The sequence below is a fragment of the Acetobacter sp. UBA5411 genome (genome assembly GCF_002409645.1).
Taxonomy (GTDB): domain Bacteria; phylum Pseudomonadota; class Alphaproteobacteria; order Acetobacterales; family Acetobacteraceae; genus Acetobacter.
This window is the reverse complement of sequence record NZ_DHNR01000040.1, coordinates 76,335-133,021: the sequence shown is the minus strand read 5'-3', so window position 1 is coordinate 133,021 and position 56,687 is coordinate 76,335. Positions and strand designations below refer to the sequence as shown.

Genomic DNA, 56,687 nt, shown 5'->3' with positions numbered 1-56,687 from the left:
CCCGGAGATCGAATACGACAAGGTTGACCAGGTTCGTGGCATGGACATCATCTTCGTGACAACGGCGAAGACGGATGCCGAGGCAAAGGCGCTCTTGAAAGCTTTTGATCTTCCCTTTATGGGGTGAGCCAACACGGCTTGATCGTTCCCTGTGGCCTTTGCGGGCCTCAGGGTGTTTTAGCCTGACGGCAACTCTGTTGACGTCAGGTAGTATGTAAGGTTTTGGAAAACCGCTGGAATGGTCCGGCAGGTTCCGGAGGGTAAATCAGGCATGGCCAAGATTTCCGCCGTCAACCGTAACGCCAAGCGCGCCTATATGGCTCAGCGCGATAAGGCGAAGCGGCTGGCGCTTAAAAATATCGTGATGGATCGCACCCTTCCTATGGAAGATCGCTTTGAGGCTTCCCTTAAGCTTTCCGAGCTTCCCCGGAATGGTTCCCGCGTTCGTGTGCGTCTGCGCTGCAAGCTGACAGGCCGTTCGCGCGGTAACTACCGTAAGTTTGAGCTGTGCCGTATTGCGCTGCGTGACTTGGCTTCGAATGGCCAGATCCCGGGCGTGGTCAAGGCGAGCTGGTAAGGGGCGGCAATGTCACTTTCTGATCCCTTGGGTGATATGCTCACCCGTATCCGTAACGCACAGCGCGCTCGTCATGCCGCGTGTGTTGCGCCGGCATCACGGCTGCGCGCCAGCGTGCTTGAGGCTCTGAAGCGTGAAGGCTACATTCGTGGCTTCGCGGTTGAGGAAATCCGTAAGGGTATTTCCCAGATCCGTATCGAGCTGAAATATTCGGAAGGCGAGCCGGTGATCAAAGAGATCCACCGTGTGTCGCGTCCAGGACGTCGCGTCTATTCCAAGATCAAGGAATTGCCGCGTGTCTATGCTGGCCTCGGTGTGTCGATCCTTTCGACGCCGCGTGGTGTTCTCTCCGATGCAGAGGCTCCCCCCCCCCCCCCCCCGGGGGGGGGGCTTTCCCCCCCCCGGGGGGGAAGGGGGAAAACGGGGGGGGGGGACCCCCCCGGCCCGGGGGGGGGGGGGGAAAGGGGGGGGGGGGGCCCCCCCCGCGTTNNGCGTCTATTCCAAGATCAAGGAATTGCCGCGTGTCTATGCTGGCCTCGGTGTGTCGATCCTTTCGACGCCGCGTGGTGTTCTCTCCGATGCAGAGGCTCGCGCCGCCAATGTTGGCGGCGAAGTTCTCTGCCGCGTATTCTGAGGAGGGATAGATGTCACGCGTAGGCAAATATCCCGTTGAGGTTCCTGCCGGAGTGACTGTCAGTATCAACGCTGGCATTCTGACGGCTAAAGGTAAACTCGGCGAGCTTAAGCTTCCATTGTCTCCTCTGGTTGAGACGACGGTCGACGAGGGTAAGGTTGCGGTCAAGCCTCTCGGTTCTCTGGCCCAGGCCCGGATGATGTGGGGCACGACCCGTGCTCTCGTCGCTTCCATGGTCAAGGGTGTTTCCGAAGGCTATTCGAAGACACTTGAAATTACAGGAACGGGTTTCCGTGCTGCTGTGCAGGGATCCAATCTTGTGATGAACCTCGGCTACTCTCATGACGTCGTGTATCCGATTCCTCAGGGAATCAAGATCACGACGCCGCGTCCGACAGCCGTGGTCGTCGAAGGCATTGACAAGCAGCGTGTTGGTCAGGTTGCGCTCGATATTCGCAACTTCCGTAAGCCGGAGCCCTACAAGGGCAAGGGCGTGCGTTATGAGACCGAGACCATTCGTCGCAAGGAAGGCAAGAAGAAGTAATGAGCACTCAGCAGGAATTGCGGGAACGGCGGCGCAAGCGCCTTCGCTTCCAGCTCCGCCGCAAGGCCGGCGGGCGTCCGCGCCTGTCGGTGTTCCGTTCAGGCAAGAACATCTATGCCCAGGTGATCGACGATGCCGCCGGCCTTACAGTGGCCGCCGCATCCTCTCTGGACAAAGAGTTCCGTACGGGCGGTGCGACTGGAGCAAACCGGGATGCCGCAGCGGCAATCGGCAAGCTTGTTGCCCAGCGTGCGGTTGCCGCCGGTGTGACGCAGGTTGTGTTCGATCGCGGCTCCTATATCTATCATGGGCGCATCAAGGCGCTCGCGGAGGCTGCCCGCGAGGGCGGTCTCTCGTTCTGAGGAGGGGCGCGTAATGGCACGTGAACCGAGAGAAGGTGGTCGTGGTCGCGACCGCGATCAGCGTCAGGACCGTGAAGGTGATGATCTGATCGACAAGCTCGTGACGATCAATCGTGTTGCGAAAGTGGTTAAGGGCGGTCGTCGCTTTGCTTTTGCTGCACTGGTTGTCGTGGGTGATCAGAAAGGTCGCGTTGGATACGGAGCGGGTAAGGCTCGTGAAGTTCCCGAGGCGATCCGTAAGGCTACTGAAAAGGCGAAACGCGGCATGATCCGCGTTCCCATGAAGGAAGGTCGTACGCTGCATCATGACGTTGCCGGTCACTTCGGTGCCGGTAAGGTGGTTCTTCGTTCGGCGGAAGCCGGAACGGGGATCATCGCTGGTGGCCCGATGCGCGCCGTGTTCGAAAGCCTTGGCATCAACGACGTTGTCGCCAAGTCGCTTGGAACGCGTAACCCGCATAACATGGTGAAGGCGACGTTCGCGGCGCTGGAGCGTTGTGCAAGCCCGCGTGCGGTTGCAAACCGTCGTGGCAAGAAGGTCTCTGATATTCTTGGCAAGCGCGAGCAGGTAGCGGAGGGCGCAGATGTCTGAGGCTAAAACTGTTCGTGTTACACAGATTGCGTCCGGAAACGGACGCAAGCCAGGTCAGCAGGCAACGCTCGTCGGTCTGGGTCTGAACAAGATTGGTCGCACGCGCGAGCTGCAGGATACACCGTCAATTCGGGGTATGCTGAACAAGGTAGCCCACCTGGTGAAGGTGGAGGATTGAAATGAAACTTCATGAACTCCGCGATAACGAGGGTTCTCGTTATCGCAAGAAGCGCCTTGGACGTGGTATCGGCTCTGGTAAGGGCAAGACCTCGGGTAAGGGTGTAAAAGGTCAGAAGGCTCGTGAGGGTGTTTCCCTGAATGGCTTCGAAGGTGGTCAGCTTCCGCTGTATCGTCGTATGCCGAAGCGGGGATTCAAGAATATCTTCCGTAAGGTCTATGCTCCGGTGAACCTTGGTACACTTGAGAAGGCTATTGCTGACGGTAAGCTTGAAGCCGGATCAGTGATCAATGAGGAAGCTCTTCGTAAGGCTGGTCTGGTCGGTACGGGCAAATATGCCGGTATCCGTCTGCTTGCTGACGGTGAGATTTCCCGGGCGGTGACTGTTGAAGTTGCTGGTGCGTCCGCATCGGCTATTGCTGCAGTCGAGAAAGCTGGCGGGTCTGTGAAGACACTCGCCGCAGCTCGGAAAGAAGCCAACGCGGCTTCCTGACATGACTCTGAAGGCAGAACCAATTCTGCCTTCTAGGTTATGTAAGTTTGATTTGCAGGCGTTGGTGTCTGCCACGACAGCGCCCCACTTTGCGGTGGCGCTGTTTTTTGTGAAAGGACAGGCGTATGGCCTCGGCGGCTGAGCAACTCGCGGCCAATTTTAATCTGGGTTCCTTCGCCAAGGCGACGGAACTCAAGAAGCGGATCTGGTTCACGCTGGGAGCCCTGATCGTCTATCGTCTGGGCACCTATATCCCTGTCCCGGGCATTGACGCGAAGGTGATGGGGCAGCTTCTGGCCCAGCATCAGGGTGGCATTCTTGGCATGTTCGACATGTTCACGGGCGGCGCGCTTGGACGCATGACCGTGTTCGCCCTGAACATCATGCCCTACATCTCGGCTTCGATCATCATTCAGTTGATGTCGACAGCCATTCCCTCGATGGAAGCTCTCAAGAAAGAGGGCGAGCATGGACGGAAAAAACTTAACCAGTATACGCGTTACCTGACGGTCGCGATTGCGTTCTTTCAGGCGTACGGCATTGCGGTCGGGCTTGAGCGAATGAGTTCGTCAGCTGGCTCCGCAGTCGTTAATCCGGGACTGTTCTTTCTCGTCTCCTGCGTTTTCACGCTGGTTGGCGGGACCATGTTCCTGATGTGGCTTGGTGAACAGATCACGTCCCGTGGGGTTGGTAACGGTATCTCGCTGATTATCTTCGCCGGCATCGTTGCAAATCTGCCGCATGCCTTGGCGACATTGTTTCAGCTTGGATATACCGGCGCGCTCTCGCCGTTCTTCGTGCTGGTGTTTCTGGTGCTGGCGGCACTTACGATCGTCTTTATCGTATTCATGGAGCAGGCGCAGCGTCGTGTCGTGATCCAGTATCCCAAGCGCCAGATGGGTAATCGCGTTTTCGGCGGCGAATCGACTCATATGCCGCTAAAGGTCAATACGGCTGGAGTGATCCCTCCGATCTTTGCTTCTTCCGTGCTGCTGATTCCCGTCACCATTGCGGGCTTCATGAACGGAAAGGGGATGCCGGGCTGGTTGTCATTCCTCGGACAATCACTGGGTCAGGGACAGCCGCTCTACATGCTGTTCTATGCGCTGATGATCGTTTTCTTTTCCTATTTTTATGCGGCGGTCACGTTCAATCCGGAAGAAACAGCCGACAACCTGCGTAAGCAGAGTGGCTTCATTCCTGGCATTCGCCCGGGTGCATCAACAGCGGCGTATTTCGATGGAATTCTGACCCGTCTGACGACGATCGGCGCCCTGTATCTTGTTGCTGTCTGTCTGCTGCCTCAGATCCTGATCAGTCGCTATAATGTGCCTTTCTATTTTGGTGGTACAAGCCTGATCATCATCGTATCGGTGACAATCGATACGGTTACCCAGATCCAGTCTCATCTGGTGGCGCACCAGTATCAGGGGCTGATCCAACGTAATCGAAAGAGCGGTTCCAATCGGAGGATCGTCCGCAAATGAATATTATTTTTCTTGGTCCGCCGGGCGCGGGTAAAGGAACCCAGTCCAAGCGGCTTGAGGCGCGTTACGGCATCGCCCAGATTTCAACGGGTGATATGCTGCGCGCTGAAGTGAAGGCTGGCTCCGATGTTGGCCGTGAAGCAAAGTCGCTGATGGATGAGGGAAAGCTTGTTCCTGACACCATCATCGTCAGCATGCTGGAATCCCGTATTCAGCAGCCTGACTGCGCCAAGGGCTTCATTCTTGATGGTTTCCCGCGGACGGTGGCGCAGGCTGAGGCGCTGGACGTTGTTCTCGCACGCCTCTCCCGCAAGATTGACGTTGTTCTGATGCTGGAAGTGGATGAGGACGCTCTGGCCGATCGTATCGCCGGTCGTTTCTCCTGTGCGAAATGTGGCGCGAGCTATAACGACGTGTCCAAGCCGACACAGGTGGCGGATACATGTGATCTCTGCGGTTCGCATGAGTTCACGCGACGGGCGGATGACAACCGTGAGACAGTGGCATCCCGACTGACAGCCTACAGAAACGAGACGCTTCCTCTCCTGCCTTATTATGAGGACAAGGTGATGGTTGCGTTCATTGATGGCATGGCGCCCATCGATGAAGTGAGCGGGCAGATCGATTCAACGATGGCTGAAGTCGAGAAGCTCACGCAAAAGTGATCTATCTGGATTGACTCTTCATGCCTGCCCGGTCTATTGCGCGCGCTCTGGACCGCATGGTCGCCTGGCGATCAAAAGGGCGGCAAATTAATTCGAATCAACGCCGGACGCGCAGTCGGGCGGACTAGGAGTGTGTAGCGTGGCGCGTATTGCCGGCGTTAATATCCCAACGAACAAACGTGTTGTGATCGGACTGCAGTATATTTACGGCATCGGTCAGACAAAAGCTCAGCAGATCTGCAAGAACCTCGGTTTGCCTGACGCGAAGCGCGTCAACGAACTGAGCGACGACGAGATCATGAAGATCCGTGAGACCATTGATAATGACTATCGTGTCGAGGGTGACCTTCGTCGTGAAGTTGCGATGAACATCAAGCGTCTCATGGATCTGGGTTGCTACCGTGGCCTTCGCCACCGTCGTGGCCTGCCTGTGCATGGACAGCGGACGCATACCAATGCGCGTACCCGTAAGGGTAAGGCTGTTGCCATCGCTGGTAAGAAGAAAGTAGCGCGTTAATCAATACGCCTTCGGGCGTATCAGACAAATTCAGGTATCTGCCGGTTTTGTGCCGGCAGTTGCCGGGCGGGCTCAATCCGCCCTTACAGTGAAAAGGCAAGGCGACAGACATGGCGAAGGCCGCTGCACCGCGTATCCGCAAGAAAGAACGCAAGAACATTATCTCGGGCGTGGCGCATGTGCTCTCCACGTTCAACAACACGATGATCACGATTTCCGACGCCCAGGGGAATGCCATCGCATGGTCCTCCGCTGGTGCGCAGGGTTTCAAGGGTTCGCGTAAGTCCACACCGTATGCTGCACAGGTTGCTGCTGAAGATGCAGGCCGCAAGGCTCGCGAACACGGCATGGAAACGCTGGACATCGAAGTGTCGGGTCCGGGTTCGGGACGTGAGAGCGCTCTGCGTGCTCTTCAGGCTGTTGGCTTCCAGATCGCCTCGATTCGCGATCTGACGCCTGTGCCGCACAACGGCTGCCGTCCGCGCAAGCGTCGTCGCGTCTGATTGAGGTTCCTGTTCCGGAAAGTGGTTCGCCATTTTCCGGGGCGGGGTCTTTATTGAAGTTGCCCCGGCTTTCGGTCGGGGTTTCCGCCGTCTTGTTGCGGCCCCCTTATTGAAAGGCCGAGACCTTGGTGCTCCAGAAAAACTGGCAATCACTGATCAAGCCGGAGAAGCTGGAAGTCGAACCCGGCTCCGTCCCGTCTCGCGTGGCGACGATCGTTGCCGAGCCGCTGGAACGCGGCTTTGGTATGACGCTCGGGAATGCTCTGCGTCGCGTTCTTCTTTCTTCTCTTCAGGGCGCGGCGATCACCGCGATCCAGATTGACGGCGTTCTGCATGAATTCTCGGCTGTGCCGGGTGTGCGTGAAGACGTTACGGATATCGTCCTGAACATCAAGCAGCTCGCTCTCAGCATGCATGGCGAGGGCCCGAAGCGCATGGTGCTCACGGCGACCGGACCGGGCGAAGTCAAGGCCGGTCAGATCCAGACGGGCCACGGCATCGAGATCATGAATCCGGATCTGGTCATCTGCACCCTCGATGAGGGTGAGAAGCTGGGTATGGAATTCACCGTGAACATCGGCAAAGGCTATGTTCCGGCTGCGGCGAACCGTCCGGAAGACGCACCGATCGGGCTTATCCCCATCGATGCGATCTACTCCCCGGTGAAGCGCGTGTCTTACAAGGTTGAGCCGACCCGTGTGGGTCAGGTGACCGACTTTGACCGTCTGCTGCTGACTGTTGAGACGAATGGCGCCGTGACGCCTGAAGATGCTGTCGCTCTGGCGGCGCGTATTCTTCAGGATCAGCTGCAGCTGTTCATCAACTTCGATGAGCCGCGTCCTGTCGTCACGACGGAGCCGCAGGATGACCTGCCGTTCAACCGCAACCTGCTGCGCAAGGTTGACGAGCTTGAGCTGTCAGTGCGTTCGGCGAACTGCCTGAAGAACGACAACATCATCTATATTGGCGATCTGGTTCAGAAGACCGAGCAGGAAATGCTCCGTACGCCGAACTTCGGTCGTAAATCACTGAACGAGATCAAGGAAGTCCTCACCACCATGGGACTTTCACTTGGTATGAATGTTCCGGCGTGGCCGCCGGAGAATATTGAGGATCTGGCGAAGCGGCTCGACGAGCCCTTCTGATCCGCGACAACAGGAGACTTAACAATGCGTCATGGTGTTGCCGGTCGGAAGCTCGGCGTTACCTCCACCCATCGTGCAGCGATGTTCCGCAACATGGCGGTCGCTCTTATCAAGCACGAACAGATCACGACGACTCTGCCGAAGGCGAAAGAACTTCGCCCGGTTGTTGAGAAGCTGATCACGCTCGGTAAGCGCGGTGATCTGCATGCTCGTCGTCAGGCTTATGCCCAGCTGCGTGATGATGCGATCGTCAGCAAGCTGTTCTCGGCTGTCGCCGATCGCTACAAGGCTCGTACGGGCGGTTACACGCGCGTTCTGAAGGCTGGCGTTCGTTATGGCGATGCGGCTGACATGGCTGTGATCGAGCTGATCGATCGTGACGTGAATGCGAAGGGTCAGGACAGCGGTCCGCGCCCGGTTGCTCACGAAGAGGCTGATCTGGCTGCCTAAGCCATTTCATCTGAAAAAAAAGCCGGTCCTTGGGGGCCGGTTTTTTTTTGCCTGAATGTCAGGTAGCCAATTTTTCAGAGCCCTATTCTTCATCTAAAATGGCAAGGCTTCTCTGATTCTGGTGGCTAAAATGGATGAGTGGCAGGCAAGGTTTTCCCTTGGTCATCTCTCCCAATTTGAAATTGCAAAATCACTTCAATAAATACAAAATAAAATAGTAATATATAAAAATAACGATTATATTTTGTTTGTATTGTTGTTGTGCGCTGTTGTCAGTGATAGATCTGTTTCATCTTCAGGTGATGCACTCACGAACAGGGGTCGTTTATGGCGTTCCGAAATAAACTCAGAAAGCTGGTGACAGGCGCAATCGCTGCTGCTGGCATGACATTGGCAGTTGCACAGGCAGCAACCGCAGCCCCTGTTCGCGTTGGTTATATCCCCGTTCTTGGATCTTCAGCACTGTTTGTTGTGGACGGAGAAGGATGGGCGAAGACGGCCGGACTGGATCTGGAGCTGGTCAGATTTACGTCTGGTCCTCATGCCATTCAGGCGCTCGTTGCCGGTCGTATTGATGCCTATGTCGCAGGTGTCCTGCCGTTGCTGCAGGTGAGATCACGCGGTGTAGACGTCAAGGTTGTCGCCAGCGGAGCGATTGAAGAACTGTCGGTGATTTCGCGTGGCAAGCTCGCCGAAGGACTGGATGCTGCCAAGCCCGGTGGACTGACCAAAGAGCAGCTTACGGCCCGTATTGCGGATTTCACAAAAACAGCTGGACGTAAGCCCAAGATCGCGGCTCAGCCAACGGGTTCGGTGCCGGATACGGTGCTGCGTTACTGGCTTAAGGCGCAGGAAGGACAGGATCTCTCCAGCGTTGATATTGTCGGAATTGATATTGATGCGGCCCAGCAGGCCTTTCTGGCACAGGCCGTGGATGCCGCCATTCTGCGAGAGCCTGCTCTAACCATTATCCAGATGCGTGTGCCGGAAGCCCGTATTCTGGCGACAGGACACGATCTGTTGCCGGGACAGCCCGGATCGGTTCTGGCGGTGGTCAGTCCGAACTCACCCGAGCATGCGCCCTGGTCCGGCAAGTTGACTTCGCTGTTTGTCAAGGGAACGGATCTGATTGCAGCGCACCCGGAAGAGGCCGCTCCATTTGTGGCGAAAGCTCTGGGTGGCGGCCTGATGAAACCCGCCGTGATCGAGCAGGCTCTGAAGAATTCAGCGGCGCAGTTTGTCTCTGACCCTGAGAAAATCATTCCCGGAGTAAAAGCGCTTCAGGATTTTGAGGTGCAGCAGGGTGTTCTGCGTTCGGCAGTACCGGTAGAGGATCTGTTCGATCTGAAGATGTGGCGTCAGCCTGCGCCGTAAGTGCAGGATTAGAGGGTTTGGGATGAATGGTTTGCATATAGGCGCCGGAGGCCGGATCGGTCTCGGCGCCGTGGGTTTGCTGCTGCTGCTGGCAATCTGGCAGGCGTCAGTGCAGTTTCATCTCGTCCCGCCCGGTCTGCTCCCTGCGCCAACCGAACTCTGGACGGCCTTTGTTTCGGAAGTATCGGGTGGCTTCTGGGTTCAGGCCATCAAGGACAGCCTTGTTCATTATATCGCCGGGTTACTCATTGGCTCCGTTCTGGGAGCCGGTGCAGGACTTGTCTGTGCTTCCATTCCCATCGTCGATGCTCTGACAGGCGGCGTTGTTCGCCTGCTGCGACCAATCCCCGGACTGGCTTGGGTGCCGTTCGCCATTCTCTGGTTTGGCCTGAACAATGTGGGCGCGACTTTCGTCATCGCCATTTCGGTTTTCTGGATCAATTTCTACGCCGCCTATGGGGCCGTAAAATCGGTCGATCAGGAACTGTATGAAGTGGCGGCTGCTTTCGGACATCGCGGGTTTTTGGCGCGTCTGCATTATGTGACGTTGCCCGCCGCGATGCCGGGTCTGCTGGCTGGTCTTCGCACGGGGCTTGGGCAGGGCTGGATGTCGGTGGTGGCGGCGGAACTGTTCGGTGTGCCGGGCGTGGGAGCCCGCATGATGCAGGCTTCCAGCCTTCTCGCGACCGATATTGTGGTTGTCTACATGATTACGATGGCGGGCCTCTACGCATTGACGGATTTTCTGTTCGGTCTCGTGCGGGATCGGGTGCTGAGGTGGCAGGGATGAGTGATATGACCTCTCTGGTGCGTGTGCAGGATGCCGGTCTTTCTCATGATGGCGGGAAGAACTTCATCTTTCGTCATGTCGATCTGGAGATTGAGGAGGGGCAGTTTGTTGCCGTCCTCGGTCCGTCCGGTGTGGGAAAATCCACCCTCCTGCGTGTGATCATGGGACTGATCGCGCCGACAGAAGGCACAACGACATTATCGACTGCCCGTGAGCAGCAGACCGGAAGCCGACGTTCCGCGCTGGTGTTTCAGGACGCACGCCTGATGCCTTGGCGGACGGTGCGGGGAAATGTGGAGCTTGGTCTGGAAGGGCTTGGGCTCAGTCGCAGTGAACGGCACCAGCGTGCGGAGGGCTCTCTGGAGTTGGTGAAACTTTCTGCCGAAGCGTCCCGCTGGCCGCGACAGCTTTCTGGTGGACAGCGGCAGCGTGTCGGCGTCGCGCGGGCGTTGACGGTGAATCCGGACCTGCTGCTCATGGATGAACCTTTCGGTGCGCTGGATGCGATCACGCGCAAAAATCTTCAGACCGAACTGCTGGCGATCTGGCAGAAGACACGCAAAACCGTGTTGTTTGTGACCCATGACATTGACGAGGCGCTGCTGCTGGCGGACCGTGTCATTGTGCTGGCAGGCAAGCCGGCATCCGTGAGAGGCGATCTCAAGGTGGGGAAGCGTCCGCGTGACCCATCCTCCCCTGCGCTACGAGCCTTGGCTGGTCGTCTGAGGAGTCTGATCGCCGGTGAGGAAGATCCGGGTGATACACCGTATTGGCAGGCGGCTGAGATCTGAAACGGCGCTTGCCCGGGTTGTGAATGGGAAGCAGAGCACGGCTCCTGAAGCCTGAAAGAGGAGAGGGTAATGGCTAACGGTCGCGTGGATGAGGACGATTACACGCTGGAAAGTGGTATTGAGTCTCTGCAGAGCAGTATTTCTGGTGGAACGCAGGCTACAGGCTCACGGTTGAGCGATGTCTTTGAAGATGGGTGTGACGTGTTGCGGGATGTGACCGTGGATACACCCCGTCTGAGTGTCGGTGTTGCGCTGTTTCTGGGAAGTGTCTTTGGAGCGTGGTTGGCGCGCCGGTAAGCCGGGGCGGGCTAATCGTCCGTTTTTGCAAGAATTTTCCTGTCAGGACCTGTTTTTCATGCAACCGGACCGCCCACTAACTGTTTATGGGTAGTAATACATTCTCATCATAGGAGAAGAGACGTGCTCAGGCTGGCTCTGTTTTTTCTGATTGTTTCGATCATCGCGGGCCTGTTCGGGTTTGGAGGCATCTCCAGCGCTGCTGCAGGTATGGCGAAAATTCTGTTCTTTATTGCTGTGATTATCTGCGTTGTACTTTTTGCGCTGGTGCTCATAGGGGTGGGGGCAGCCTCCAGATAAGGCTGGGGAAGCAGTCGTACAGGAAGCGGAAACATCAAAAGGTGTTTCCGCTTTTTTTTGCTCGTCAGGCTTTGCTTGAAACCGCACAAAGGAGGCCGTCTCCGTTTCACTCCCCTTTTCAGACGGTCGCTGTTCAGGCAGCATCCGCCTCATGAAAGACCTGACTGATATCCTGATTTCCCCCATGCTTCCGCTCGTCAGGAAGCTCGATCCTGAGCAGGCCCACAAGCTTGCTATTGACGCTCTGTCGCTTGGTGTTGGCGTCCCGGCGAAGCGCAAGAAAGATGACCCGGCTCTGGCCGTCCGGACGCTGGGCATGCGTTTTCCAAACCCTATTGGCATGGCGGCCGGTTTCGACAAGAACGGTCGTGTCATCCGCCCTCTGGCGCGGATCGGCTTCGGTTTTGTTGAAGCCGGAACGGTGACGCCGCGTCCGCAGGCCGGCAATCCGAAACCCCGTCTGTTCCGGTTGGATGAAGATCGTGCGGTCATCAATCGCATGGGCTTCAACAATGACGGGATCGACCGGTTCGCCGTGCGTCTGGCCAAGTTGCAGCGTGGCAAGGGGTATCATCCCGGTGTGCCGGCCGGCGCTAATCTGGGTATCAACAAGGTCGGCGCTGACCCTGAAAAGGATTACCCGGACCTGATCCGACGCGTGAAGCATTACGTCGACTATGTTGTGCTGAACCTGTCCTCACCCAACACACCGGGGTTGCGCTCGCTTCAGGGAGCGGAACGTCTGACGGGTCTGCTGGCCGCAATTTCCGCTGTGCATGAGGAACGGCCGCCTTTGCTGATCAAGCTGGCCCCCGACCTTGCCGAAGAAGAAATTGCACCGATTGTGGAGGCGGCTGTTGCGGGTGGCGCGGATGGTCTGATCATCAGCAACACGACATTGGCGCGTCCAGCGACGCTACGAAGCCGTTTCGCGGCTGAGGCTGGTGGCCTGTCAGGTCGTCCGTTGCGGGAACGTGCGCTGACCATGCTGCGGGAAGTCGCCCGGCTTGTGAATGGGCGTCTGGCGCTGATTGGATGTGGCGGGATTGAAACTGGCGCGGACGTGGTGGACCGTATTCGTGCCGGTGCGGATCTGGTGCAGGTATATTCCGCCTTTGCGTATGAAGGGCCCGCTCTGGTTGGGCGTCTCAAACACGAAGTGCTGGGCATCATGCGTGAGCAGGGCGTTGAATACATCGGCGATCTGAAGGGAGCGGATTTGTGAGTGAGCGAAAGATTGAGGTGCTTCAGGGGATTGCTCCGCTTCTGGACCGTTATGATGGCTTTATCGTCGATCTCTGGGGAACCGTGCATAATGGGGTCCGGCCGTTTCCGGGTGTGCTCGACTGCCTTCGGACCCTGAAAGAACGGGGCAAGCGTATTGTCCTGCTGTCCAATGCCCCGCGTCCGGCTGCGATCATTCGTGATCAGCTGGCGACAATGGGTGTGGATGGTTCACTTTATGATGGCATCATCACCAGCGGCGAAGTCACCTGGCGCGTTCTAGCCGGATGCACGGATCCATCAGTAGCTCAGGCATGGCCGTGGGTAAAAACGCTCGGCAAGCGGGTGTTCCATATTGGTGGCCAGCATGACCTGTCGATGTTCGAAGGGCTGGGTGTGGAGCTTGTCAGCAATCCTGCCGATGCGACGTTCGTGCTGAACACGGGACCGGATGAGCGTCGTGGCCAGACGGAACTGGAGCCGTATCTGGAGATTCTGTCGGCCTGCGCTGTGAGGGATCTGCCGATGATCTGCGCCAATCCGGACATGGAAGTGATGCGCGATGGCGTCCGTCTGATCTGCGCCGGACTTCTGGCCCGGGCCTATGAGCAGAAAGGCGGCGTTGTGCAGTGGATCGGCAAGCCTTTTCCGCCGGTTTATGAACCTGTGTTCGAACTGCTGGGCGATATTCCCAAGAACCGTATTCTGGCGGCAGGTGATGCGCTGGCCACCGATATTCGGGGTGCTGCGAATGTCGGCGTCGATGCGTTGTGGGTGCTTGCGGGTATTCACGGTGAAGGGTTGGCGGATGATCCTGCGCAGGCTCAGGAGGAAGCGGATGGGGCCGCCCTTGCTCCGGTTGCGAGTGTGCCTGCGTTTGTTCTCTAAGACGTAGAAATCCTTCGGGATAGTTCCTTCTAGAGGCACGGTTCGTTTTGAACCGTGCTTTTTTTATGAATGGATTGCGCCGTCTTGCAGGGAAGCAGGATATCGAAGGTGTCTGAATAAAATTGCGAATGAATATCACTTTCATATATAGCGCGAGGGAATGTCCTTTTTGTGCTGTGAAAGTTGTTCTGATGCTCGTGCATATCCCCCGGATACTGACGCCGGATGAAGTGGCCCATTGCCGTAAATCTCTTGAAGAGTCGGAATGGGTCGATGGCAAGGTGACTGCGGGCGAACAGTCGGCAAAAGCAAAATATAACCTGCAGATTCCACAGGATTCAGAAGTCTCTCTTGCGCTGGGTGACCTTATTCTCAGGGCGCTGGGACGGAGTGCGCTGTTCACGACGGCTGCCCTGCCGCTGCGTGTTTTTCCACCACTGTTCAATCGCTACGACGAAGGCATGCAGTTCCGGGCGCATATCGATAATGCAATCCGTCCTTTGCCTGGAACAGGTTTTCGGATCCGGACAGACGTTTCTTCCACGCTGTTTCTCAGTGACCCGGAAGACTATGACGGCGGAGAGCTTGTGATCGAAGATACATATGGCAGTCACAAGGTGAAATTCCCAGCGGGGGATCTGGTGCTGTATCCGGCGACCAGTCTGCATTCCGTGGCTCCTGTCACGCGAGGCAGTCGCTGGGCCTCATTTTTCTGGACGCAGTCGATGGTGAAAGATGATGGAAAACGAACGCTGCTTTATAATTTTGATCAATCCATCATTGAGGTGCGGAAGGATCTGTCTGACGAACATCCAGCCGTCCTTGGACTGACTGCGACCTACCATAATCTTGTCCGGGAATGGGCGGAGTTATGAGCTTGAAGTCATAACTCTTTTATCTGTGCCATAAGATTTTCATGACATGACCTAAAAATATCTCTGTTTTAGAGCCGCTCAGGATGTGAGGCATTTTTGTCACAGATGGAAAATAGGTCATGACATGTTTGATGGCAGTGATTTTTGGGTATGTTTCTAAAGTCCATTAAAAACAGTGCATTAGAATATGTAGAAGAATTACGAAGTCTTGTGGAAATCTTTTGCAATGGAAGGATTGCGTTCCGAAATGAAAAAGACTGTTTTAGATATTGCGAATCATTCGCGATTGCAGGTAACTGGGATCGCAATATCAGGTAACATTTACTGAAGGCGCCGAGCCGGTTGTGGCCTGCGCCAGGAGCATGGAAATGAATCAGTCTGCGCGGGTGGCTGGGCGAACGCCCAAGGTCGGTCTGGCTGTGGCGGTGGGTATGTCGGCCGGGTTTGGCGTGGGGGAAGCAAAGGCGCAGACGGCCCAGACAACAGACACGACAGAGTCCGAACCTTCCATTGCCCTGCCGACGCTCAAGGTCAAAGGGCAGGAAGATGAAGGTGCAACAGCGGGCAATACGAACAGCACGGTTCTGGGAATTTCCCGCATGCCGACGTCCGTGCGGGATACGCCGCAAAGCATTACCGTCATCCCTCAGGAAATCATCAAGGAACAGCGCGCCTATACGCTGGATCAGGCGCTGGCGAACGTGCCGGGCATCACGCTCTCCACAGGTGAGGGCAATGGCGGTCTGAACGGTGACCAGTTCCGTATCCGCGGCCTGCAGGCGCGTGGCGATATGTATACGGATGGTCTGAAGGATTTCGGCACTTACACGCGTGATATGTTCAATATCGACAGCGTTCAGGTCATCAAGGGACCATCCGGCGAATATTTCGGCGCGGGAAATGTCGGTGGCATCATCAATCAGTCCCTGAAGCACGCCCACGCTGGAGATTCATATAGCTACGATCAGGCTTTCGGAAGCGCGTCTCTCTATCGCGGCAATGCCGACGTCAATTATCAGATCAATGATGACATCGCTCTTCGCGTCAACGGCCTGTATAACCGCGCGGGTGTAGCCGGTCGTGAACTGGTTGAGTCCAACCGTTATGGCACCGCAGTTGATCTCGGCGTTGGTCTGCGCAGCAAGACGTCATGGCACCTGAACTGGCAGTGGATGCACAGTGACAACGTGCCTGACTATGGCGTGCCGATGCTGAAAATGGCGGACGGTATTTCCCGTCCGATCACCAGTCATGGCCTGAGCCGGGATACTAGTTACGTTCGTTCTTTCGACCGTGACAACTCGGATATTCACAATCTGACATCGCAGGTGAAGTCTGAAATCACACGCTGGTTCACGCTGACAAACGATACGCGTCTGACCAAATATGAGCGTGAATACACCGCGACGACGCCGAATGCATGCTCCACGGCAGCCTGTGTTTCCCAGTTCATGGCGGGAGGCAATCCGGCGCTCAGCTATGGTGCGGGCGGCGGTGCAGCGTATAACCAGAAGGGCTGGGGTGCGCAGAACGTCCTGATGGGCAACTTCCACTTTCATACAGGCAGCGTAAAACACGAGATCAAGGCTGGTGTTGACGTCAATTACGAAGATGACGACCGTTATTACGGCACATGGTATAACCGTGTTGCCAACCAGACCATTCGTAATCCGACGCATTCCAGTGGTGGTGGTTATGTGACTTTCCCAAAGTCCGGTTACAGAAATGCCGATGCGACGGATGTTGGACTGTTCTTCTCGGATCGTATCCAGCTGACCAAGCAGCTCACCCTGTTCGGAACGGCGCGCTGGGATCATTTCAACAGCACGTATGTCGGTGGCGATGGCCAGCAGCGTCAGTCGCAGTCTGCCGACCGCTGGAGTCCGTCAGGAAGTATCGTTTACTCACCAGTGAAAATGGCGTCGTTCTATTTCACCTTCTCGCGCTCTTACAAGCCGACGGGAACGGACGTGTCCTCAATGGTCACGCTTTCTGGAAATACGGGTGAAACGCCATCCAATTCCAAGGATTTCAAACCGCAGCGCAGTGACTTGTTCGAATTCGGTAGCAAGGCGGACTTCTTCCACAAACGACTGGGTGCAACCCTTGCATTCTTCCAGATCAGCGAAAACAATTCGTTCTATTATGATGCGAATGGCGACATGGTCACCGGATTTGCCGATCAGGGAAGCGGACGACGCGTGCGTGGTGTCGAAGTCAGTCTGACCGGAAAGATCACGAAAAACTGGAATATCTACGGCACTTATTCCTACATGGATGGCAAGGTCACGCACAGCGCCACGGCCAAGGGAAATGAAGCGCCTCAGGTTTCCCATAACAATTTCTCGGTCTGGAGTTCTTTCGATCTGCAGGATTACGTGCTGAATCCGGGCTGGGGGCAGCTGAAAGTTGCCGGAGGCGCACAGTATGCTTCGGGATACTGGGCAGGTCCGGATGTCACCAATACGGCCCGTATTCCCTACACCTTCTCACTGAACGGAATGGTTTCCTGGGAGGTCAAGCACTATCGGGTTTCCTTCAATGCGAACAACCTGACCGATCATCTGAACTATGCTTCGGCTTTCTCGTCCAGCCGTGTCGTTCCGGCACCCGGACGGAGTTTTATCGGCAATGTCGGCCTTACATTCTGAAGAAAAGTCCAGAATGGACAATGAGCGATCCACCTCAGCGCTTCTGGCGCTGGGGCAGATCTGTCTGAATCATGGCGATGGAGAAAGGGCATTCAGTCTGTTTGAAGCCGCTGCCCGCAGTGGTTCGGCGGACGCACTGAACATGCTGGGGCGGGCGTATGAACGTGGCTGGGGCGTTCGCCGCAATCCTGCTGTGGCAGCAACGTATTTTCAGGCTGCTGCTGAAAAGGGAAACGGTTGGGCGCTATTCAATCTTGCCGATCTCTGTTTCTCCGGAGAAGTTGGCGAGAAAAACCCAGTCATGGCCTATTGGCTTTATGTTGAAGCCGCCCGGAAAGGCGTTGCCAAAGCACTGAACATGCTGGGTCTTCTGCATGAGGATGGACTGTCGGGACAATTGGCCCCGGAAGAAGCGGCAACTTTCTTTCATGCCGCTGCGATGGCGGGCGACTGCTGGGGGTTCGTCAATACAGGTCGCCTGCACCTTGCAAGGAACGAGATAAAGGAAGCTGTTTTCGCTTTCAGGAAAGCACTTTCTCTTGGTTTCTGTGATGTTTTTCTGGCGGTGAAGGAGCTTCTGGAAAGCTTCCCTCTTCACCCGGACCTTCGTCCTGTCCTGCTGGAAGCTGAAAGACTTCTTCGCGCCTCTTCCTGTCAGGCACAGCCTGTTTCCGGGAAGAGGAGGTCAGAGGCAGATCACACTGTCTCTTCTGATATCAGACTTTGAAAATGTGCTGTCATTTACTCATCGGAGGTCTTTCATGAATGCTCTCTCCTTTTCCCCGTGGGACATGTTCCTCAATGCCGGCCCCGTGGTCCAGAGCGTCATGATGCTTCTGGCGCTGGGCTGTGTGCTGACCTGGACAGTCGCCTTGGCCAAGACAATCGAATTCACGCATGTCCAGCGACGTCTTGCTGTCGCAAAACGTGCCCTGCGACAGGCAAATACGCTGGACCAGTGTGATGAGGCTGCTTGTCCGGGCGTTGCGCTTGCCATGATCGGTGCAGCACGGGAAGAGGAGCAGGCATCCTCGGATATTGAAGACGATGCTGACGGTATCAAGGAACGTGTCGTTCTCGCGCTTGAGCGTCTCGAAGCCGAAGAGGCCCGGCGGTTGATGAAAGGGACCGGTCTTCTCGCCACCATCGGCGCAATCTCACCTTTCGTCGGTCTGTTCGGCACCGTGTGGGGGATCATGACGTCATTTACCGGTATTGCTGCGACAAAGGCGACCAGTCTGGCCGTGGTTGCGCCGGGCATTGCCGAAGCCCTGCTGGCGACGGCTATTGGTCTGGTCACGGCTATTCCCGCCGTGGTGATTTACAATGCTCTTTCCCGTCGGACAGTGACGTGTCGCGCTCAGGTAGCGGACGTGGCTGCTCTCGTCCTGCGTCTGGTGTCGCGCGATCTTTCGCGGATGCGGTCACTGCTTGGCACGGGTCAGGTGGTACGCCTGAGCGCCCGCAATGCTGTCGCGGAGTAAAGGGCCATGATCCGCATCCGCCATGCCGATGAAACGCCGCATGAGGCCAGCGAGATCAACGTCACGCCGTTTATCGACGTGATGCTGGTGCTGCTGGTGATCTTCATGGTGACGGCTCCGCTGACAACAGTGAATGTGCCGGTCGATCTGCCGTCCTCAACGGAAAAGCCTGCGCCACGACCGGAAAATCCGGTGTTTCTTACTGTGAAGGCCGATCACGGTCTGGCGCTGGGAGAGGATGATATCTCTCCTGAGGGACTGGCTGCGGCACTGGAAACCGCGACCAAGGGAGACAAGGAGCAGCGGATTTTCCTGAGAGCGGACAAGACTGTTGATTATGGCACCCTGATGGGTGTGATGGATAAGCTGCGGTCTTCCGGATATCTCAAGGTGGCTCTTGTAAATCTTCAGGGACAGGAAGAAGGAGTGCAGCCGGCTGCGACGTCGTCCGCAGCAAGCGCGCCAGTCACGCCATGAGCGCCTTTATTGTCACACGTCATGCTGGTCCGGGTGGGCTTTCCTTTATAGAGCAGGAAGAATACCGACTGCGTCTTGAGAAGCGGCGCGAAAACATCCGCTGGGGCGCATCACTGCTGGCGGTGACGGGACTGTCATTGGGCGTGCTCTGGGCCGTCACCCATATGCCGCGTGTGGAAAAGCCTGTGGATGCACCTCCTCCCGCTGCCATCGCGATTGATCTTGCGCCACTGCCTGCGGCTACTTCGACGCCACAGACGGATACGCCGCCCGGCCCGCAACAGACACAGGCGCAACCTGTTCCTGAACCCGAGCCGCTGCCGGAACTGACTGCACCGCCGTCTCCTGCGCCCAATCCGCCGGTGCCCTTGCCGAAAATGGAAAAGCCACATCCTGTAAGGAAGAAGGTCAAGACGCCGGTTGTTCCCCAGAAGCTGCAACCGGTCAAACTGCCACCTGCGCTGGAAAATACGGCTCCACCGTCTTCGGCAGCTCCGCCGTCAGAGGCCGCGGCTGCACCGACTTCCGCCGCCTCTTCCTCGCGTGCATCCCATGAAAAGGTGACCTGGCAGGGGCAGGTACTGGCCCAGCTGGAGCGCTTCAAGCGCTATCCAGCCGAAGCGCAATCCAAACGACAGGAAGGAACGCCACTTCTGTTCTTTTCCATGGATCGAAAAGGTCATGTCCTGTCAGCCCGTCTCAGGAAAAGCTCTGGATATGAGCTGCTTGATCAGGAAACACTGGCGCTGGTCAGACGGGCGGAACCTCTGCCGCCGCCACCGGACAGCGTGCCGGGCGAACCGCTCATGCTGACGGTTCCGGTGGATTTTTATGTTCATGAGTGAGTTGAAGAGAGTGGAGTTTTCCACTTTCTGAAAAGAACCACTGGTTAAACGGTTTTTCGCCGATTCATTAGCGTTGTGCCAAGAGAGGCCGTCACAATGGCGGCGATGCCAAGCCAGTCGGGGAGCGGAAGATGCTCCCCGAGCAGCAGCACGCCCATGATGGCGCCGACAGCCGGTTCGCCACTGGTCAGCACGCTGAAGGTTTTTGTTGGCAGGCGACGCAGCGCATACATTTCCAGCGAGTAGGGAAAGGCGCTTGAGAGAGCCGCCAGCGCCAGAGCATCCCAGATGATATGAGGATGCAGCAACTGGCTCCCGAATTGGGTGATGCCGAAAGGCAGAATTGTCAGAGTGGCTGTAATCATCCCCAGCGTGGGGGCATAGGTCCCAAAAGCAGCGCCGGCCTTCTTGCCTGCCAGAATATAGATCGCCCAGCAGACGCCTGCGCCGAGGGCAAAAAGCATGCCTGTTGGATCGACGGGATGCGGATCGTGCCTTAACGGCAGCAAGAGAAACAGGCCGACCACAGCCAGACCTGTCCACAGAAAATCGCTTTTGTTACGGGAAAAGGAAACGGCAAGAACCAGTGGCCCCATGAACTCCACGGCAAGGGCGATGCCGAGTGGAATTCGTGAAATAGCCATATAAAACAGCAGATTCATGATTCCGAGGGACATCCCGTAAGGGAGAATGGCCGGTAATGTGCGGAGGGGTATCCTGATGCGCCAGATCCGCATGATGATGGCGAGAATGATTGAGGCGAGACCAAGTCGCAGGACCGTTGTTGCGGACGCCCCAATCAGTGGAAACAGGGTTCGGGCAAAGGAGACGCCGGTTGTGATGGACACCATGGCGAGCACGACCGCACCGGGAGGGAGAAGTTCGGTCTGTGTCTGACGGGAGAGCGGGGAGCGCATGATCAATAGCTTGCTGTGGTGATGAAGTGTGAAGCTATTGCAGTAATGTCGGAGGGTGGAAAAGCCGTGAGAGCGATAAATTTATCGCAGGCTTTTGTCGCACAGAAGAGGTGCTGAACTTATCCGGGGAAATGGAAGGGTGAATGCGGCTGCGATGAAGCCAGACGTGATAGCGTCGCGTTGGTCTTGATTGTAGAAGCTGCGATGCGATGTATCGTCACATCTTCAGAGAGATTTTTGGGAAAGCCTTGTGAAGAAGCTTTCCCAAAATAATTTTATGATCTGAAAAAGATTGAACGAACACCCTTTAAAACTATCTGCTTTTGCGGGGCGAAATCAGCCACGCATCGGCGTAACCCGTTGTGCCACGGAGATGCGGACGGCCGACGGCGAGATAAACCAATGCCGAGACAACGACGACGATAAGTCCGATAAGCATTGAATAGTTGATGTACCACGGGGCATCCGGCGTGCGGGGCCAGAGAATGTTGATGATCGCCAGAACGCCGTAAATGAGAGCCGCGATATTGATGGCGGTTCCCCAGCGTCCAAGGGTGAAGTCGCCACTTGGCTGCCAGCCGCGAAACCGTGCGTAGAGCGCTCCGGCGACGACCATCTGGAAAGCCACGTAGATGCCGACGACCGCGAAGCTGACGATGGTGGTCAGAGCGTCGGCGGCAAAGAAACCCAGCACGGCGATGGCGCTCGGCACCAGTCCTGCCACGAACAGCGCTGTTGTTGGAACATGGCTGTGAGGGGAGATGCGGGAAAGCGCCTTTGCGCCGGGGATCATGCGATCACGGGAGAAGGAGTAGATCAGACGGCTTACGGCGGCCTGAAGGCTGAGCACGCAGGACATGAACGAGACCATGACAATGGCCGCCACGCCCTTTGTGCCAGTGGAACCAAAGGCGTTCAGCAGGACATCGCTCAGGGCGTTGGGAGTTTCGCCGGAAATAACGGCGGGAATATTGGGCACAGCCAGCAGCAGAGCGGCGCAGGCAAAGATGGAAGCGCCGACGCCGATATAGATCGTCATACGCATGGCCTTGGGAATCTGGCGTCCGGGATTGGGAATTTCCTCAGCGACATCCCCGCAGGCCTCGAAGCCGTAACAAGAAAATAGCCCAAGCAGGGAAGCGGCGAGAAAAGCCGGAAGATAGCTGCCGTTCACAGGGGCCGCATTCATAGGGTCCAGCAGTGACCCCAGTGAATTGACCCGATGGAACATCAGCAGATACCCGCCGACGAACAGGGCTCCCACCAGCTCGCAGACAAACCCGAACATGGCCACTCTGGCGAGCAGTTTTGTGCCCGCGAGATTGCATGCCGTTGAAAAGATGATGAGCGCGAGAGCGATAGCTGTTGTGATAAAAGGCGTGCTGGGCGCGCCGGTCAGCAGGGCGAGGAAGGGTGCAGCTCCAGTGGCGACAGCCGCGATGGTGGTGAAAAGCGCCCAGACATATACCCACGCTGTCACCCATGACCATTTGCGTCCGACGAGACGCCGGGCCCATGGGTAGATTCCGCCAGATATCGGAAACTGCGAGACTACCTCGCCAAAAATGAGGGCCACCAGAAACTGCCCCAGTCCGGCGATGACATAGGACCAGATCATCGGGCTTCCACCTGTCTGCAGGCTGCTGTCGAACAGCGTGTAGACGCCGACGACAGGCGAAAGATAGGTAAAGCCGAGAGCGAAATTCTCAAGCATGGACATGGAACGGTCGAAATCGGATTTTACGCCGAGCGCCTCAAGCCGGGCATCGTCTTCCGGTGAACTGATGTGGGGATGGTCCATGAAAAATTCCTTGCTGCGTGGAGGCGTGCTGTTAAGCCGGGACAGGTGACTGGACTAAGCGACTGGATATCCGACGCGGTTCGGGAGGCGTCATCGAAAGAGGCGTGGGAAGTCACAGCTGTCGGCAGGAAACGGATCAGTCTCTATGTAGATAATCTGCTTCGGAGGGATTTCGCGAAGCATGCGATGGAGGTGGCGTCCCCATTTCGGTACCCAGCACAGATCACGGAAGCTGGTGAAGCAGGTCCGGATGTTGAGCAGAATGATATGGGAGCGGGGCAGGGAATAAAGGCGCTGCAACGCCACGCTTAGCAACCGGGGTCTGTCGAAACGAGAATTGGCTGCCAGTATTGATGAACACCACACATCCGTGCTGAATCCGAACGGCAAGTAAACAGGGCGACTTTTTACTGAGGACGATGGGATCATCTGCAAGCATCTCCCAGTGTTCGTGTGTGGTGAAGTCGCTGCTGTAGGTGGATACACGAGTGCCGGATTCTAAGATCATGGTATTGTTTCTGGAGCTTAGACAATTGTTTTGATTATGCACCAGTCTCTAATGCCAATACCGCATTATCGATATAATCGATGGATCAGAAAGATGTCCTGAAGAAAAGACACACCGGTATGTACCGAAAGCGACTCATTTTCATGAACTGGCTTTTGAAGAGTTGATTCATCGGAAAAACATAAAATTACCGCGATGAAAAACAGAAATAACAAAAATAAATTTTATATATCAATGCGTTGATAACGTATCGGTATATCCGATACTTCTTATTGGCATTATATATTGGTTTGGTATCGTAACGTATGCCACGGTTCAGATATCAGACGGATTGCCAGTGATCTGCTGTCTTGAAGGGTGTGCATGGTGCTGACCAGAATGTTGATTGGCTCAGCTTTTGTCGAAGGCGAGGGAGAGAACGAGACACTCTTTTCGCCGATGACAGGCGACGTCATCATGGAGATGGCAAACGCCTCAGCGGAACAGGTTGATGCAGCAGTGCTGGCGGCGGCTGAGGCTTTTCCGGTCTGGTCCATGACGACACCGGCCGAACGTTCCATGTGTCTGTTGAAGGTGGCCGATGCCATTGAGCGGGACGCAGAAACATTTGCCGAACTGGAAGCCAGAAATACAGGCAAGCCCCGTCATCTGATATTGAGTGACGAAATTCCGGCCATAGTTGACTGTTTTCGTTTTTTCGCTTCCGCAGCCAGAAATCTGAGCGGTCCTGTCGCCGGAGAGTATCTGGCAGGACACACGTCCATGTTGCGACGGGCACCAGTGGGCGTGGTGGCGTGTATTGCGCCTTGGAATTACCCTCTGTTGTTGGCGACATGGAAACTGGCTCCGGCTCTGGCTGCGGGCAACAGTTGTGTCATCAAGCCTTCCGAGAACACGCCTTTCACAATTCTGCACCTTGGAAGAATTTTTGCGGAGATATTTCCGCCTGGCGTGGTCAATATCGTTCTGGGCAGAGGGAACTCTGTCGGGCAACTGCTTCTGGAGCATCCGAACGTCGACATGGTATCGCTTACAGGAGACATCGCGACAGGAAGGAAGGTCATCGCTGCCGCTGCCCGCTCCGTAAAACGGACACATCTGGAGCTGGGCGGGAAAGCGCCGGTCATTGTCTATGATGATGCTGATCTGGAGGCTGTTGTGCAGGGCGTGCGGACCTTCGGATATTACAACGCAGGACAGGACTGCACGGCGGCGTGTCGGGTCTATGCGGACGAGAAGATTTATGACCGTCTGGTTGCCGATCTGACGGCTTCAGTCAAAAAAATCTCTTTTGGCAAAAAGGATGATAAAAAGAACGAGATACCGCCTCTGATTTCCGCCCGTCAGCGGTCCCGCGTGGCGGCCTTTGTCGAGCGTGCGGCGGACCTCCCTCACGTCGAAATCACAACCGGTGGCGATATGGTGGCGGGTGGTGGGTATTTCTACAAACCCACTGTGATCGCGGGTGCGCTTCCCGGAGATGAAATTGTGGAGCGGGAAGTTTTCGGTCCCGTTGTATCCGTCACGCGCTGTCGGGATATGGATGCAGTCATCCAGAATGTGAACAGTTCCCCCTATGGACTGGCTTCTTCCGTCTGGACCGGAAATATCGGTCGCGGCATGGAGACGGCATCACGTCTTCGGTACGGATGCACGTGGGTCAATACACATTTCATGCTGGTCAATGAAATGCCGCATGGTGGATTCCGCAATTCCGGCTACGGCAAGGATATGAGCCTCGGGTCTCTCGAGGATTACACGGTGTCCCGGCATGTCATGGTAAAATGGAACTGACAATAATGACGGATGAGTCTTCCCTGCATGCGCCAGCGGTCAGCCTGACGGCTCTGACCAAATCCTATGGTCACGGCAAGCCTGTTCTGAAAGGCATTGATCTGACCATCCGACGTGGCGAGTTCTTTACCATGCTGGGTCCGTCAGGTTCCGGAAAGACCACCACGCTGCGGCTGATCGGCGGATTTGAGTTGCCGGATTCCGGAGAGGTTTTTCTCGGTGGCGACAAGGTTACAAGCCTTCCTCCGTACAGACGTGATGTCAACACGATGTTTCAGGACTATGCGTTGTTTCCGCATATGAGCCTTCAGGATAATGTCGCTTATGGCATGAAGATCAGGGGCGTGGGGAAAGCCGAGCGGAGCGAACGCGCCACGAAGGCTCTCGCCATGGTGCATCTGGAGGCTGTCGGAGACCGTCGTCCTTCCCAGCTTTCGGGTGGACAGAGACAGCGTGTGGCGCTGGCGCGTGCGCTGGTGAATGAACCCTCCCTGATTCTGCTGGACGAACCGCTGGGTGCTCTGGATCTGAAGCTGCGTCGCGAGATGCAGGTGGAGCTGAAGAATATTCAGAAACAGACTGGCATAACCTTTGTTTATGTCACGCATGATCAGGAAGAGGCGCTGAGCATGAGTGACCGTATCGCCGTTTTTTCGGAAGGTGTCATTGAACAGATCGGGACGCCGGAAGAGCTGTACGAACGGCCGGCGAGCGGTTTTGTCGCTCGTTTTATCGGATCATCCAATATCTTGCATGAAAATGGGCGGGAGATTCTGCTGCGACCGGAAGATATCCGGCTGGAACAGCAGGATTATGCGCTGGCATCCCATGAAGATGGTTTGCCGGGCCTCGTTCAGGAGATTTCCTATCTCGGTCCGGTCACACGTTGTCGTGTAACAGGGGCCGACGGTGACACGGGTGTCACCGCCATGGTGCCATCACGTCAGGCACGTGGGTTGAGCGAGAATATGGCCGTCCGGGCTGTATGGTCGAAAGAGTCTGCCTATCCTCTTTCATCGTAAGGGTGTTTTCGGAATGTCTTGTGTTTTCAGGAAGAAAGGATGACGACCATGAAGGGTTTCAGTGCACTGCTTCTGGCTACCTGTTGCACCGCGATAATGGCGCAGGCACGCGCGGCGGATCTTCCGACTTCCATAGGGAAAGGCGAAGGCGATCTGAATGTCGTTGCGTGGGAAGGTTACGCAGACGACGCCTGGGTCAAACCGTTTGAACAGCAGTCAGGATGCAAGGTCCATCGTAAATATGTCGGTTCGTCCGACGAGATGGTGGCGCTGACCCGCATGGGTGGCGGCAAGGGGTTTGATGTTGTTTCGGCGTCCGGTGATGCAGCGCTTCGGTTGATTTTTGGCAAGAATGTGCAGCCTGTAAACATGAGTCTGATCCCGGCTTATGCTGATCTTATGCCGGAACTCAAGGAGCCCTCCTTCAACACGGTGAAGGGCGTTCATTACGGTGTATCCTATGAGTGGGGACCGAATGTCCTCATGTGGAATACGAAAACGATCACAACCGCTCCGACAAGCTGGTCTGTCATTTATGACAAGGCGCATACGGGCGTCATTACGGTGCCGGACAACCCGATCCAGATTGCAGATGCGGCGCTGTATCTGTCGCACACCAAGCCGGAACTGGGTATCACGGATCCATATGAGCTGACGCAGCCGCAGATGGATGCGGTGGTGGCGCTGCTGAAAGAACAGCGGCCTCTGGTCAAGAAATACTGGGCGCTGGCTTCAGACGAAGTTGATCTGTTCAAGAGTGGAGATGCGCAGGTTGGTGCAGCGTGGCCGTATCAGGCGAACACGCTGCGGGCTGCTAATGTGCCTGTGCAGGATACCATCCCGACTGAAGGGGCCACCGGTTGGGCTGACACATGGATGATCAGCACTCACGCGGAGCATCCGAACTGCGCCTATCTGTGGATCAATCATGTGATGACGCCGAAGGTGCAGGCCCAGCAGGCGCTGTCTTTTGGAGAAACACCGGCGAACACCAAGGCCTGTGCGGAGATGGATACGATGCAGCCCGGTTCATGCAAGCAGTACCATGCTGATGCCTCGGCAGCCTATTTCTCGACCATCAAGTTCTGGAAAACACCTGTTAAACAGTGTGGGAATGGCCAGAATAACTGTCTCGATTATGCTGCCTGGCAGCGTGCATGGCAGCAGGTCAAACAGTAATGACGGGCGGTCGGAAGCTTCTGGGGCATGTGGCCCTGCTGTTGCCCCCGTTCGGGTGGCTAACAGTTTTTTATCTGGGCAGTCTGTTTGCCCTGTTGCTTTCGGCCTTCTGGCAGGTCGATTCAATGTCCGGCGAGATACTTCACGAGTGGACGCTGGACAATTTCCGTATCCTCGCCACGGATAGCACCTATCGTGTCATTGCGGAGCGGACGATCGGCATTGCGGTGCTGGTCACGATTACGGATATCATCCTTGCGTGGCCGCTGGCTTACGTCATTGCCCGCAAGGTTGGTCCGCGTATGAAACTGGTGCTGCTTGTGCTGGTGGCGCTCCCGCTCTGGTCGAGCATGCTGGCGCGGATTTATTCCTGGAGGCTGATCCTTGGTCATGATGGCGTGCTGAACTGGTTTCTGAGAACGGCAGGATTGCCGGAGCAGTCATTCGCTTTCACCAACGTCGCTTTATGGATCGTGTTTACCTATCTGTGGCTGCCTTTCATGCTGATGCCACTTGTGTCCGCTCTGGAACGCATTCCGGCCTCTCTTCCTGATGCGGCTGGGGATATGGGCGCCACGCCGTTCCAGACATTCCGGACGGTGATCTTTCCTCTCGCTATCCCCGGCATGGCGGCAGGGTCGGTGTTCACATTTGCTGTCACGCTGGGCGAATATGTCACGCCGATGCTGGTTGGAGGGGCTGGATCCGAATTTATCGGCAACGTGGTCTATTCCAATGTCGGTGTATCGGGAAACATTCCGTTTGCAGCAGCCTATTCCATGATCCTTCTTGTCGTGGTTGGTGCTTACATGCTGCTGGCCCGCCGGTTCGGAGCGTTTGATGGAGCATGAGTGGTTCGATGCGTAATCTTGCTCTCTGGGGTGCAGCATCAGCGGTGCTGGCGTTTCTGCTTCTGCCGTTGCTGATTGTGCTGGTGTTTGCGTTCGATGCCTCGTCGGTGCAGGTCTGGCCAATCCATTCCTTTTCACTGAAATGGTTTTACGCCACGTGGGCGGATGAGGAAGTGAGGAGTGCGCTGCTTGTCTCGCTGGAAGTAGCGGGTCTGGCGACACTGCTTGCGTCCGTGCTGGGAACGCTGGCGGCAGTAGGCATGAATGGTCTTTCTTCCCGCGCTGTTCAGGTGGGATCATTTTTTCTCACACTTCCTATTGCGTTGCCGGGAGTACTGACCGGCATTGCGATGAACAGTTTTTTCACCGCACTGGAGATTCCCTTCACGATGGTGACGCTGGTGATTGCGCATACCACGTTCTGCACAGTGGTGATTTACAGCAATGTCATGGCGCGGCTTCGGAGGCTTTCCCGTTCGCTGCTTGAGGCGGCGCAGGATATGGGTGCGACACCTTTTCGGGGTTTCACCAGTGTCACTCTGCCTCTTTTGAGCGGATCAATTGTATCGGGGATGCTTCTGGCGTTCGCTCTGTCCTTCGATGAAGTGATTGTATCCACCTTCACGTCAGGATCTGAAACAACCCTGCCGCTTTGGATCTTCGGCGCCATCCGTCTGGGGCAGCACATGCCGGAAGTGAATGTTGTGGTGTTCGCTGTTGTGGCGGTGACATTGCTGCCGATCATCCTTGGTCAGAAGCTGGCGGCTTCGGCATCCAGAGAGTAGTCCGTATGAGGGAGTGTATGCCGGTATTGAAGATGATGGACTCACAGCGCAATGGAGGGCTGATGAGTCCTTGTGCTGCATCCTCACAGGTCTTGTTCTTCTTGCGTGAGGAAAACTGTCCGTTATGGCGCTGACATTACGCCAGCTTCGATATTTTGCGTCCGTTGCGGAGGTCGGTTCGATTTCCGGTGCGGCCATGGTTTTGTTGGTGTCTCAGTCAACAGTGACGGAAGCGCTGCGTGATCTTGAAGCCGAAATGGGATTCCGGCTCCTTGACCGTCATGCGCGCGGTGTCGTTCTGACCCGTCGTGGGCAGCAGTTTTTCCAACGTGTGCAGCGTATTCTTGATAGCGTTGCCGATGCGCAGAGCATGAAGGACGAGGATGAAGAGGCGCTCGTCGGCACGCTCACGCTTGGCGTGACGCAGGTGGTGGCGGGATATGTCCTGCCTGATCTTCTGACACGATTCCGGAGAGCTTTTCCAAAAGTCAATGTGAGACTTATAGAGGAGCAGCCTGATTATCTCGATCACATGCTGGTCGGCGGAGAGCTTGATCTTGCGGTGACACTGCGTCTGGGTAACTCGATTCCCAGTGCGTGTGGTGCGCATGTGATGGGGGTTTCGCCTCATCATGTCTGGTTGTCGCACGGACATCCTCTTGCGCAGGAAAAGCAGGTAAGCCTGAAGCAACTGAATCAGGAGCCTTTCATCACACTTGCCGCCGATATTCTTGAAAGCAGAATGACGGCGGTGTGTGAGAAGTTTTCTTTTCAGCCGATATCCTATTTTCGGTCGACCTCCATTGAAGCCGTGCGAAGTCTGGTAGCTGCCGGACATGGTATCGCCATGCTGCCGCAACTGATCTATCGGCCGTGGTCGCTTGAAGGGGAAAAGATTGAGTCCCGACCGGTGCAGGAGGAGCTTCCGACTGCGGATCTTCTGGTGATGTGGCGGCGCGGTTTGCCTCTGGCTGCTCCAGCGCAGTATTTCATGGATATGGCGTTGCAGCGGACGGATCGTGTCGCCGGCTGATAAATGGGAGGTATGCAGTCAAATACTTTTCTTCTTTGATGGGTAGAAGAGTATCGGAAGTGGGATTATGTGGAGTGCGGTGTGTACAGTGCACTTTGGTTGTGTCGCTGTGCTTGTCCGGATGCTTTGGATTTTGATGTCAGGCCGAACCAGCCGGACAGTTTTTGGATAGGAAAAGAAACGTGAGTACAGGCAAGAGCAATAAGGATCTGTCGGCTCGTCGTGCAGCCGCCGTTCCTGTTGGTGTGGGATCGGCGACCGCTATTTATGCGGATCGCGCTCAGGGGGCTGAACTGTGGGATGTCGAAGGACGTCGCTACGTTGACTTTGCTGCAGGCATCGCTGTGGTCAACGTTGGTCATCGTCATCCAGCTGTCATTCAGGCTGTGCAGGAACAGCTTGAGCATTTCAGCCATACGGGCTTTCAGGTCGCTCCGTATGAAAACTATATTGCCCTTGCAGAACGTCTGAATGCTGCAGCGCCATTCGATGGTCCGGCGAAAAGCATTTTCTTCACGACCGGCGCGGAAGCGACCGAGAACGCTGTGAAGATCGCTCGCGCTGCCACAGGCCGTTCAGGCGTTATCGCTTTTACTGGTGGCTTCCATGGCCGCACGCTGCTTGCATCTGCCATGACCGGCAAGGTGAACCCCTACAAGACACAGTTTGGCACCATGCCGGGTGACGTTTTCCATGCGCCGTTCCCGGCTCGTGGCGTGTCTGTTGCCGACAGCCTCAATGCGCTTGATCTGATGTTTGCTGCGGATATTGATCCGTCCCGCGTGGCTGCGATCATCATCGAGCCGATTCAGGGTGAGGGCGGCTTCCGGGTAAGCCCGAAGGAACTACTGGAAGGTCTGCGCGAGCGTTGCACGAAGCATGGTATTCTGCTGATTGCGGATGAAGTCCAGACCGGTTTTGCCCGTACAGGCAAGCTGTTTGGCATTCAGCATTCGGGTGTCAAGCCTGACCTGATCTCGGTCGCCAAGGCTCTTGGTGGCGGATTCCCGCTGTCCGGTGTCGTTGGTCGTGCAGAGATCATGGACGCTGTCCGTCCGGGCGGTCTGGGTGGCACCTATGGTGGCTCTCCGCTCGCCTGTGCGGCGGGTCTCGCGGTTCTGGATGTCATTGAAAAGGAAAAACTCTGTGCCCGTGCAGAGCATATCGGTGCGACGATCAGCAAGCGCATTGCTGGTTGGACTGAGCGGACCGATCTGACGCCGGTTGGCAAGGCTCATGGTCTCGGCGCGATGGTTGGTTTCGATGTGCTCAGTGTACACGGATCTGACGAGGTAAAAGCCGGCGGTGCGGGGCAGATCTGTGCGCGTGCGGCGGAAATGGGTCTGATTGTGCTGTCCTGTGGCGTTCTCGGCGAGACGGTTCGTCTGCTGCCGCCTCTGACCATCAGTGACGAAGTATTGAATGAAGGTCTGGATCTTCTTGAGAAGGTCCTTGCTGGCTGAAGCCAGCATTCAGTTCTCTGAAGTTCAAAAGGGTGTTCCATGTGAGTGGAACACCCTTTTTTATGATGGTCGATGATCTGATTTCTGAAAATAGATGAAAATACCCTACTCAGTAATAAGTGTATGTTCTGTCATTGTGAGTCGTCATACTGCCGAGGATAGTGCTTGAGACAACGGAGGCAAAAATTGCCTGTCCGGTTTCCAGCAGTTGGCTGCCATCGGTTGTCGTGTACCAGTCCCGGTTGGACCCCAGAAGAACGGCAAGATCGGTTCCGGGGTCCACAACGACGACCTTGTCGTCGTCAGGATTGGATAGCCTGTAGTTGGTGACTGCATTTGTAAAAAGTTGGGGCCAGGTGACGCTGTACGTCGTGGCATAGCGAAAACCAAAAGGCATGATGGCGAACAGCCATGCATCAGGCGCTGCTGCCCTGTGAGCGGTGAGACACTGTGTCATTGCGGCTTGTGCGTCAGACTGATTGGCATAAGCCAGCGCGTCACGGGACAGAAGATTGAAGGCAATCCAGCTTGGAGGCGTTCCGATATCCCCGTAGGAACTGAGGAGGCCATTGCTATCAAGTGCCGAAATGCCAGAATCAACGAGATTCCAACGACTTTTTGTGTCGCTATACGCTCCGCCAAGACCGTTGCTTGATCCTGTGACCGAGTAAAATGCTGGAACATCTTTCGTGCTGTCACCTGCAGTGATGTAGCCTGAACCGGTGCAGGCCGATATGCAGGTCCGGTAGCCTGCTGTCTCCATGCCGCGCAACAGGAAATAGGCATAGGATGAAAGCACATTATCGCTGCCAGCATCAGCGGATGTGCCCTCTGTCGTATCATCGCCCACCAGCTTTCCCCACGGGCGTTCGGCAACGATATAGGCAGCCGAGGAAGCTGGATCGAGCGTCAGGCCGCTGATGGTGAGGCAGTTGTTTCCCTTGTTCCAGCGGTCTGAAGCAGGTGTCCGTGTCAGAAAGACTTCCAGTCTGTTGACCTGTCCCGGCAGAATACTGGAAAGCGTCAGGTCGGTTTTCGCTGCAATGTCTCTGGTTGCAACTCCGTTGAGAAAATAGGTGATATAGGCACCGGTATTTTCAGGACCGAGATGGAGTGTGGCTGTAGGGGTTGCTGAAGCCAGCCATGAAATCTGAAACCATGCTCCCGGATTCCAGGTGCTGCGCCACAGGGAGCCGTCACGTCCTTCATCACCGGTCCAGTTTCCGGGAGAAAAGAGGAATGCTGAAGAGTCGACTGTAAGCGTATAGGCGGAACTGAACGTCATGGCGGTGACGGTGAAAGCGGCCGGGTTACTCAGCGCGGCTGAGTTGGTAACGGTAAAATTTCCTGTTCCCGCAACGGAAGGAGTGAATGTGAACGTTAAGGGTGCTGTCGATCCTGCGGGAATAGTGCTGGTTTGTGGAGAAAATGTTCCAGCCAGTGTGCAACTGGGAACGATTGTAATTGCTTTTGTATTGGCTGTGCCGCTTCCTGGAGTGATTGTGTAGGTGGCGGCTGAACCTACAGTCAGCGCCTGTGGTCCCGTCAGGGAGAATTGTGTAAAAGGCGTCTGTGTGGAAGCAACTGTTATAAACAGGTCTCCCGGATCAGTCAGCGATCCATTGCTGTTCGTGCTGAGTGTTCCCACGCCGCTGGCCGTCGGGGTGAAGGTGAAGGTGACAGCGCTGGTGGAACCTGCGGGCAAAGAAACGACTTCTGGTGAGAAAGTGCCTGTCAGTGTGCAGAGAGGCGTGATTGTAATCGCCTGTGACGAGGCTGATCCGGAACCGGGTGTGATGGTGTAGGTGGATGCAACGCCAGCGACCAGGCTGGTGGCGCCCGTCAGTGTGTAGGTTGTGAAGCTATTGGAAAGAGCGATCGAGAATACTGAAAGAGCAATGGGATCAGTCAGGCCCGCAGAGTTTGTCGTGCTTAGCGTGCCTGAACCTGCTTCCGTTGGTGTGAATGTAAACGTTACAGTGCTGGAGGAACCGACGGGCAGGGTAATGGTTGCCGGGATAAAAGTACCAGACAACGTGCATGTGGGGGTGATGACCAAGGGAGCCGACAGTGTTGTGCCTGCTGTGGGTGTCACGCTGAAGATGGCTTTGGAACCCACGGACAGGGATGCGGGTCCTGTTAGCGTATAGGCCGGGGAGATCAGGGGAATGTCCGTGGATGTATCGCTCATATATCAGTGCTCTTTATTGTCGTCAGTATTGTAATTCATGTATTTGCAGAAAATTATTTTTTGAAAATGCGTCTTTTGGAAATTAATTTCTGCCAAATAGCAAGATTGCTTTCTATTTTTTGATGCGTTCTGGGTAAAATTGCAGAATAGGCAATAAGTAATCCTATATTTGTATAAAATCTTGTATGAAATATAGTTCTATTGAGTAGGGAATAATTTTCTGATCAGACTGTTCTCAATCCATGAAGCGGTGTTCCCTGGTCACGCATGCCCTTTATGGCTGCTTAACCGTCCCTGATAACGGGCGCACCCTAATGATAAGAAAAATTACAGAAAAATGGAAAAATACAGGTCTTGATCCTGATGTCGTCATTTGAAAGAATTTGGGAAAATGCACCATCCTAATTGTGGTGGAGTTGGTGATTTTCAAAACGGCAATCTAGAACGCGGTGTTTTGCTGTCAGTGGTTTATACGATCCGGATTTTTGAACAGAAAAAAGTGCAGGACAGTACTCTGTCTGTCCTGTTCCGAAAAACAAACAGTGTTCCAATAAGAAATTGATTTCAGAATCCGTAAGCGACCCCGGAATGAAGGGTTACACCATTGGTCCAGCTGCTGGGTTCGAACGCATAGAAACCATTATGCTGATCAATGAGCTGACTGCGGCCAAACGAATAATATGTGTATTGCACGCCTCCGATCACATGAAGCGACCGGGCAATGCGGTAATCGAAATCGAGACCTGCCGTCCATTCCGGTCGGGGACGTAGGTGAAAAGTGCCTGTTGCGTTTGCTGCGTCCATGCGTGAGCCCAGCAGTTCGGTCCACGCAAGCCTTCCTCTGAGAACGAACGCATCCGTAATGGCGTAATCGAGCCTCACCTGAATACCGGCAAGGAAGCCGCCATAGGCTTCCGAACTTTTCGGGACGCCGCCAGCTGACTGGATATCCCGGTTCCACGACCAGTAGCCACCAACGATCGTGGGCGTGATCATGAAGCGATCATTGACCATCAGGCCCTTGCCGAGTTCGATCCGGCTGTCAGTGGTCATACGGTGTGAGGTGCTGTTAAGGGGCCAGACATCGCCCAGACCATTAGATGCTGATCCCTTGTAGGACACGTTACCGTCGCCAAGCGCGAAGTGCGCGGCGAGAAAGACATGGTCGATTTCGTACATATCGAACATGTCGGCGACATCAAGCTGGAAGCCCGGCACCCAGCCGGTTTCCCGATCATATCCGGTGCTGACGCCCTGCCAGGGGGGCTTTTCCTTATAGTTGCTCCATGCTCCCGTCACAGAGAGACCGATTTCCCGATTGACCTGAACGACGGCCGGAATATGGGAAGCCGCCTGATAAGAGCCACCGGGACGGTAAGATGATGGCTCATCGGGCAGAGAGCGATGGTGCCGCGGACGCTGCTGGTCTTCTTCCGGCTCGAAACGATGTGTCGGCATACGGTACTGTGTGAGAGGCGATGTATCGACGACTCCTCCCTCGCCGGGATCCATGTTCATGGTCATCAGCATCCGGGCAAGCGTCTGGTGACGCAGTTCGGCATCCCGGCGTGCGTCCAGATAGGGCGTGCTGTGTTCGGGAGCGAACTGGGCATGGGCCTGCCGGGCAGAAGACAGAGCCGCCAGGGAAAGGCCCAGACACAGGAGAATCTTGCGCAAGGGCGCCTCGCTCGGATGAGAAACAGTATCTGTGTTTCTCCTAAGGCGAGACGGTTAACGACCCCTTACAAAACGCGTCTATTCAGCGCGCCATCCGTCTTTTTTCAACACAACTCCGGCCAGATAAAGACTACCGCAGATCAGAACGCGAGCAGCCTTTCCCTCTTTGCCAGACAGATTCGCCAGCGCCGTGGCAATGTCAGGCCCGGACTGCACTCGTCCGTGAGAAGCTTCAATGATGGCTTCCACAGGCAGCGCCAGATGCTGGTCCGGTTCCGCGACTGCGTAGACGGAAGTTGCATGATCAAGAAGAGGCGCGAGAAAACCTGAAGCGTCCTTGGTCTGCTTCATACCCACCAGAATATGCAGCGGCCGATCAGACCATTGCTCCAGCACAGGCACCAGCGCCTCACCAGCGCCGGGATTATGGCCACCATCCAGCCACAGCTCCCACCCGGATGGAAGCTGGGCTGCGAGTGTGCCTTCGAGTTTCTGAAGCCGTGCGGGCCAGCGCGTGTGGGCGATTCCCGCCCAGGCTGAGTCGGGCACGGCAAGCCCGCTGGCACGCAGGGTGGCCACGGCAAGTCCGGCATTGTCGTCCTGATGGGTACCGGTCAGGGCCGGAAGGGGGAGCGTCAGAGCTCTCTTGGCGTCCTTGTAAAGCAGGGAGAGCCCATCCGCGCTACGTGTCAGTTCCCAGTCACGGTCGCGCAGCAGAAGAGGTGCGCCTTTGACGTCAGCCTCCATCGCCAGAACGTTCTGCACCGCCTGAGGCTGACGTCCTGTGACAACCGGCACGTCCGGCTTGATGATACCCGCTTTTTCGCCAGCAATGGCGGCGAGTGTGCTGCCCAGAAAGGCCTCGTGGTCCATCGAGATGGCCGTAATGGCGCAGGCTGCGGGCCGCGCCAGAACATTTGTTGCGTCAAAACGGCCACCCAGCCCGACCTCGATGATGGTCAGTTCGGCAGGATGACGTGAGAACAGCAGGAACCCGGCGGCTGTCAGTACCTCGAACACGGTAATCGGTTCGCCCCCATTCACCTGCTCGATTTCCTCCAGTGTGACGACCAGTTCTTCTTCGCTGACCAGTTTGCCAGCAACACGGAAGCGTTCCGTCACATCCACCAGATGCGGCGATGACATGACATGCACACGCCAGCCTGCGGCTTCGCCAATGGCGCGGAGGTTGGCGCAGGTGCTGCCTTTGCCGTTAGTTCCGGCGACATGAATGACGGGAGGGAGATGCTGTTCGGGGTGACCGAGCTTGGCCAGCAGGGCCTCAAGGCGTCCCAGCGACAGGTCGATCAGGGCCGGGTAAAGCCGGTTCAGCCGTTCGAGAACGGTGCCGGTCCTGCCCGTGAATTCCGCTCCGAGGGCTGGTTTGCGGGGGGAGGACGTGTCGGTCATGCTGTTTCACTCCGGGGCATGCGCCGGGAGGGGCGTGGGCCGCCATGTCAGAGCAGGTCGGGGCAAGATGCATGCATCTCACCCCGTGAAGAAGCCGGTTGCCGCTTAGTTGACGGGGAGCGGATTGTCCTCGGAGCCCGGCTCTTCGGGGTCAGGCAGGGTTTCCGTGAATACGTCGCCCGGAGGGGCCGCGGTCAGCAGACCGATCACGCGGCCAAGGGTCTCACGCAGATTCTTGCGCTCGACGACCATGTCCAGCATGCCGTGTTCAAGCAGATATTCGGAACGCTGGAAGCCTTCCGGAAGCTTCTCGCGGACTGTGTCCTCGATCACGCGTGGTCCGGCAAAGCCAATCAGGGCTTTCGGCTCGGCAATCTGCACATCACCCAGCATGGCGAAAGAGGCCGAGACACCACCCGTCGTCGGGTTGGTCAGCACGACAATGTAAGGCAGTCCGGCATCCTTGAGCATCTGTACGGCGACTGTCGTGCGCGGCATCTGCATCAGGCTGATCAGGCCTTCCTGCATGCGCGCGCCACCCGAGGCGGTGAAGATGACGAGCGGAGACCGCTGGAGAATGGCCAGACGGGCGGCGGCGACAAAAGCCTCACCCAGCGCCGAACCCATCGTGCCCGCCATGAATTCATACGCCATGACTGCCACGACCGCCGGATAGCCGGTGATCTTGCCATGCGCGACAGCCAGCGACTCATCGAGTCCGGTCTTGGCGCGAGCATCTTTCAGGCGGTCGGTGTAACGCTTCTGGTCACGGAATCCGAGCGGATCGACGGCGACCTTAGGCAGTTCGATGCGCGTATAGCTGCCTGCGTCGAACGTCCATTCCAGGCGTTCGGCGACCGGAACCTTCATGTGGAATCCGCAGTGCGGGCAGACATTCAGGGTGCGCTGTAATTCCTTCACCAGAACCATCTGGTGGCAGGACGTGCAGTTGGTCCACAGATTGTCCGGAACGTCGCGCTTGAGCAGTCCCCGAATCTTGGGGCGGACATATTTGGTCAGCCAGCTCATGCCTCAACTCCGCACAAAAAACAAAACGGTCAGTCGCATCCCATGACAGCAGGAATGGACGCAAGGGGGCACTGCATAGCTTTCCTGCGGCGCTCTGCCAAGTATGTAGACGTTTTCTCCGAATAGAGAGGCTGACGGTCTCCTGTCGGAAAAATTCAGGAAAGCGGCAGAAACCATATTCTGGTTACACAAGAAGCTGTTTGGCCTGCGCCGGTTGCTCCGACTATAGAATGGTCTTCTGATACATTACGGATTGCGTGAGGGCACCCATGCGGGACTTCCATTCCCTTTATCGGCACGGTTTCGCTCGTGTTGCGGCCTGCACCCTGCCGGTGGGGCTTGCCGATCCACGCCTGAACGCTGCGCGCATCATTGAATGTGTCTCGGCCTGTTCCGAACAGGGCGCGGTGCTGACCGTGTTCCCTGAACTTGGTCTTTCTGGATATGCCATTGACGATCTGCGTCAGCAGGATGTGCTACTGGACGCAGTAGAGGAGGCGGTCGGGGAGATTGCCCGCGCCACCAGCACGTTGCTCCCCCTTATCCTGATCGGTGCGCCGCTGCGTCACCATGACGCGCTCTATAACTGCGCCATAGCCATCCATCGGGGCGAAATCCTCGGTATCGTCCCCAAATCCTACCTGCCGAATTATCGCGAGTTTTATGAAGCCCGGCAGTTCACACCGGGCGCAGGCATCGTGGGGGACATGATTCACGTTGCGGGCAGAGAATTGCCGTTCGGCACGGACCTTCTGTTCGAGGCACGTGACATTCCCGGCTTCTGTGTCGGTGTGGAAATCTGTGAGGATCTGTGGGTGCCGTTGCCACCCAGCACCCGCGCAGCACTGGCTGGGGCCAGCGTGATCGCCAACCTGTCTGCCAGCGACATCACGGTCGGCAAGGCGGAGGTGCGGGATATGCTCTGCCGCTCCCAGTCCGATCGCTGCCACGCCGCCTATCTCTATGCCGCTGCGGGGGAAGGGGAATCCACAACCGATGTGGCATGGGACGGTCAGGTGTCCATCTTTGAGAACGGTCACCTGCTGAAAGCGAGTGACCGTTTCCCGAACGGGGCACGCCATGTGCTGGCTGACATCGATCTCGATCTGCTGCGTCAGGAGCGGATGCGAATGACGTCCTTTGCGACCAATGCATCGGTTGAAGAGGAGGGTGGTCTGTGGCGGCGGATCGTCAGGAGATTTGGGCCTCCGGCGTCTGATCTGGGACTGATGCGCGACGTGCCACGCTTCCCGTTTGTTCCCGCGGACCCGGCGAGGTTGGCGCAGGACTGTTACGAAGCCTGCACCATTCAGGTCTCCGCTCTCCGGACGCGCCTTGCCGCCATGGGGGCGCGGAAGATGGTGATCGGTGTGTCGGGAGGGCTGGACTCCACACAGGCTCTGCTGATCGCCGTCAGGGCTGCGGATGAGCTGGGGCTGAAAAGAAACGCGGTGCTCGCTTTCACCATGCCGGGCTTCGGCACCAGCGACGCGACGAAGAGCAACGCCCATGCGCTGATGCAGGCGCTCGGCGTGACCGCCGATGAAATTGACATCCGTCCCGCTTCGGAACTGATGCTGAAACAGATCGACCATCCCTACGGGCGCGGCGAGCCGGTCTATGACATCACGTTCGAGAACGTGCAGGCCGGTCTCCGGACCGATTTCCTGTTCCGTCTGGCCAACCAGCGTGGCGGCATTGTGCTGGGAACGGGCGATCTCTCGGAGCTGGCGCTCGGCTGGTGCACCTATGGCGTGGGCGACCAGATGGCCCATTACAACGTCAATGCGGGCCTGCCCAAGACGCTGATCCAGCATCTGATCCGGTGGTTCATGTCATCCGGTCAGTTCAGCCCGGAGACTGTGAAGATCCTGAAATCCATCCTTGCGACGGAAATCTCACCGGAACTGATCCCCGCCGATGCGGATGGAGCGGTGCAAAGCACGGAGGCCACCATTGGTCCCTATGCGCTGCACGATTTCTCACTGTTCCACGTCCTGCGTTACGGTTTCCGACCGTCCAAGATTGCCTTCCTTGCGTGGCATGCGTGGAACGAGGTGGATAGTGGCGCATGGCCGCCTGGTTTTCCTGAGGATGAGCGCAAGGCCTACGACCTGCCGACCATCAAGCACTGGCTGCACGTCTTCCTCCAACGCTTTTTTACGAGCAGTCAGTTCAAGCGGTCCGCCATGCCGAATGGTCCCAAGGTGGTGGCGGGAGGCTCCTTGTCTCCGCGTGGCGACTGGCGTGCGCCCTCTGACGGGAATGCGCGGGTCTGGTTGGAGGAACTCGAGAAGAATGTGCCGTAGGGAGAGCGGCTCTCCATAAAGAGATCGGGCGGCGACGGGTATGACGATACGGTGCTTTGATCGTTCCTTCCCTGAACAGCTCGAAGGCATTGTCAGGTTACGGATTCAGGCGCTGGATTCGCCGTGCCTGTTTCATGTGCTCTTTCAGCACGTCGGTCAGGTTGGGAAGGTTGGGCAGACCGTTTTCGACCAGCGGCACGCCGTTCACGATGGTGGTGCCAGCCGTTGCCGGACCGCACCGCAGCAGCGCCTCGACCGGGTCACTCAGCGCTCCCGCCAGAGAAACCTCGGACATCTGCCAGATCACCAGATCGGCACAGGCTCCGGGCCGCAGATGACCGATCTCTTCCCACCCAAGACAGGCGGCTCCCCCACGCGTCGCGGCGTCCAGCGCATCGCGCGCCGACATGGAATGTGGTCCGTTCTTGTAGCGACCGAGAAGCAGCGCCGTCCGGGCTTCGAGCCAGAGTGAGGCGCTATCGGTCGAGGCCGAGCCATCGCAGCCCAGCACCACCGGCATCCCCTGCGCCCGCAGGCCCATCAGGTCCGCCGAACCGCCGCCGATCATCATGTTCGAGCAGGGACATTGCGCCGTGCAGACGCCGGCATGGGCGAGGCGGCTGATTTCTTCGGGCTTGGGATAGATGAAATGCGCGACCCATGAGCGCGGCGTGGCCCATCCCACGCGTTCGAAATACTCGACCGGCGTGCAGCCATACACCTCCTGACAATAGGCATCTTCCTCCGGGTCTTCGGCGAGGTGGGTGTGCAGGCGCAGGTTATGTTTCTCGGCCAGTCGGGCGGATTCCATCATGATCCGTTCGGTGACGGAAAACAGTGAGCAGGGTGCCAGAGCCACACGGTTCATCGCGCCGGGTGCGGCATCGTGGAATTTTTCCACCAACCGAACTGAGTCTTCCAGAATCACGTCCTCGCTCTGGACGACAGAGGCAGGCGGCAGTCCGCCATCCTCGACCGAGCGTGTCATCGAACCGCGTGTGGCATAGAAGCGATAGCCGATCTCGTTCGCAGCCTTGAACTGCGCGTCGATCAGGAAGGGCTTGGGATGGACATACATGTGATCCATCGAGGTGGTGCAGCCGCCCAGCAAAAGCTCGGCAATGGCGACATAGGTCGAAAGATAGACGGAGTCTGCGTCCAGTTCCGCCCAGAGTGGATAAAGTCCGGTCAGCCATTCAAACAGCGTGCCGTTCGTCACCGGTCCGAAGGAGCGGGTCAGGTTCTGGTACATGTGATGGTGACAGTTGATCAGCCCCGGCGTGACCAATCTGCCATTGGCCGAGATGCGGCGCTTCGCCTCGGGTTCGTTGCTGCTGTCGCCAACGGCCTGAATGCGGCCATCCTTAATGGCGATCCAGCCAGAGGGAATTTCCCAGTCGCGGTCGACGTAGATGTATGCATCATGAACAAGAAGATCGGCTGTCATGCGCTCTCCAGTTTCCACAGTTGAACCGGCCGTGGGCCAGTTTCGCTATGATCCCTGTTCCGGGAGGCGCGAACTCCGGATCGTCATCAACCTGTGTTGAGCGGGCGTGTAGGACGAGACTGGAGAGGCAGTGGAGTCTCTGTCAAGGCAATTTGTGAAAAGGATTCCCGTTTCCAGAAATCCTTCCAATGCTTCGCTTGCAGCTTCGAGAACGTGAAGAACGACGCTCGCGTTCTGAAGTTACGAGTGCCATTACAACTGACTGACTCTTGCGTGGAGTGATATGGGCTTTGCCTGCACCCGGAAGAGACCAAAGGCCCCTTCACCCCAATGTATTGATCACAAACGGTTTCCAAAGGTGAGCCTTTGGTGGGGCGGGGCAAAGCCCCGAAATGAACCCTTAGTCCACCAGCCCTTGTAGCCGTACAATCCGGCAAACCTCCCCCTGCTTCGCTTCCGGCGCAAAGCGTTCGCGCAGTAGCAGCGCGTCACAGTCGGCCAGCGGGGCCATCATGGAGGAGACCTGCCGTGAGAAAGGTTTCGCCCAGAGAACGCCGTTCTCGTCCCGGCTCAGTGTGGCGCGGAGGTAATCGAAGCGCTGGTCATTAGCGGATAGGTCCGTGGCCAGACGGGCAGGCTCGGTGCTGTCGTCTTTTGTGACCTCGCCGGACATGGCGCGGAGGGCAGGGAGCACGAACACAAAGCTGCACACGAAAGCCGCGACCGGATTGCCGGGCAGTCCGATGACGGGTGTCCCGTTCATCTGGCCAAACATCAGCGGTTTGCCGGGACGCATGGCGATCTTCCAGAAATCAGTGACCAGACCTGTCTCACCAAGGGCTTTCTTGACGAGATCATAATCACCGACACTGGCCCCTCCGATGGTCAGCAGCAGATCGACCGTGTCCAGTTGCCGAGTGCTGCCTGTCAGCGAATCGACCGTGTCGCGGGCGACTGGCAGGATGATCGGCTCTGCTCCTGCCTTGCGCAGCAGAGCTGCGAGCATGAAAGCGGCTGAACCGACGATGGAGCCGGGCGGTACAGTGTCACCGGGCAGAACGATTTCATCGCCAGTGCTGAGAATGGCGACCCGAGGCCGCCTGCGAACCGTGATCCACGGGCAGTTAGCCGCTGCCGCGATGCCGATATCGCGGGCCGACAATCTTTTGCCAGTTGGCACAACCGTCTGGCCTTCGGAAAAATCCAGACCTTTCCGGCGAATGAAGCGTCCGCTGGTGACAGGCTCTGTCACTGTGATGTGATCGCCGTCGCGGGTGGTGTTTTCCTGAATCAGGATCGCATCCGCGCCTTCGGGCACAAGACTGCCCGTGAAAATCCGCAGACAGGTGCCGGGTGTGACCGCCCTGTCGCTCGGATGACCGGCGGGGATATCACCGATGACATGGAGTTTCGCGCCTTCCACCGTGTCGGTCGCTCTGACAGCGTAACCATCCATGGAGGAGACGTCGGCGGGGGGATTGAACAGGCGCGCCGTCACTGGTGCAGCGGTGATGCGGCCGCAGGCCTCGGTCAGCGACACGGTTTCCGTGCCGAGGAGGGGGAGGACGGAAAGGATGCGATGAAGGGCTTCAGAGACCTCGATCATGGGCTTTTTCCAAACTTTTTGGGGCTTCCGGGGCGTTTGGGGTGCATGAATGCTTGACCTGAGGCCCTCGGATGCGCAATTTGCGCCGAACTTGAACCACGGCCGCGATCAGGGGTGCAAATCCGGACCTGCGGTCAGGCACGATTCCGAGGATCTTATGGCAAAGTCCAACGTCATCCAGATCCGGCTCGTCTCCTCCGCAGACACCGGATATTTCTACGTCACCAAAAAGAACGCGCGCGCCCAGACCGGCAAGCTCGAGCTGAAGAAGTACGACCCGGTTGCTCGCAAGCACGTCGTCTTCCGTGAAGCGAAAATCAAATAAGGCCTGCGCTTCAAAACGCAGCCTACAAGAAAAGCGCCATTCCTTCGGGAACGGCGCTTTTTCTTTGGGCTATGGGGAGGGATTTACGGGGCTTTGCCCCGCGCCCCACAAAGGGACGCAGTCCCTTTGAACCCGTTTTGTTTTCTATTAACTTATTGAAATCAAAGGATTCCGGGTGTCACCTTTTTCAAAAAGGTGACCTTCCTTGATGCAGTCTCAGAAAAGCTGCGCGTGCTTGTCGTAAGGCACGACAATATCGTTGGGGTTGGCCAGATTGAGCATCGCGCGGGCGCGCTCATCCAGAATGTCCGCATTCAGCGCGCCTTCGCTCAGGCCCGCCACACGACGACGCCAGGCCGCCTGTTCCGTCACAGCGTTAGCCTGGGACTCGTGAGCCTCATCAAGCAGGTGAAGCTGCTCGTGATAGGATTTCAGGCCATGCGCGCCTTGCGTGGCCTGCCAGCAGAAATACCCGGTAAGAGCGAGAAAGACGGAGGGGGGGAGAACCGCGTTGACGGCGCGTCGGATTATCCGGCCAAGCTGCATACGAATCGGGACCTCCGGGAGAATCGAACCAAGGGTTTCAAGCCTGTCCCCTACCGTATTGCAAGATGTGGCTTAAAAAAGGCGAAATGGCTGAATAATTACATTTCGGGAAGTTTTAGTCGTTTCCAGATCACAGACCTGTCCCCGACCATAGATAGCCGGGGACAGATGAGTGCAATCCTACTTCTTCAGGATCGTGCGGCCTGCATAGGCTGCGGCTGTCGCCAGCTCCTGCTCGATGCGCATCAGCTGGTTGTATTTCGCCGTGCGATCCGAGCGGCAGAGCGAACCGGTCTTGATCTGACCGCAGTTCGTGGCCACTGCGAGATCGGAAATGGTGGTGTCTTCCGTCTCGCCGGAACGATGGCTCATCACGCACTTGTAGCCAGCGCGATGGGCCATTTCCATGGCGGCCAGCGTTTCGGTCAGCGTGCCGATCTGGTTCACCTTCACGAGCAGGGCGTTCGCCACGCCGTCCTCGATACCCCGCGCCAGACGGACGGGGTTGGTCACGAACAGATCGTCACCGACCAACTGCACGGACTTGCCAAGCGCCTGTGTCAGCAGGGTCCAGCCTTCCCAGTCATCCTCGGCCACGCCGTCCTCGATGGAGACGATGGGGAAACGCTTCGTCAGATCTTCGAGGTAAGCGACGATGCCACCGGCATCCAGCGTCTTGCCTTCGCCAGCGAGGACATACTTGCCGTCCTTGTAATATTCGGTGGCGGCGCAATCGAGCGCGAATGTCACATCCTCGCCCGGGCGGTAGCCTGCGGCTTCAACGGCGCGGGTGATGTAGGTGAGCGCCTCGTCAGCGGACTTCAGGTTGGGCGCAAAACCACCTTCGTCGCCCACGTTGGTGGCGAAACCATCAGCGGACAGTGACTTTTTCAGTTGGTGGAAGATTTCCGAGCCCCAGCGGATGGCGTCGGCCACTGTTGGCGCACCGACAGGCTGGATCATGAATTCCTGAATGTCGATCGGGTTGTCTGCGTGCTCGCCGCCATTGATGATGTTCATCATCGGGACCGGCAGGACGTGAGCGAACGGGCCGCCGACATAACGATAAAGCGGGATTTCCAGTTCGGCGGCGGAAGCCTTGGCCACGGCGAGGGACACGCCGAGAATGGCGTTCGCACCCATGCGGCTCTTGTTCGGTGTGCCATCGAGTTCGATCATCGCGTTGTCGATGTCGATCTGGTCCTGGGATTCTGCACCCTGAAGCGTCGGGAAAATCTCGCTTTCGACATTCTCGCAGGCTTTCAGGACGCCCTTGCCGCCATAACGGGACGTGTCGCCGTCACGGAGTTCTACGGCTTCGTGCGCGCCCGTTGATGCGCCGGAGGGAACGGCTGCGCGACCGGTGACGCCGGAAGCCAGTTCGACTTCAACTTCAACGGTGGGATTGCCTCGACTGTCCAGAATTTCGCGGGCGATGATGTCGACAATGGCGCTCATGACTAGCCTCTGCTTCTTGCGTTCTTATTGCAGGCGCTGACCGCTGCCGGGGCAGACGCCGGACTGTTAGAGGACCGCTTCAGACAGAGTTGTCAACTGTCAAATGGATCACTGCCATATGAACTTTTGTCGTCTTGGCGGTATGTAACAGGGGATGACTCCGCTGAGATCAGGAAGCGTATCCCGTGCCCCGAGTTGGGGAAGAGACTTCCTTTTTATTCCAGTATGGAAGACGGTATTCGTTTCCAGTGTTTCGTAAACGGGAGAAAATCCCATAAAAGGGCAGGGACGAAGCAGCGTTCCTTTCGACATCAGTGAGGCTCCACCTCATGTGCCCCTGTGATGAGGTGCTTTCCGCAATGCCCTATGCCCCGTCCGGAATTTCTGTTGTGGCCGAAGATCTCGCAGGCATGCGGTCGCAGGCATTTGGTCTGGCGGAATATGTCGCCCTGCCCACCCGGTTTCACTCGGTGCAGGCTACGGGACTGCTGCATCGGTGCCTGCCATCTTCTCTCTGGCCTCATCCATTAAGGGCCTTGTCGCAAAAACCGGACCCACTGCACGATGATCTGGTGTTCAGCGTAGCGGGAAAGGGAGGGGCTGTTGGTGCCGCAATGCGTCGTAGCGGACGACACGTCGTGCAGATTCAGAATCCCCGGATCCGGTCGGACCGGTTCGATCTGGTGATCGCCAATTATCATGATGAGATTGAGGGACCGAATGTCCTGCTCAGCCGTACGGCATTGCATGGTTTGACAGCGGCGAAACTGGCAGAAGCTCGTGCACGGTGGCGGGACAGGTTGAACGTATCAGGGCGTCCACTACTCGCTGTTCTGGTAGGTGGCGCGAATGGACGTTTCCGGTTTGGACGAGAAGAGGCGGAAAGTTTTGCCGATCGACTGGCGAGCGTTGCAAGACGAACCGGCGCGAATCTTTTCATCACAACGTCCCGTCGTACTGCGCCTGAAGCGACGGCGGTGTTGCGCGATGCTGTTGAGAGTGTGCGTGGCACCTTATGGAGCGGAGGCGATGACAATCCTTATCGAGGGCTGATTGCTTGCGCGGACTGGCTGATCGTTACGGCCGATAGTGTGTCAATGGTTTCGGAAGCGGTGGCGAGTGCAGCGCCAGTGTATGTGCAGCGTCTGCCGGGAAAGTCGCGCAGAATTGGGCTGTTTCTCGAAACATTGGAGAAATGCGGTAGGATACGCATGTTTGAAGGCGAGCTTGAACACTGGCCGGTTCAGCCTCTTGACGATACGCCCATCGTTGCGGGTGAGATGTGTCAGCGTCTCGGACTGAAAACTCTGTTCAGGGGTAGTGAGTGATCTGTCTCTTATCCGTTCGGTTTGAGACAGGATAAAACGGTATCAGGGTGGGCTGGGTTGCGGATTGGCTGGCCAGAGTTGTGCCTTCATGTTTTTGTATTTTTGAAAACTCCGTTTTATTTTTTCTCAAAACATTTCTGTCGTTAAAAGATGTTTCTTTGTAATCCTGACTGAAAACAGAAGAACTATATAAATAGAGTGTAATTATCTGGCTGGATCTGATGAAGGTATCTGTTTTTCAGAGAGCCTTCTTTGTCATGCCTGGAAAATAGACTGAAAATTTCATGTATAAAATCATGAATTTTTATCTGACTATTTTTTGAAACCAACAAAAGAGGTAGGGACAGCTACTCCTGTTGCGACCTCTACGACCAATGGATTTTATCCAATTTATTTCAAGGAATTTTATATATGGTCACATGGACGCAGCTTGCCGATACTACAGTTACGGCAGCAGCAGGCCCGGTTGCTGCCGGCCAGACGCTTCTGGACGGATGGATTGATCTTGTAGGCAATGCCTGGTCGAGCACGACACTCGTGTCCGATACAACGCAGGATTATCTGACGTCGATCAAGGAAAGTGCTCCCTGGACTGGTGGACCTCTATACCGGCCGCAGTCGGAAGACGCGATGTCTGGTCGCATGACGGCTCAGGTTCATATTGATACCAATCAGACAATCTATTTTATGCTTCGGGCAAACCGGGGTACAGGGTCAACAGCATTCCAAGGGTATCTGCTCAGCGTTGATCATAATACATCCGGTTTTTACCTGCATGGTTTTGCGGCAGTGTCGGGGAAACTTACGCAGTTTCTAAGTCAGGCGCTTTCGACGCAGCCGTCCAGTGGCGACCTGATTACGGTTGATGTCCAGCTCACACAGGATACATCCACAACATCTTCCATGGTCATTACCGTGACCAATTCTGCCGGTGCTACTCTTGGCAGCGCAACGGTTACGGGTAACGCAACACTGAATGCTTCGGCACTTCAGAATGTCGCTGGATCATTCGGTCTCTGTGCCTATTCCGCTAGTAGTAGCAATGCTGCGGGTATCAAGGAAATCTCTGTTTACAGCGGTGATGCTGCCGCTACTACGGCAACGGCCTATACTCTCACCGGCTCTTCCAGTCTGACAGTGAATACCGCCGCAACCTATACGGTCACACCGAACGGAGAGCCTGCTGCGGCGGTGGTTGTCACACCCGTGTGCACACTTGCCGGTACGTTTTCTCCTGCGACTGTCACACTTCCTGCGGGAAGTTCCAGTGGTGTTACGTTTACTTTCACGCCATCCGCAGTCGGTTCAGGCTCCTTGTCCACGACCAATAATGGGAATCTGACCAATCCTTCAGCCCTGTCACTGACAGCCAGCGCGCCAGCGACAGCGCCGTCAGCTCCTTCCTTCACTCTTACAGCGGGTTCAGGTCAGGTCACTGTGAAAGTGGTGGCGTCGACCTCTACAGGGGGGGCTGCCATTTCGGGTTATCCGATTTTTGTGGGTACAAGTGCCGGAGGTGAAAGCAGCTCTCCTGTCACCACGCTGACAGCTGCCGGTTCCTATACGATCACCGGTCTGACAAACGGCACACCTGTCTATGTGACCGTTGGCGCAACCAATTCAGTAGGCACCACAAAAGCGGCCGAACAGACCTCAACACCGGTTGCGCCTGCAGCCACGGCCTATACGTTGAGTGGATCTTCCAGTCTGGCTGTGAATACCGCAGCAACCTATACGGTTACGCCGAACGCTGCTCCGTCGTCTGCGGTTACTGTCACGCCCCAGTGCACACTTGCGGGTACATTTTCTCCTGCGACTGTTGTGCTTGCTGCGGGAAGCGCAAGTGGGGCCACGTTCACCTTCACACCTTCTGCGGTCGGTTCCGGTTCCTTATCCACGACGAATAGCGGAAATCTTACCAACCCGTCGGCGTTGTCACTGACTGTCATTTCGCAGGCGACAGCACCATCGGCTCCTTCCTTTACTCTTGCTGCTGGTTCCGGGCAGGTTACGGTGACAGTTGTGGCGCCGACTTCCACGGGTGGCGCTGCCATTACAGGCTATCCGATTTTTGTGGGCACAAGTGCTGGAGGTGAAAGCAGCTCTCCGGTCACCACGCTGGCTGCACCCGGTTCCTATACGATTACCGGTCTGACAAATGGTGCACCGATCTATGTGAAGGTTGGTGCAACCAATTCTGTCGGCACGACACAGGCGGCAGAACAGACGGCAACGCCGGTTGCTCCCGTAACGGGCGGTACTATCACGGTTGATTCGCCCGCTTTCCTCTTCTCTCCCGGCAACTGGTACGGAGACGAAGGGCGCGCAGGATCTGCATGGCGTCGTACATGGAACGTAGGGGCCTATTTTGTCTTTACATGGACCGCATCAGCCAACCCGACGGCAACCCTTCACTTGGGCCCCAGCGGAACAGGAGCGAATGTTACCCTGTATCTCAATGGTGTCGGCACGACAGTCGCGGCGACAGGAGATATCACGCTGTCCGGAATTACGGCGTCTTCAGAAAATGTCCTTTTTGCCATTATGAGTAATACGCCGCAGAGTGCCCGCTGGAATCAGGGTGCGAACAATCTGGTCGTATCAGGAGTGACGCTTGATGACAGCTCGAGTGCAGGGGTTTCGACCGCGGGCACAAAAGGCTGGGTCAAGATTATTGGTGACAGTATCACAGAAGGTATCAAGGCGAACAACAACAAGGATAATATTGTTTACGGTTACACATTTCAGGTTCTGCAGGGTTTGAGAGCACTGGGATATGAGGTCTGTGTTTCCGCCTGTGGTTATTCCGGTTATCTCATCAGTGGAGATAGCGGTGCGGACGTTCCGCCCTATTACTATGTCTCCGGATCCAGTTCCGGCAGTGGTGGAACCTATGATGACAGTAAAAGTCGTTGGAACAAGATCGATGAAAATGTCTCAGCGCTTGACAGTAACAACCATCTTTCTGCCTATGGAGACGTTGGGACAGAGCCTGTCGCCATTGCTGTCAATTATCTGACCAATGAGGCTCTGAGCAAATCCAATACGTCAGATTCGCAGGCAGCCATGACGCAGGCGATGGCCGCTCATCGTCAGGCAGCACCGGATGCGTGGCTTTTCCAGATTGTTCCATTCGGTTTCCATTATGCTCCGAAATATGCCGCATCATGGCTGGCAGTTTTCAATAACGCCATGAATAGTTATCGTTCTGCTTACCCGGGTGATTCAAAAGTGGCGACGATTGATATCGGTTCCGATCTCTCAAATACACTTGAGAAAAATACGGGATGGTACATCTACACGGATGATGTGCATCCGCTGGCTCCGGGACATGCACTTGTGGCACCTGTTGTGCAGGCTTCCATCGTGACGTCGCTGGAAAGTAAAAGAAGCCAGTCCTACACATTTTTCTGATTTCGTAAGTTTCCTGTGCTGAAGAGCCGATCTTCGGCACAGGAAATTCCATATTTTCCAGACATTGATCTGCATGCAGACTATGCGGCACACTTTGCTGCATGAATCATCTCTTATTATGGCTTTTTGCTCTGCTGGCATTTCTGATGCCCATTTCTGCCAGCGCAGCATGTTCCGATCATTTTGCCGCGCAAAGCCAGCCAGCAGCTTCCTCTCGGGAGCTGCTGCCGCTCTGTTCACTCTCTTTTGCGATAGGGTATTCAGCTCAGGATAAAGAAGCCGCATGGAGCGCGGAGCATCTGACTGCCGACAGTATTGCTCAGGCGGAAGCGCTGGAGGGTAGGGCGGAGTTTCAGGAAGATCTCAGGCTGCCGCTTGAGGATCGATCGGAACTGATGGATTACAAACGTTCGGGATGGTCGCGCGGTCATCTGACGCCTTCAGGTGATGTATCCACGAAAACCGCTCGGGCAGAAACATTCCTGTTATCCAACATCGTTCCTCAGGCGGCGCGTCTGAATTCGGGATCATGGAACCATCTTGAAGCCAATGTCCGAAAAAGTGTGAAACGCTATCGGGAAGCCTATGTAGTGACAGGACCCGCTTTCCGTGCTCCCTTGGGGACGATTGGTCCGGATCATGTTCGTGTGCCTTCATCGCTCTGGAAAGCGGTCTATGTGCCATCGAAGAAATCGGTTTCAGTGATTGTCTGCAAGAACACCGCACCATACCGTTGCAATGCCGTCAGTCAGGCTTCTCTACAGCGTGTGACAGGGATTGATCCATTTCCGGGCGTTCCATTGTCTGACAAAATTCGGAATCCTGCTCTGGATCGAATCCTCTTGCCCTGATTTTCTTTTTTGCTTTTGAATATTTGCAAAAAATATGGGGTTGAATAGTTAATGGTTTTATCGAGCCAAATATCATCTGCGTAATTGGGTTTGTGCGGACTGTCCTTCTGTATGGTGCGTAGGTACACGAAGGATTTTTCTGTTTATTCTCAAAAGAATATTCATGTGTGGCGTTCTTTCCTTTTGAAAACAGCCTTTTTGCTCACAAGGCTGATGCCGCTGAGGATCAGGGCCGATCCGAACAGAAATTCTGGCCTGAGTGTTTCATGAAGCAGCACGGCTCCAAACAGGATGCCGAAAATCGGTGTCATAAGCGATAGCGCTCCCAGACGGGAAGCCAGATAGATTCTGAGAAGAGAAAACCAGATCAGGAAACTGACGATGGAAACAATAACAAGCTGAAAAATAAAATCGAAGATAACCATTGGGGTCGGGTGAAAGACTGTCTGATGTGAAAGAAATGCTGTCGGTATGAGTATGATACTGGCAACAGTAAGCTGGCAGAACAGAGTCACCGTGGCCGGGGCTTCCGAAAGGTTGGAAAAGCGGATGATAAGGGTCGTCATGCCCCACGATGCTCCCGCCATAAGTCCCAGTATATCGCCCACCCAGCCATAGTGAAGCGCAGGATCGTTCATACCGCTTCCTGGTCCCGCAAAGGACGCGACGACGCCCAGAAAAGCCAATGCGATACCGATCCACTGTATTGAAGAAAGGCGCTCTTCAGGCAATCCGACATGAAGTCCCAGTGCCGCAAAGATTGGTGCGGTATAAAGAAAGATCGACATATGAGCAGCGCTCGTAAAACAGAGGCCTTCACTGGTCAGTAGGAATTCGAGCGCAAAAAAGATCCCGACGGCAAGGGTGGCGAATACAGGGATTTTGCGAAATGCTGAATAGTCTTTCTGCCATATAATGATCAGACCAACGACCAGCGCGGCTAACACTGACCGAATGCCCACTTGCAGAACAGGAGCCATATCGGCGGAAATTGCTTTAATAGCCGTCTGCTGAAGACCCCATATCATGCAGAGAAAAATCATGAGCAATATGGCTGTTTTATCGACTTCCCGACGAGAAGGTGTGTTGCTCATATTTTATTCCTGAATGATAATGAATGTGCTTTTAGGGTAATATGACAGGGTTGGACACTGAAATTTTTCGTGTCATGTGAACGCTATCTTTCTGATTCTGAAAGACAAAGTCTCTCCCATGCGTTTTTTTGTAGGAGCAGATTGTCTATCTGGGAGGTTCTGAATTCCTGCCGCATGTTTGCGAACCGCGCCACAAATACAATTAAATAGAGATGACCAAAGGGAGTGTTTCTCAGAAGTCTGATCTGTGTGTAAAAAGCGGGCATGCCGCCTTTCTCTGTCACCGAACTCCCTTGGGTTGATCCATGGACCGCTGTGCAGGTCTGGAAGGCCGCACCATGGGTTGCGCTCCTCGATAGTGGCGGGACGCCTGCCGCTCTCCCCGGTGACGAGCGCGCGCGTTGGTCGTTTCTGTGCGTGGAACCGTCTGAAACACTTGTATCGTCGCGGGATGGCGTGATCAGAAATGGTCGCCCTGTCGCCGGCAATGCATGGCACCATCTACAGGATATGCACGCCCGGTTGCAGCCTGTGGAGCATACAGATTTTCCTTTTGCAGGAGGGCTGGTTGGTCTGGCGTCTTATGCTGCGGGCATGGCGCTGGAAGGGGTGATGTCGCGTCACCGGACGGAGACACCGGACATTCTTGCGGCCTCTTATGAAACTGTTTTTGCTTTTGACCGGCTGGAGCGACGCTGCTTCAGGGCAGGGAAGGCCACTCTGCCTTTGCTGCCGGGTGAAAGCGTGCGGACGTCATCCAACTTTGCTCCCGTGCATTTTCAGCCCGACATGGATCGGAAGCAGTGGATTTCAGGGGTCAGGGAGGTTGTCCGTCTGATTGGCGAAGGCGACATTTTTCAGGCCAATCTGACACTGCGATGGCAGGCCGATGTGCCCTCCGCTTTTGACGATCTAGCCGTATATGGCCTGTTGCGTCAGGGATCACCCGCACCTTTCGGAGCTTTTCTCAGAGGACTTTGCGGACGGAACGCAGACCGCCCGTTCTCCCTCCTGAGCGCCTCGGTGGAGCGGTTTCTATCGCTTTCGCGCGAAGGTGTTGTTGAGACTCGCCCCATCAAGGGAACTGCTCCCTTAGGGCGCGATACGATGGAAACCCAGCGTCTGGCTGAACAACTGCGGCGGGACGAAAAGGAAAATGCCGAAAATCTCATGATTACCGACCTGATGCGCAATGATATCGGGCGTGTCTGTGACATCGGTTCGGTGTCGGTGCCGCAACTGTGTGAAGTAGAGTCGTTCGCCCATGTGCAGCATCTCGTTTCCTGCGTGCATGGACGTTTGAAATCCGGTCTCGATGCGTTCGACCTTCTGCGGGCTACATTGCCTCCGGGCTCCGTGACAGGAGCGCCCAAGAAACGCGCCATGGAGATCATCGATCAGGTCGAACTGTCAGCGCGTGGGGCTTATTGTGGCAGCGTCTTCCGGATTGGCAGGGATGGGGCGGTGGACAGTTCGGTTGTGATCCGGAGCGTGGAGTGCTGCGATGACAGGCTGAGGATCGGCGTTGGCGGCGGGATCACATGGTTGTCTGATCCCGCACGCGAATATGACGAGATGCGGCTGAAAGGCGAGGCTTTGCTGAAGGTGTTCGGAGCATGACCTCGTTGATCTGGTTTAACGGCGTGCTTGTTCCAGCGAGTGAGGCCAGAATCGATCCGGCCGATCGCGGCCTCCTGCTGGGAGACGGACTGTTCGAGACCATGCGGGTAGCGGCAGGCTGCGTGCCCCTGCTGGAGCGGCATCTGGACCGGCTGACCACCGGATGTGTGACGCTGCTTCTGCCCCCGCCCGACCGGATCATACTCCGGAGGGCTGTGGACGACCTTCTGACCGCATCCGGTCTCGTCGATGGGAGTATGCGTCTTACGGTCACACGAGGCTGTGGGCCGCGCGGACTTCGCCCTCCCGTGCAGGTGCAGCTCACGGTCATGCTGACCTGTGCTGCGGCAACGAAAGCCATACCCGGCCCCGTTCGTCTGGGCGTCAGCCGTTATATGCGGGATGGAAGTTCACCTCTGTCTCAGGTCAAATCTCTCAATTACCTGCCAATGGTCATGGCGCGGATGGAAGCAGTCGCCGTAGGTTACGATGATGCCCTGCTGCTTGACGCGCAGGGCAACGTGGCCGAGGCAAGTGCTGCGAATATCCTGCTGATGTTGGAAGACCGGCTGGTCACACCGCCGGTTGAGGACGGTGCCCTGCCGGGGACGTCTCGGGCTAGACTGCTGGAGGCAGGACTCTGTGTCGAACAGTCCGTGCCGCTTATCCGTATAAAGGAAGTGAAGGCAGCGTGGCTGATATCGGCCCTGTCCCTGCAACCCATTGCTGCTGTCGAGACGCATGAACTGGGAGAAGATGCGGAACAGGAGAGGGCTTTACGCGCGTTTCTATTTGAAACCGTGGCATCCTGATGCGCTGAGGTTGAGGAAGGGTCCGTGCATGGCTGTTCCGGGATGGAGGTGCTGCTGATGTCAGGCATGTCTGGACACCCTCAGACAGCTTGCCATCCTTCGGGGCGCGTGGTTTCGTGAGGGAACGTTCTCTTCCCTTCTATCGTTTCCCTGTCTGTGACGCTGATCATCAGGCAGGGCAAAGCGGCAGAGATGAAAAAGGGCCGGTGTGATGGTGACCGTTCTGCCGTTCGAACTCCCGGGGAAAAAGGAAAGCAGACAGTCCGGGAAGGACAAGATCTGGGCAGTGGTGGCGATGATCGGACGTAAACGGAAGGTCGCCAGTATTCATACATCGCGTGATGCCGCTCTGGCCGACTGTCAGTGGCGAAGGGAGCAGGTTACGGCGTACGCCCGATTCCTAGCCGAGGCACGTGATCCCGCGCCTGATTATCATATCACTTTGATTTATAAGGGAGAACTGCCGAAAGGTTGGGTGCCGATGCCTGCGCTTGGAATTTTACATGGTCGCTTCATTTAATGGCAATGGCTTTGGGATTACACTCGCAGTGCTGCAGGGAGTTTGCTAAGCCCTTCTGCGCACAGGATTTATATGTAACAGAAAGTCTCCTCAGGTATGGCCGATCAGAATACGATGGAAACAGTCACAGGTGCGGGAAATCCTACGGATAGCGTGGGCGGTTCCGGATCAAAGGCACCTGCAACACCGACGCTTCTGATGGGTGCACAGTATATCCGCAGCGTATCGTTCAGGGCGCTCGATTCAGCCCTGCTGCATACCCGCCCGCCCGTTCGTCCCAATACATCCATGACGCTGGACGTCATGGCGCGGCAGATTGCGGAAAATCAGCCAGATTTCGAAGTCGACATAGTGATGAACTGCGTGGGACGTGGTGACACGCCTGTGGACGGTAGCGAAGCGCCGACGCTGTTTGAAACCCAGATCACCTATTCGGGGATGTTCACCCTGCGCAACGTGACGACAGAGTCGTTTGAGCCGATGCTGCTGGTTGAAGCTCCGAAAATGCTCTTCCCTGCTGCCCGGAACTATCTGGCTGATCTGACGCGTGAGGCTGGCTTCATTCCCGTCATCATCCAGCAGATTGATTTTCTGGCTCTCTGGCAGTCCCGACGTTCCCAGCCGGCGGCAGGCTGACGCCAGTCGCGTCATGCATGCCAAAGGGAGACAGGTGTCGAAGGCAGAAAAGCCCTTCACACATTGTCTCCAGCAGCATAACCGTTGCCATGCTCGGGGAGATGTCCTCGCCAGGTGTTGAAAGGGCCATGGGTGTCGTCTGTCGTTTCTGCGCTTCCTGCTGATAATGCTCCTCTCTGGGGGCGCTTTGACGCCGAGTGGTATCGTACCCGTTATCGGGATGTGCTGGGCGATCTGGTCGATGCGGACCCGGAAGCGCTCGCCGCACATTATGCAGAGACTGTCGGAGAGCTGCATCTCTCACCCAATCGTTTTTTTGATGAAGAATGGTATCTGCAGGTCAATCCTGACGTCGCAGCAGCAGTGCATGCCGGTTCTTTTGAGTCCGGCTTCGCTCATTACTGTTCGGATGGTTACATCAACCGGTCTCCGCACTGGCTATTCTCAGAAACAGTTTACCTTGCACGCTATCCGGACATGACTCGGGCCACGCTGGAACGGCTCGGTGCGTTCAACGGATACGATCATTATCTTCGATATGGCGACCGTGAATTCCGCTCCGGCCACCTGCTGTTTGATCCGCATCTCTATTACGCTCATGCCCGTGTCAGGGGCGACGGCTCCCCCGGACAGGCGGCAGGAAAGACTAGTGCGCTTTCCATTCCGGAAACCGGACCGTTTGCGGCCTTTCTGGCTGATGAAGCCGAACAGAACACTCTCAGGGTCAGTTGGTATTTCGATCCTGAATGGTATCTGAAAACCTATCCAGAAGTATCAGAAGCGGTGGAGGCGGGGCAGATACGCAACCCGCTGCATCATTTCCTGACCAATAAAACGCCGGTCGAATTCTGCGGTCTGGAGTGGTTCAGTGAAGCCTATTATCTGGAGCAGTATCCCGATATCGCGGACGCGATAGCG

General features: G+C 56.2%; 55 protein-coding genes and 2 pseudogenes (2 of these 57 cut by a window edge). 45 read left to right on the top strand and 12 right to left on the bottom strand.

The window, feature by feature from the left end:
- The 28 genes and pseudogenes from rplE to B3759_RS14200 all read left to right on the top strand — a co-directional run.
- On the top strand, positions 1–127 hold the final stretch of the coding sequence (gene rplE, locus B3759_RS14335) for a 50S ribosomal protein L5 (RefSeq protein ID WP_010666043.1). 440 nt of this gene lie to the left of the window's left edge; the window shows 127 of its 567 coding nt (coding positions 441–567); its start codon lies beyond the left edge, outside the window; the stop codon is at positions 125–127.
- 144 nt (positions 128–271) lie between these two features.
- Positions 272–577 carry a 30S ribosomal protein S14 gene (gene rpsN, locus B3759_RS14330; protein WP_010666042.1) on the top strand — a complete coding sequence of 102 codons (306 nt, stop codon included), beginning with the start codon at positions 272–274 and terminating at the stop codon, positions 575–577.
- A 9-nt stretch (positions 578–586) separates the two neighbouring features.
- Positions 587–940: pseudogene (rpsH, locus tag B3759_RS14325) on the top strand (30S ribosomal protein S8); the annotation flags it as partial.
- 118 nt (positions 941–1,058) lie between these two features.
- Positions 1,059–1,211: pseudogene (gene rpsH, locus B3759_RS14320) on the top strand (30S ribosomal protein S8); the annotation flags it as partial.
- 10 nt (positions 1,212–1,221) lie between these two features.
- Positions 1,222–1,755 (top strand): 50S ribosomal protein L6, encoded by a 534-nt coding sequence (rplF, locus tag B3759_RS14315; RefSeq protein ID WP_010666040.1) that lies wholly within the window; start codon positions 1,222–1,224, stop codon positions 1,753–1,755.
- Complete coding sequence (rplR, locus tag B3759_RS14310; RefSeq protein WP_010666039.1) at positions 1,755–2,117, top strand: 50S ribosomal protein L18; 363 nt, start codon at positions 1,755–1,757, stop codon at positions 2,115–2,117. The genes rplF and rplR overlap by 1 nt, the downstream gene beginning before the upstream one ends.
- A 13-nt stretch (positions 2,118–2,130) precedes the next feature.
- Entirely contained in the window at positions 2,131–2,709 is a 579-nt protein-coding gene (gene rpsE, locus B3759_RS14305; RefSeq protein ID WP_010666038.1) for a 30S ribosomal protein S5, read from the top strand.
- Positions 2,702–2,887, top strand: a complete 186-nt coding sequence (gene rpmD / locus B3759_RS14300; RefSeq protein WP_010666037.1) for a 50S ribosomal protein L30 — start codon at positions 2,702–2,704, stop codon at positions 2,885–2,887. Before rpsE ends, rpmD begins: the two co-directional genes overlap by 8 nt.
- Before the next feature lies 1 nt (position 2,888).
- Positions 2,889–3,380, top strand: coding sequence for a 50S ribosomal protein L15 (rplO, locus tag B3759_RS14295; protein ID WP_291366848.1), 492 nt, complete (start codon positions 2,889–2,891; stop codon positions 3,378–3,380).
- Positions 3,381–3,505: 125 nt separating this feature from the next.
- Positions 3,506–4,867 (top strand): preprotein translocase subunit SecY, encoded by a 1,362-nt coding sequence (secY, locus tag B3759_RS14290; RefSeq protein WP_010666034.1) that lies wholly within the window; start codon positions 3,506–3,508, stop codon positions 4,865–4,867.
- Positions 4,864–5,532, top strand: a complete 669-nt coding sequence (locus B3759_RS14285) for an adenylate kinase (protein WP_291366845.1) — start codon at positions 4,864–4,866, stop codon at positions 5,530–5,532. Before secY ends, B3759_RS14285 begins: the two co-directional genes overlap by 4 nt.
- A 139-nt stretch (positions 5,533–5,671) precedes the next feature.
- A complete protein-coding gene (rpsM, locus tag B3759_RS14280) occupies positions 5,672–6,049 on the top strand; it encodes a 30S ribosomal protein S13 (protein WP_010666032.1) in 378 nt (125 codons plus the stop codon).
- Between the two features lie 110 nt (positions 6,050–6,159).
- Entirely contained in the window at positions 6,160–6,552 is a 393-nt protein-coding gene (gene rpsK / locus B3759_RS14275) for a 30S ribosomal protein S11 (RefSeq protein ID WP_010666031.1), read from the top strand.
- Between the two features lie 125 nt (positions 6,553–6,677).
- Entirely contained in the window at positions 6,678–7,697 is a 1,020-nt protein-coding gene (locus B3759_RS14270) for a DNA-directed RNA polymerase subunit alpha (RefSeq protein WP_026200130.1), read from the top strand.
- A 24-nt stretch (positions 7,698–7,721) separates the two neighbouring features.
- Entirely contained in the window at positions 7,722–8,147 is a 426-nt protein-coding gene (gene rplQ, locus B3759_RS14265) for a 50S ribosomal protein L17 (protein ID WP_010669147.1), read from the top strand.
- A 327-nt stretch (positions 8,148–8,474) separates the two neighbouring features.
- Positions 8,475–9,521 (top strand): ABC transporter substrate-binding protein, encoded by a 1,047-nt coding sequence (locus tag B3759_RS14260; RefSeq protein ID WP_408736498.1) that lies wholly within the window; start codon positions 8,475–8,477, stop codon positions 9,519–9,521.
- A gap of 22 nt (positions 9,522–9,543) precedes the next feature.
- Positions 9,544–10,311 (top strand): ABC transporter permease, encoded by a 768-nt coding sequence (locus tag B3759_RS14255; RefSeq protein ID WP_291366839.1) that lies wholly within the window; start codon positions 9,544–9,546, stop codon positions 10,309–10,311.
- On the top strand, positions 10,308–11,102 hold the full coding sequence (locus B3759_RS14250) for an ABC transporter ATP-binding protein (protein WP_291366837.1): 795 nt from the start codon (positions 10,308–10,310) through the stop codon (positions 11,100–11,102). Before B3759_RS14255 ends, B3759_RS14250 begins: the two co-directional genes overlap by 4 nt.
- 69 nt (positions 11,103–11,171) lie before the next feature.
- The gene (locus B3759_RS14245) at positions 11,172–11,399 is read left to right on the top strand and encodes a hypothetical protein (RefSeq protein ID WP_291366835.1); all 228 of its coding nucleotides are present in this window, start codon (positions 11,172–11,174) and stop codon (positions 11,397–11,399) included.
- A gap of 123 nt (positions 11,400–11,522) precedes the next feature.
- Positions 11,523–11,699, top strand: coding sequence for a DUF1328 domain-containing protein (locus tag B3759_RS14240; protein ID WP_291366833.1), 177 nt, complete (start codon positions 11,523–11,525; stop codon positions 11,697–11,699).
- 151 nt (positions 11,700–11,850) lie between these two features.
- Entirely contained in the window at positions 11,851–12,924 is a 1,074-nt protein-coding gene (locus tag B3759_RS14235) for a quinone-dependent dihydroorotate dehydrogenase (protein ID WP_291366831.1), read from the top strand.
- Complete coding sequence (locus B3759_RS14230) at positions 12,921–13,811, top strand: TIGR01459 family HAD-type hydrolase (protein ID WP_291366829.1); 891 nt, start codon at positions 12,921–12,923, stop codon at positions 13,809–13,811. The genes B3759_RS14235 and B3759_RS14230 overlap by 4 nt, the downstream gene beginning before the upstream one ends.
- Before the next feature lie 191 nt (positions 13,812–14,002).
- The gene (locus B3759_RS14225) at positions 14,003–14,686 is read left to right on the top strand and encodes a Fe2+-dependent dioxygenase (RefSeq protein WP_291366827.1); all 684 of its coding nucleotides are present in this window, start codon (positions 14,003–14,005) and stop codon (positions 14,684–14,686) included.
- 368 nt (positions 14,687–15,054) lie between these two features.
- Complete coding sequence (locus B3759_RS14220) at positions 15,055–17,337, top strand: TonB-dependent receptor (protein ID WP_408736497.1); 2,283 nt, start codon at positions 15,055–15,057, stop codon at positions 17,335–17,337.
- A 13-nt stretch (positions 17,338–17,350) separates the two neighbouring features.
- Positions 17,351–18,064, top strand: a complete 714-nt coding sequence (locus B3759_RS14215) for a tetratricopeptide repeat protein (protein ID WP_291366823.1) — start codon at positions 17,351–17,353, stop codon at positions 18,062–18,064.
- A gap of 34 nt (positions 18,065–18,098) precedes the next feature.
- On the top strand, positions 18,099–18,821 hold the full coding sequence (exbB, locus tag B3759_RS14210) for a tonB-system energizer ExbB (RefSeq protein WP_291366821.1): 723 nt from the start codon (positions 18,099–18,101) through the stop codon (positions 18,819–18,821).
- Positions 18,822–18,827: 6 nt separating this feature from the next.
- Positions 18,828–19,298, top strand: a complete 471-nt coding sequence (exbD, locus tag B3759_RS14205; RefSeq protein ID WP_291366819.1) for a TonB system transport protein ExbD — start codon at positions 18,828–18,830, stop codon at positions 19,296–19,298.
- A complete protein-coding gene (locus B3759_RS14200; protein WP_291366817.1) occupies positions 19,295–20,143 on the top strand; it encodes an energy transducer TonB in 849 nt (282 codons plus the stop codon). The genes exbD and B3759_RS14200 overlap by 4 nt, the downstream gene beginning before the upstream one ends.
- Before the next feature lie 44 nt (positions 20,144–20,187).
- Here B3759_RS14200 and B3759_RS14195 read toward each other — a convergent pair whose 3' ends face one another.
- The 3 genes from B3759_RS14195 to B3759_RS16955 all read right to left on the bottom strand — a co-directional run bounded on the left by B3759_RS14195 (position 20,188) and on the right by B3759_RS16955 (position 23,290).
- The gene (locus B3759_RS14195; RefSeq protein WP_291366815.1) at positions 20,188–21,060 is read right to left on the bottom strand and encodes an EamA family transporter; all 873 of its coding nucleotides are present in this window, start codon (positions 21,058–21,060) and stop codon (positions 20,188–20,190) included.
- Positions 21,061–21,373: 313 nt separating this feature from the next.
- Positions 21,374–22,861 carry an APC family permease gene (locus B3759_RS14190; protein WP_291366813.1) on the bottom strand — a complete coding sequence of 496 codons (1,488 nt, stop codon included), beginning with the start codon at positions 22,859–22,861 and terminating at the stop codon, positions 21,374–21,376.
- A 90-nt stretch (positions 22,862–22,951) separates the two neighbouring features.
- A complete protein-coding gene (locus tag B3759_RS16955; RefSeq protein WP_422652820.1) occupies positions 22,952–23,290 on the bottom strand; it encodes a heme-dependent oxidative N-demethylase subunit alpha family protein in 339 nt (112 codons plus the stop codon).
- 445 nt (positions 23,291–23,735) lie between these two features.
- Between B3759_RS16955 and B3759_RS14180 the strand changes: the two genes are divergently transcribed.
- From B3759_RS14180 to gabT, 7 genes are all read left to right on the top strand, one after another.
- Entirely contained in the window at positions 23,736–25,163 is a 1,428-nt protein-coding gene (locus tag B3759_RS14180) for a gamma-aminobutyraldehyde dehydrogenase (protein ID WP_291367058.1), read from the top strand.
- A 5-nt stretch (positions 25,164–25,168) separates the two neighbouring features.
- Complete coding sequence (locus B3759_RS14175) at positions 25,169–26,185, top strand: ABC transporter ATP-binding protein (RefSeq protein WP_291366811.1); 1,017 nt, start codon at positions 25,169–25,171, stop codon at positions 26,183–26,185.
- A gap of 48 nt (positions 26,186–26,233) precedes the next feature.
- The gene (locus B3759_RS14170; RefSeq protein ID WP_291366810.1) at positions 26,234–27,364 is read left to right on the top strand and encodes an ABC transporter substrate-binding protein; all 1,131 of its coding nucleotides are present in this window, start codon (positions 26,234–26,236) and stop codon (positions 27,362–27,364) included.
- A complete protein-coding gene (locus B3759_RS14165) occupies positions 27,364–28,215 on the top strand; it encodes an ABC transporter permease (RefSeq protein ID WP_018308178.1) in 852 nt (283 codons plus the stop codon). Before B3759_RS14170 ends, B3759_RS14165 begins: the two co-directional genes overlap by 1 nt.
- On the top strand, positions 28,212–29,000 hold the full coding sequence (locus B3759_RS14160; protein WP_291366808.1) for an ABC transporter permease: 789 nt from the start codon (positions 28,212–28,214) through the stop codon (positions 28,998–29,000). Before B3759_RS14165 ends, B3759_RS14160 begins: the two co-directional genes overlap by 4 nt.
- 124 nt (positions 29,001–29,124) lie before the next feature.
- Positions 29,125–30,033, top strand: coding sequence for a LysR family transcriptional regulator (locus B3759_RS14155; protein ID WP_291366806.1), 909 nt, complete (start codon positions 29,125–29,127; stop codon positions 30,031–30,033).
- Between the two features lie 182 nt (positions 30,034–30,215).
- Positions 30,216–31,496, top strand: coding sequence for a 4-aminobutyrate--2-oxoglutarate transaminase (gene gabT, locus B3759_RS14150; RefSeq protein WP_291366804.1), 1,281 nt, complete (start codon positions 30,216–30,218; stop codon positions 31,494–31,496).
- Positions 31,497–31,605: 109 nt separating this feature from the next.
- On the opposite strand, the gene B3759_RS14145 is transcribed toward gabT, so the two are convergent.
- From B3759_RS14145 to accD, 4 genes are all read right to left on the bottom strand, one after another.
- A complete protein-coding gene (locus B3759_RS14145; RefSeq protein WP_291366802.1) occupies positions 31,606–33,687 on the bottom strand; it encodes a hypothetical protein in 2,082 nt (693 codons plus the stop codon).
- Positions 33,688–34,251: 564 nt separating this feature from the next.
- On the bottom strand, positions 34,252–35,364 hold the full coding sequence (locus B3759_RS14140) for a hypothetical protein (RefSeq protein WP_291366800.1): 1,113 nt from the start codon (positions 35,362–35,364) through the stop codon (positions 34,252–34,254).
- A 78-nt stretch (positions 35,365–35,442) separates the two neighbouring features.
- Positions 35,443–36,774, bottom strand: a complete 1,332-nt coding sequence (locus B3759_RS14135) for a bifunctional folylpolyglutamate synthase/dihydrofolate synthase (protein WP_291366798.1) — start codon at positions 36,772–36,774, stop codon at positions 35,443–35,445.
- Positions 36,775–36,879: 105 nt separating this feature from the next.
- The gene (gene accD, locus B3759_RS14130) at positions 36,880–37,803 is read right to left on the bottom strand and encodes an acetyl-CoA carboxylase, carboxyltransferase subunit beta (protein WP_010665922.1); all 924 of its coding nucleotides are present in this window, start codon (positions 37,801–37,803) and stop codon (positions 36,880–36,882) included.
- A 269-nt stretch (positions 37,804–38,072) separates the two neighbouring features.
- Between accD and B3759_RS14125 the strand changes: the two genes are divergently transcribed.
- A complete protein-coding gene (locus tag B3759_RS14125; RefSeq protein WP_291366796.1) occupies positions 38,073–40,112 on the top strand; it encodes an NAD(+) synthase in 2,040 nt (679 codons plus the stop codon).
- Between the two features lie 97 nt (positions 40,113–40,209).
- Here the strand turns inward: B3759_RS14125 and B3759_RS14120 are convergent, their stop codons facing one another.
- Both B3759_RS14120 and glp read right to left on the bottom strand, forming a co-directional pair.
- Positions 40,210–41,559 (bottom strand): 8-oxoguanine deaminase, encoded by a 1,350-nt coding sequence (locus tag B3759_RS14120; RefSeq protein WP_291366793.1) that lies wholly within the window; start codon positions 41,557–41,559, stop codon positions 40,210–40,212.
- 400 nt (positions 41,560–41,959) lie between these two features.
- Complete coding sequence (gene glp, locus B3759_RS14115) at positions 41,960–43,165, bottom strand: gephyrin-like molybdotransferase Glp (RefSeq protein WP_291366791.1); 1,206 nt, start codon at positions 43,163–43,165, stop codon at positions 41,960–41,962.
- Between the two features lie 157 nt (positions 43,166–43,322).
- Between glp and rpmG the strand changes: the two genes are divergently transcribed.
- Positions 43,323–43,490 carry a 50S ribosomal protein L33 gene (rpmG, locus tag B3759_RS14110; protein ID WP_010668957.1) on the top strand — a complete coding sequence of 56 codons (168 nt, stop codon included), beginning with the start codon at positions 43,323–43,325 and terminating at the stop codon, positions 43,488–43,490.
- Positions 43,491–43,706: 216 nt separating this feature from the next.
- On the opposite strand, the gene B3759_RS14105 is transcribed toward rpmG, so the two are convergent.
- Entirely contained in the window at positions 43,707–44,036 is a 330-nt protein-coding gene (locus B3759_RS14105) for an FtsB family cell division protein (protein ID WP_018308182.1), read from the bottom strand.
- Positions 44,037–44,216: 180 nt separating this feature from the next.
- On the bottom strand, positions 44,217–45,494 hold the full coding sequence (gene eno / locus B3759_RS14100) for a phosphopyruvate hydratase (RefSeq protein ID WP_291366788.1): 1,278 nt from the start codon (positions 45,492–45,494) through the stop codon (positions 44,217–44,219).
- 329 nt (positions 45,495–45,823) lie between these two features.
- On the opposite strand from eno, the gene B3759_RS14095 reads away from it, so the two are divergent.
- From B3759_RS14095 to B3759_RS14085, 3 genes are all read left to right on the top strand, one after another.
- Positions 45,824–46,822, top strand: a complete 999-nt coding sequence (locus B3759_RS14095) for a mitochondrial fission ELM1 family protein (RefSeq protein WP_291366786.1) — start codon at positions 45,824–45,826, stop codon at positions 46,820–46,822.
- A 411-nt stretch (positions 46,823–47,233) separates the two neighbouring features.
- Positions 47,234–50,236 carry an SGNH/GDSL hydrolase family protein gene (locus tag B3759_RS14090; protein ID WP_291366784.1) on the top strand — a complete coding sequence of 1,001 codons (3,003 nt, stop codon included), beginning with the start codon at positions 47,234–47,236 and terminating at the stop codon, positions 50,234–50,236.
- Positions 50,237–50,382: 146 nt separating this feature from the next.
- Positions 50,383–51,087: a DNA/RNA non-specific endonuclease gene (locus tag B3759_RS14085; protein WP_291366782.1), complete on the top strand. Its 705-nt coding sequence runs from the start codon at positions 50,383–50,385 to the stop codon at positions 51,085–51,087.
- Positions 51,088–51,248: 161 nt separating this feature from the next.
- On the opposite strand, the gene B3759_RS14080 is transcribed toward B3759_RS14085, so the two are convergent.
- Positions 51,249–52,181 (bottom strand): DMT family transporter, encoded by a 933-nt coding sequence (locus tag B3759_RS14080; RefSeq protein ID WP_291366780.1) that lies wholly within the window; start codon positions 52,179–52,181, stop codon positions 51,249–51,251.
- Positions 52,182–52,445: 264 nt separating this feature from the next.
- On the opposite strand from B3759_RS14080, the gene B3759_RS14075 reads away from it, so the two are divergent.
- The 5 genes from B3759_RS14075 to B3759_RS14055 form a co-directional block, all read left to right on the top strand.
- A complete protein-coding gene (locus tag B3759_RS14075) occupies positions 52,446–53,801 on the top strand; it encodes an anthranilate synthase component I family protein (protein ID WP_291366778.1) in 1,356 nt (451 codons plus the stop codon).
- Complete coding sequence (locus B3759_RS14070) at positions 53,798–54,613, top strand: aminotransferase class IV (protein WP_291366776.1); 816 nt, start codon at positions 53,798–53,800, stop codon at positions 54,611–54,613. The genes B3759_RS14075 and B3759_RS14070 overlap by 4 nt, the downstream gene beginning before the upstream one ends.
- A gap of 211 nt (positions 54,614–54,824) precedes the next feature.
- Positions 54,825–55,133, top strand: coding sequence for a hypothetical protein (locus B3759_RS14065; protein WP_180952756.1), 309 nt, complete (start codon positions 54,825–54,827; stop codon positions 55,131–55,133).
- Between the two features lie 96 nt (positions 55,134–55,229).
- On the top strand, positions 55,230–55,769 hold the full coding sequence (locus B3759_RS14060; RefSeq protein ID WP_291366773.1) for a protein-export chaperone SecB: 540 nt from the start codon (positions 55,230–55,232) through the stop codon (positions 55,767–55,769).
- 132 nt (positions 55,770–55,901) lie between these two features.
- Positions 55,902–56,687, top strand: partial view of a glycosyltransferase gene (locus tag B3759_RS14055; RefSeq protein WP_291366771.1) — the 5' end (the start) only. 2,229 nt of this gene lie beyond the right edge of the window; 786 of the gene's 3,015 nt are visible here — the first part of the coding sequence; its start codon is at positions 55,902–55,904; the stop codon falls past the right edge of the window.

Excerpts from the sequence above, each read along its gene's own strand:
- rpsN (WP_010666042.1), top strand. The coding sequence starts at position 272 with ATGGCCAAGATTTCCGCCGTCAACCGTAACGCCAAGCGCGCCTATATG.
- rplF (WP_010666040.1), top strand. The coding sequence starts at position 1,222 with ATGTCACGCGTAGGCAAATATCCCGTTGAGGTTCCTGCCGGAGTGACT.
- rplR (WP_010666039.1), top strand. The coding sequence starts at position 1,755 with ATGAGCACTCAGCAGGAATTGCGGGAACGGCGGCGCAAGCGCCTTCGC.
- rpsE (WP_010666038.1), top strand. The coding sequence starts at position 2,131 with ATGGCACGTGAACCGAGAGAAGGTGGTCGTGGTCGCGACCGCGATCAG.
- rpmD (WP_010666037.1), top strand. The coding sequence starts at position 2,702 with ATGTCTGAGGCTAAAACTGTTCGTGTTACACAGATTGCGTCCGGAAAC.
- rplO (WP_291366848.1), top strand. The coding sequence starts at position 2,889 with ATGAAACTTCATGAACTCCGCGATAACGAGGGTTCTCGTTATCGCAAG.
- secY (WP_010666034.1), top strand. The coding sequence starts at position 3,506 with ATGGCCTCGGCGGCTGAGCAACTCGCGGCCAATTTTAATCTGGGTTCC.
- B3759_RS14285 (WP_291366845.1), top strand. The coding sequence starts at position 4,864 with ATGAATATTATTTTTCTTGGTCCGCCGGGCGCGGGTAAAGGAACCCAG.
- rpsK (WP_010666031.1), top strand. The coding sequence starts at position 6,160 with ATGGCGAAGGCCGCTGCACCGCGTATCCGCAAGAAAGAACGCAAGAAC.
- rplQ (WP_010669147.1), top strand. The coding sequence starts at position 7,722 with ATGCGTCATGGTGTTGCCGGTCGGAAGCTCGGCGTTACCTCCACCCAT.
- B3759_RS14260 (WP_408736498.1), top strand. The coding sequence starts at position 8,475 with ATGGCGTTCCGAAATAAACTCAGAAAGCTGGTGACAGGCGCAATCGCT.
- B3759_RS14255 (WP_291366839.1), top strand. The coding sequence starts at position 9,544 with ATGAATGGTTTGCATATAGGCGCCGGAGGCCGGATCGGTCTCGGCGCC.
- B3759_RS14250 (WP_291366837.1), top strand. The coding sequence starts at position 10,308 with ATGAGTGATATGACCTCTCTGGTGCGTGTGCAGGATGCCGGTCTTTCT.
- B3759_RS14245 (WP_291366835.1), top strand. The coding sequence starts at position 11,172 with ATGGCTAACGGTCGCGTGGATGAGGACGATTACACGCTGGAAAGTGGT.
- B3759_RS14235 (WP_291366831.1), top strand. The coding sequence starts at position 11,851 with ATGAAAGACCTGACTGATATCCTGATTTCCCCCATGCTTCCGCTCGTC.
- B3759_RS14225 (WP_291366827.1), top strand. The coding sequence starts at position 14,003 with ATGCTCGTGCATATCCCCCGGATACTGACGCCGGATGAAGTGGCCCAT.
- B3759_RS14220 (WP_408736497.1), top strand. The coding sequence starts at position 15,055 with ATGAATCAGTCTGCGCGGGTGGCTGGGCGAACGCCCAAGGTCGGTCTG.
- B3759_RS14215 (WP_291366823.1), top strand. The coding sequence starts at position 17,351 with ATGGACAATGAGCGATCCACCTCAGCGCTTCTGGCGCTGGGGCAGATC.
- exbB (WP_291366821.1), top strand. The coding sequence starts at position 18,099 with ATGAATGCTCTCTCCTTTTCCCCGTGGGACATGTTCCTCAATGCCGGC.
- exbD (WP_291366819.1), top strand. The coding sequence starts at position 18,828 with ATGATCCGCATCCGCCATGCCGATGAAACGCCGCATGAGGCCAGCGAG.
- B3759_RS14200 (WP_291366817.1), top strand. The coding sequence starts at position 19,295 with ATGAGCGCCTTTATTGTCACACGTCATGCTGGTCCGGGTGGGCTTTCC.
- B3759_RS14195 (WP_291366815.1), bottom strand. The coding sequence starts at position 21,060 with ATGCGCTCCCCGCTCTCCCGTCAGACACAGACCGAACTTCTCCCTCCC.
- B3759_RS14190 (WP_291366813.1), bottom strand. The coding sequence starts at position 22,861 with ATGGACCATCCCCACATCAGTTCACCGGAAGACGATGCCCGGCTTGAG.
- B3759_RS16955 (WP_422652820.1), bottom strand. The coding sequence starts at position 23,290 with ATGATCCCATCGTCCTCAGTAAAAAGTCGCCCTGTTTACTTGCCGTTC.
- B3759_RS14175 (WP_291366811.1), top strand. The coding sequence starts at position 25,169 with ATGACGGATGAGTCTTCCCTGCATGCGCCAGCGGTCAGCCTGACGGCT.
- B3759_RS14170 (WP_291366810.1), top strand. The coding sequence starts at position 26,234 with ATGAAGGGTTTCAGTGCACTGCTTCTGGCTACCTGTTGCACCGCGATA.
- B3759_RS14165 (WP_018308178.1), top strand. The coding sequence starts at position 27,364 with ATGACGGGCGGTCGGAAGCTTCTGGGGCATGTGGCCCTGCTGTTGCCC.
- B3759_RS14160 (WP_291366808.1), top strand. The coding sequence starts at position 28,212 with ATGAGTGGTTCGATGCGTAATCTTGCTCTCTGGGGTGCAGCATCAGCG.
- B3759_RS14155 (WP_291366806.1), top strand. The coding sequence starts at position 29,125 with ATGGCGCTGACATTACGCCAGCTTCGATATTTTGCGTCCGTTGCGGAG.
- B3759_RS14145 (WP_291366802.1), bottom strand. The coding sequence starts at position 33,687 with ATGAGCGATACATCCACGGACATTCCCCTGATCTCCCCGGCCTATACG.
- B3759_RS14135 (WP_291366798.1), bottom strand. The coding sequence starts at position 36,774 with ATGACCGACACGTCCTCCCCCCGCAAACCAGCCCTCGGAGCGGAATTC.
- accD (WP_010665922.1), bottom strand. The coding sequence starts at position 37,803 with ATGAGCTGGCTGACCAAATATGTCCGCCCCAAGATTCGGGGACTGCTC.
- B3759_RS14125 (WP_291366796.1), top strand. The coding sequence starts at position 38,073 with ATGCGGGACTTCCATTCCCTTTATCGGCACGGTTTCGCTCGTGTTGCG.
- B3759_RS14120 (WP_291366793.1), bottom strand. The coding sequence starts at position 41,559 with ATGACAGCCGATCTTCTTGTTCATGATGCATACATCTACGTCGACCGC.
- glp (WP_291366791.1), bottom strand. The coding sequence starts at position 43,165 with ATGATCGAGGTCTCTGAAGCCCTTCATCGCATCCTTTCCGTCCTCCCC.
- rpmG (WP_010668957.1), top strand. The coding sequence starts at position 43,323 with ATGGCAAAGTCCAACGTCATCCAGATCCGGCTCGTCTCCTCCGCAGAC.
- B3759_RS14105 (WP_018308182.1), bottom strand. The coding sequence starts at position 44,036 with ATGCAGCTTGGCCGGATAATCCGACGCGCCGTCAACGCGGTTCTCCCC.
- eno (WP_291366788.1), bottom strand. The coding sequence starts at position 45,494 with ATGAGCGCCATTGTCGACATCATCGCCCGCGAAATTCTGGACAGTCGA.
- B3759_RS14095 (WP_291366786.1), top strand. The coding sequence starts at position 45,824 with ATGTGCCCCTGTGATGAGGTGCTTTCCGCAATGCCCTATGCCCCGTCC.
- B3759_RS14090 (WP_291366784.1), top strand. The coding sequence starts at position 47,234 with ATGGTCACATGGACGCAGCTTGCCGATACTACAGTTACGGCAGCAGCA.
- B3759_RS14085 (WP_291366782.1), top strand. The coding sequence starts at position 50,383 with ATGCCCATTTCTGCCAGCGCAGCATGTTCCGATCATTTTGCCGCGCAA.
- B3759_RS14080 (WP_291366780.1), bottom strand. The coding sequence starts at position 52,181 with ATGAGCAACACACCTTCTCGTCGGGAAGTCGATAAAACAGCCATATTG.
- B3759_RS14075 (WP_291366778.1), top strand. The coding sequence starts at position 52,446 with ATGCCGCCTTTCTCTGTCACCGAACTCCCTTGGGTTGATCCATGGACC.
- B3759_RS14070 (WP_291366776.1), top strand. The coding sequence starts at position 53,798 with ATGACCTCGTTGATCTGGTTTAACGGCGTGCTTGTTCCAGCGAGTGAG.
- B3759_RS14065 (WP_180952756.1), top strand. The coding sequence starts at position 54,825 with ATGGTGACCGTTCTGCCGTTCGAACTCCCGGGGAAAAAGGAAAGCAGA.
- B3759_RS14060 (WP_291366773.1), top strand. The coding sequence starts at position 55,230 with ATGGCCGATCAGAATACGATGGAAACAGTCACAGGTGCGGGAAATCCT.